Annotated in this window: 48 protein-coding genes, 1 rRNA gene and 1 riboswitch; of the genes, 39 read left to right on the top strand and 10 right to left on the bottom strand. The window is 45.9% G+C overall.

What is annotated here, in order from left to right:
* The first annotated feature begins 159 nt into the window (after nucleotides 1-159).
* Nucleotides 160-275 (top strand): 5S ribosomal RNA (gene rrf, locus M1K46_RS23755).
* Between the two features lie 319 nt (nucleotides 276-594).
* Nucleotides 595-918 carry a hypothetical protein gene (locus M1K46_RS23750; RefSeq protein WP_256227919.1) on the top strand — a complete coding sequence of 108 codons (324 nt, stop codon included), beginning with the start codon at nucleotides 595-597 and terminating at the stop codon, nucleotides 916-918.
* A gap of 45 nt (nucleotides 919-963) precedes the next feature.
* Here M1K46_RS23750 and M1K46_RS23745 read toward each other — a convergent pair whose 3' ends face one another.
* Complete coding sequence (locus M1K46_RS23745) at nucleotides 964-1,398, bottom strand: Hsp20/alpha crystallin family protein (RefSeq protein ID WP_053356016.1); 435 nt, start codon at nucleotides 1,396-1,398, stop codon at nucleotides 964-966.
* An 84-nt stretch (nucleotides 1,399-1,482) separates the two neighbouring features.
* Here M1K46_RS23745 and gerPC point away from each other — a divergent pair, with 84 nt between their 5' ends.
* Nucleotides 1,483-1,761: a spore germination protein GerPC gene (gerPC, locus tag M1K46_RS23740; RefSeq protein ID WP_091008074.1), complete on the top strand. Its 279-nt coding sequence runs from the start codon at nucleotides 1,483-1,485 to the stop codon at nucleotides 1,759-1,761.
* A gap of 139 nt (nucleotides 1,762-1,900) precedes the next feature.
* Here the strand turns inward: gerPC and M1K46_RS23735 are convergent, their stop codons facing one another.
* On the bottom strand, nucleotides 1,901-2,419 hold the full coding sequence (locus tag M1K46_RS23735; RefSeq protein ID WP_091008076.1) for a ferritin family protein: 519 nt from the start codon (nucleotides 2,417-2,419) through the stop codon (nucleotides 1,901-1,903).
* Between the two features lie 178 nt (nucleotides 2,420-2,597).
* On the opposite strand from M1K46_RS23735, the gene M1K46_RS23730 reads away from it, so the two are divergent.
* From M1K46_RS23730 to purD, 14 genes are all read left to right on the top strand, one after another.
* Nucleotides 2,598-3,125 carry a DUF2179 domain-containing protein gene (locus tag M1K46_RS23730; protein ID WP_062239233.1) on the top strand — a complete coding sequence of 176 codons (528 nt, stop codon included), beginning with the start codon at nucleotides 2,598-2,600 and terminating at the stop codon, nucleotides 3,123-3,125.
* 2 nt (nucleotides 3,126-3,127) lie between these two features.
* Nucleotides 3,128-3,328, top strand: a complete 201-nt coding sequence (locus tag M1K46_RS23725) for an NETI motif-containing protein (RefSeq protein ID WP_256227918.1) — start codon at nucleotides 3,128-3,130, stop codon at nucleotides 3,326-3,328.
* Nucleotides 3,329-3,407: 79 nt separating this feature from the next.
* Nucleotides 3,408-3,509, top strand: a riboswitch (purine riboswitch).
* A 138-nt stretch (nucleotides 3,510-3,647) separates the two neighbouring features.
* Complete coding sequence (gene purE / locus M1K46_RS23720; protein WP_256227917.1) at nucleotides 3,648-4,136, top strand: 5-(carboxyamino)imidazole ribonucleotide mutase; 489 nt, start codon at nucleotides 3,648-3,650, stop codon at nucleotides 4,134-4,136.
* The gene (gene purK, locus M1K46_RS23715) at nucleotides 4,129-5,283 is read left to right on the top strand and encodes a 5-(carboxyamino)imidazole ribonucleotide synthase (RefSeq protein WP_256227916.1); all 1,155 of its coding nucleotides are present in this window, start codon (nucleotides 4,129-4,131) and stop codon (nucleotides 5,281-5,283) included. The genes purE and purK overlap by 8 nt, the downstream gene beginning before the upstream one ends.
* A complete protein-coding gene (gene purB / locus M1K46_RS23710; RefSeq protein ID WP_256227914.1) occupies nucleotides 5,280-6,572 on the top strand; it encodes an adenylosuccinate lyase in 1,293 nt (430 codons plus the stop codon). The genes purK and purB overlap by 4 nt, the downstream gene beginning before the upstream one ends.
* 256 nt (nucleotides 6,573-6,828) lie before the next feature.
* Complete coding sequence (gene purC / locus M1K46_RS23705) at nucleotides 6,829-7,548, top strand: phosphoribosylaminoimidazolesuccinocarboxamide synthase (RefSeq protein WP_256227912.1); 720 nt, start codon at nucleotides 6,829-6,831, stop codon at nucleotides 7,546-7,548.
* Nucleotides 7,541-7,795: a phosphoribosylformylglycinamidine synthase subunit PurS gene (gene purS, locus M1K46_RS23700; RefSeq protein ID WP_256227910.1), complete on the top strand. Its 255-nt coding sequence runs from the start codon at nucleotides 7,541-7,543 to the stop codon at nucleotides 7,793-7,795. Before purC ends, purS begins: the two co-directional genes overlap by 8 nt.
* Nucleotides 7,792-8,475 carry a phosphoribosylformylglycinamidine synthase subunit PurQ gene (gene purQ, locus M1K46_RS23695; RefSeq protein ID WP_256227909.1) on the top strand — a complete coding sequence of 228 codons (684 nt, stop codon included), beginning with the start codon at nucleotides 7,792-7,794 and terminating at the stop codon, nucleotides 8,473-8,475. The genes purS and purQ overlap by 4 nt, the downstream gene beginning before the upstream one ends.
* Nucleotides 8,459-10,690 carry a phosphoribosylformylglycinamidine synthase subunit PurL gene (gene purL / locus M1K46_RS23690; protein WP_256227908.1) on the top strand — a complete coding sequence of 744 codons (2,232 nt, stop codon included), beginning with the start codon at nucleotides 8,459-8,461 and terminating at the stop codon, nucleotides 10,688-10,690. The genes purQ and purL overlap by 17 nt, the downstream gene beginning before the upstream one ends.
* A complete protein-coding gene (gene purF, locus M1K46_RS23685; RefSeq protein ID WP_256227907.1) occupies nucleotides 10,666-12,084 on the top strand; it encodes an amidophosphoribosyltransferase in 1,419 nt (472 codons plus the stop codon). The genes purL and purF overlap by 25 nt, the downstream gene beginning before the upstream one ends.
* Nucleotides 12,085-12,109: 25 nt before the next feature.
* A complete protein-coding gene (gene purM / locus M1K46_RS23680; protein WP_256227906.1) occupies nucleotides 12,110-13,150 on the top strand; it encodes a phosphoribosylformylglycinamidine cyclo-ligase in 1,041 nt (346 codons plus the stop codon).
* On the top strand, nucleotides 13,147-13,737 hold the full coding sequence (gene purN / locus M1K46_RS23675) for a phosphoribosylglycinamide formyltransferase (RefSeq protein WP_256227904.1): 591 nt from the start codon (nucleotides 13,147-13,149) through the stop codon (nucleotides 13,735-13,737). Before purM ends, purN begins: the two co-directional genes overlap by 4 nt.
* Nucleotides 13,734-15,272, top strand: coding sequence for a bifunctional phosphoribosylaminoimidazolecarboxamide formyltransferase/IMP cyclohydrolase (gene purH / locus M1K46_RS23670; protein ID WP_256227903.1), 1,539 nt, complete (start codon nucleotides 13,734-13,736; stop codon nucleotides 15,270-15,272). Before purN ends, purH begins: the two co-directional genes overlap by 4 nt.
* Nucleotides 15,273-15,296: 24 nt before the next feature.
* The gene (purD, locus tag M1K46_RS23665) at nucleotides 15,297-16,565 is read left to right on the top strand and encodes a phosphoribosylamine--glycine ligase (protein ID WP_256227902.1); all 1,269 of its coding nucleotides are present in this window, start codon (nucleotides 15,297-15,299) and stop codon (nucleotides 16,563-16,565) included.
* Here the strand turns inward: purD and M1K46_RS25935 are convergent.
* Nucleotides 16,543-16,644, bottom strand: coding sequence for an EYxxD motif small membrane protein (locus tag M1K46_RS25935; protein ID WP_328090834.1), 102 nt, complete (start codon nucleotides 16,642-16,644; stop codon nucleotides 16,543-16,545). The genes purD and M1K46_RS25935 overlap by 23 nt on opposite strands.
* A gap of 466 nt (nucleotides 16,645-17,110) precedes the next feature.
* Nucleotides 17,111-17,371, bottom strand: a complete 261-nt coding sequence (locus tag M1K46_RS23660; RefSeq protein WP_091008113.1) for a YgaP family membrane protein — start codon at nucleotides 17,369-17,371, stop codon at nucleotides 17,111-17,113.
* A 115-nt stretch (nucleotides 17,372-17,486) separates the two neighbouring features.
* Here M1K46_RS23660 and M1K46_RS23655 point away from each other — a divergent pair, with 115 nt between their 5' ends.
* From M1K46_RS23655 to M1K46_RS23645, 3 genes are read left to right on the top strand one after another with little or no spacing between them, the layout of a single operon-like run.
* Nucleotides 17,487-19,229, top strand: coding sequence for an adenine deaminase C-terminal domain-containing protein (locus tag M1K46_RS23655; protein WP_053355998.1), 1,743 nt, complete (start codon nucleotides 17,487-17,489; stop codon nucleotides 19,227-19,229).
* A gap of 58 nt (nucleotides 19,230-19,287) precedes the next feature.
* Entirely contained in the window at nucleotides 19,288-20,322 is a 1,035-nt protein-coding gene (locus M1K46_RS23650) for a DUF3048 domain-containing protein (protein ID WP_375162240.1), read from the top strand.
* A gap of 21 nt (nucleotides 20,323-20,343) precedes the next feature.
* Nucleotides 20,344-20,652 carry a YerC/YecD family TrpR-related protein gene (locus M1K46_RS23645; protein WP_256227900.1) on the top strand — a complete coding sequence of 103 codons (309 nt, stop codon included), beginning with the start codon at nucleotides 20,344-20,346 and terminating at the stop codon, nucleotides 20,650-20,652.
* Nucleotides 20,653-20,919: 267 nt separating this feature from the next.
* Here the strand turns inward: M1K46_RS23645 and M1K46_RS23640 are convergent, their stop codons facing one another.
* Nucleotides 20,920-21,339: a GNAT family N-acetyltransferase gene (locus tag M1K46_RS23640; protein ID WP_256227899.1), complete on the bottom strand. Its 420-nt coding sequence runs from the start codon at nucleotides 21,337-21,339 to the stop codon at nucleotides 20,920-20,922.
* Nucleotides 21,340-21,460: 121 nt separating this feature from the next.
* Between M1K46_RS23640 and M1K46_RS23635 the strand changes: the two genes are divergently transcribed.
* Nucleotides 21,461-22,135 (top strand): VC0807 family protein, encoded by a 675-nt coding sequence (locus M1K46_RS23635; RefSeq protein WP_082316060.1) that lies wholly within the window; start codon nucleotides 21,461-21,463, stop codon nucleotides 22,133-22,135.
* A gap of 1 nt (nucleotide 22,136) precedes the next feature.
* Here the strand turns inward: M1K46_RS23635 and M1K46_RS23630 are convergent, their stop codons facing one another.
* Entirely contained in the window at nucleotides 22,137-22,682 is a 546-nt protein-coding gene (locus M1K46_RS23630) for a GNAT family N-acetyltransferase (RefSeq protein ID WP_091008122.1), read from the bottom strand.
* Between the two features lie 271 nt (nucleotides 22,683-22,953).
* Here M1K46_RS23630 and M1K46_RS23625 point away from each other — a divergent pair, with 271 nt between their 5' ends.
* From M1K46_RS23625 to pruA, 5 genes are all read left to right on the top strand, one after another.
* On the top strand, nucleotides 22,954-23,643 hold the full coding sequence (locus M1K46_RS23625; protein WP_256227898.1) for a heptaprenylglyceryl phosphate synthase: 690 nt from the start codon (nucleotides 22,954-22,956) through the stop codon (nucleotides 23,641-23,643).
* 72 nt (nucleotides 23,644-23,715) lie between these two features.
* The gene (pcrA, locus tag M1K46_RS23620) at nucleotides 23,716-25,953 is read left to right on the top strand and encodes a DNA helicase PcrA (protein WP_256227920.1); all 2,238 of its coding nucleotides are present in this window, start codon (nucleotides 23,716-23,718) and stop codon (nucleotides 25,951-25,953) included.
* Between the two features lie 95 nt (nucleotides 25,954-26,048).
* The gene (gene ligA, locus M1K46_RS23615) at nucleotides 26,049-28,058 is read left to right on the top strand and encodes an NAD-dependent DNA ligase LigA (protein WP_256227897.1); all 2,010 of its coding nucleotides are present in this window, start codon (nucleotides 26,049-26,051) and stop codon (nucleotides 28,056-28,058) included.
* Nucleotides 28,059-28,100: 42 nt separating this feature from the next.
* Nucleotides 28,101-29,300, top strand: a complete 1,200-nt coding sequence (locus M1K46_RS23610; protein ID WP_091008131.1) for a CamS family sex pheromone protein — start codon at nucleotides 28,101-28,103, stop codon at nucleotides 29,298-29,300.
* A gap of 199 nt (nucleotides 29,301-29,499) precedes the next feature.
* A complete protein-coding gene (pruA, locus tag M1K46_RS23605; protein WP_053355989.1) occupies nucleotides 29,500-31,047 on the top strand; it encodes an L-glutamate gamma-semialdehyde dehydrogenase in 1,548 nt (515 codons plus the stop codon).
* 43 nt (nucleotides 31,048-31,090) lie between these two features.
* On the opposite strand, the gene M1K46_RS23600 is transcribed toward pruA, so the two are convergent.
* Nucleotides 31,091-31,777 (bottom strand): FHA domain-containing protein, encoded by a 687-nt coding sequence (locus M1K46_RS23600; RefSeq protein WP_256227895.1) that lies wholly within the window; start codon nucleotides 31,775-31,777, stop codon nucleotides 31,091-31,093.
* Nucleotides 31,778-31,914: 137 nt separating this feature from the next.
* On the opposite strand from M1K46_RS23600, the gene bla reads away from it, so the two are divergent.
* Complete coding sequence (gene bla / locus M1K46_RS23595) at nucleotides 31,915-32,715, top strand: subclass B1 metallo-beta-lactamase (RefSeq protein WP_256227894.1); 801 nt, start codon at nucleotides 31,915-31,917, stop codon at nucleotides 32,713-32,715.
* A gap of 55 nt (nucleotides 32,716-32,770) precedes the next feature.
* Here bla and M1K46_RS23590 read toward each other — a convergent pair whose 3' ends face one another.
* Entirely contained in the window at nucleotides 32,771-33,169 is a 399-nt protein-coding gene (locus M1K46_RS23590; protein ID WP_062239161.1) for a DoxX family protein, read from the bottom strand.
* 183 nt (nucleotides 33,170-33,352) lie between these two features.
* On the opposite strand from M1K46_RS23590, the gene M1K46_RS23585 reads away from it, so the two are divergent.
* The 9 genes from M1K46_RS23585 to M1K46_RS23545 all read left to right on the top strand — a co-directional run bounded on the left by M1K46_RS23585 (nucleotide 33,353) and on the right by M1K46_RS23545 (nucleotide 40,974).
* Nucleotides 33,353-33,715: a DUF3905 domain-containing protein gene (locus M1K46_RS23585; RefSeq protein WP_256227892.1), complete on the top strand. Its 363-nt coding sequence runs from the start codon at nucleotides 33,353-33,355 to the stop codon at nucleotides 33,713-33,715.
* A gap of 452 nt (nucleotides 33,716-34,167) precedes the next feature.
* The gene (gene gatC / locus M1K46_RS23580; RefSeq protein ID WP_062239158.1) at nucleotides 34,168-34,455 is read left to right on the top strand and encodes an Asp-tRNA(Asn)/Glu-tRNA(Gln) amidotransferase subunit GatC; all 288 of its coding nucleotides are present in this window, start codon (nucleotides 34,168-34,170) and stop codon (nucleotides 34,453-34,455) included.
* A gap of 15 nt (nucleotides 34,456-34,470) precedes the next feature.
* A complete protein-coding gene (gene gatA / locus M1K46_RS23575; RefSeq protein WP_256227891.1) occupies nucleotides 34,471-35,928 on the top strand; it encodes an Asp-tRNA(Asn)/Glu-tRNA(Gln) amidotransferase subunit GatA in 1,458 nt (485 codons plus the stop codon).
* An 11-nt stretch (nucleotides 35,929-35,939) separates the two neighbouring features.
* Complete coding sequence (gene gatB, locus M1K46_RS23570; protein ID WP_256227889.1) at nucleotides 35,940-37,373, top strand: Asp-tRNA(Asn)/Glu-tRNA(Gln) amidotransferase subunit GatB; 1,434 nt, start codon at nucleotides 35,940-35,942, stop codon at nucleotides 37,371-37,373.
* A 224-nt stretch (nucleotides 37,374-37,597) separates the two neighbouring features.
* A complete protein-coding gene (locus tag M1K46_RS23565) occupies nucleotides 37,598-37,819 on the top strand; it encodes a hypothetical protein (protein ID WP_256227888.1) in 222 nt (73 codons plus the stop codon).
* A gap of 134 nt (nucleotides 37,820-37,953) precedes the next feature.
* Nucleotides 37,954-38,502 (top strand): hypothetical protein, encoded by a 549-nt coding sequence (locus M1K46_RS23560; protein ID WP_256227887.1) that lies wholly within the window; start codon nucleotides 37,954-37,956, stop codon nucleotides 38,500-38,502.
* Between the two features lie 14 nt (nucleotides 38,503-38,516).
* Nucleotides 38,517-38,990, top strand: coding sequence for a hypothetical protein (locus M1K46_RS23555; protein ID WP_256227886.1), 474 nt, complete (start codon nucleotides 38,517-38,519; stop codon nucleotides 38,988-38,990).
* A 211-nt stretch (nucleotides 38,991-39,201) separates the two neighbouring features.
* Nucleotides 39,202-40,209: a DUF6454 family protein gene (locus tag M1K46_RS23550; RefSeq protein WP_256227885.1), complete on the top strand. Its 1,008-nt coding sequence runs from the start codon at nucleotides 39,202-39,204 to the stop codon at nucleotides 40,207-40,209.
* A gap of 135 nt (nucleotides 40,210-40,344) precedes the next feature.
* On the top strand, nucleotides 40,345-40,974 hold the full coding sequence (locus M1K46_RS23545) for an NUDIX hydrolase (RefSeq protein WP_256227884.1): 630 nt from the start codon (nucleotides 40,345-40,347) through the stop codon (nucleotides 40,972-40,974).
* 23 nt (nucleotides 40,975-40,997) lie between these two features.
* Here the strand turns inward: M1K46_RS23545 and M1K46_RS23540 are convergent, their stop codons facing one another.
* Nucleotides 40,998-41,390: a hypothetical protein gene (locus tag M1K46_RS23540; RefSeq protein ID WP_256227883.1), complete on the bottom strand. Its 393-nt coding sequence runs from the start codon at nucleotides 41,388-41,390 to the stop codon at nucleotides 40,998-41,000.
* A 118-nt stretch (nucleotides 41,391-41,508) separates the two neighbouring features.
* Between M1K46_RS23540 and M1K46_RS23535 the strand changes: the two genes are divergently transcribed.
* Nucleotides 41,509-41,739 carry a hypothetical protein gene (locus M1K46_RS23535; RefSeq protein WP_256227881.1) on the top strand — a complete coding sequence of 77 codons (231 nt, stop codon included), beginning with the start codon at nucleotides 41,509-41,511 and terminating at the stop codon, nucleotides 41,737-41,739.
* On the opposite strand, the gene M1K46_RS23530 is transcribed toward M1K46_RS23535, so the two are convergent.
* A complete protein-coding gene (locus M1K46_RS23530; protein ID WP_256227880.1) occupies nucleotides 41,736-42,233 on the bottom strand; it encodes an Hsp20/alpha crystallin family protein in 498 nt (165 codons plus the stop codon). The genes M1K46_RS23535 and M1K46_RS23530 overlap by 4 nt on opposite strands.
* Nucleotides 42,234-42,312: 79 nt before the next feature.
* On the opposite strand from M1K46_RS23530, the gene M1K46_RS23525 reads away from it, so the two are divergent.
* Together M1K46_RS23525 and M1K46_RS23520 are read left to right on the top strand one after the other, a co-directional pair.
* Nucleotides 42,313-42,576 (top strand): hypothetical protein, encoded by a 264-nt coding sequence (locus tag M1K46_RS23525; RefSeq protein ID WP_053355977.1) that lies wholly within the window; start codon nucleotides 42,313-42,315, stop codon nucleotides 42,574-42,576.
* A gap of 21 nt (nucleotides 42,577-42,597) precedes the next feature.
* A complete protein-coding gene (locus M1K46_RS23520) occupies nucleotides 42,598-42,831 on the top strand; it encodes a hypothetical protein (protein WP_248251231.1) in 234 nt (77 codons plus the stop codon).
* Nucleotides 42,832-43,078 lie beyond the last annotated feature (247 nt).

Raw genomic sequence — 43,078 nt, 5'->3', positions numbered from 1 at the left:
TTTTTGGTGTTCGTAGGAGGGATTGAAACGACCTCGAGGATATGGTTCATGGAGCTGGACGTTAGCATCAGTGAAAGTTTGGATGGAAAGTTATCTAGTTTTGAGGGAATATACCTCAAAATAGGTTTGTCAGCGACAAGTTGATCACAAACCGTATAGTCTGGTGGCGATAGCGAAGAGGTCACACCCGTTCCCATACCGAACACGGAAGTTAAGCTCTTCAGCGCCGATGGTAGTTGGGGGCTTCCCCCTGTAAGAGTAGGACGTTGCCAGGCAAAAAGGGTGGAACGAATGCAAATTCGTTCCATTCTTTTTTTATTTTTTAAAGAATAAGGGCCTGAAAACACATAATTGAGCCAAACTCAGAATAATTGAGCCAAACTGAACATTAATTGAGCCAAATTCACGATTAATTGAGTCCAACTCAAAATAATTGATTCTAACTAATAATTCAGACTTCTTCGCCGCTCTCCCAATAACCTCAAATCAATCCCAAAATCCCCTCAACAGAGATAAATACACTACCATCCTCATAATATGGTGTAATGGTGATATGTTTTTGAACCCGATCTGACCGACAAAGAGGGATATCTTATGAAAATATCGATAAAGAATGTCAATGTGGATTCCATCACGATGAAAGGTTCATTGAATATCGGAAAAACCCTAATCATCAAAAGGTATGCAAAAGAAAAATCAGCTCAAACAGGCGACAACAAAACGCCTGATGAACCAGCCAGCAATAACTCCACCACCGACACCAATAAAACCACCAAAGCCACCACACCATCTGGCATCCACATTATCGAAAATAACATCAAAAAGACTAAGGAAGAAAAGGCTGAGGAACAACTATTGGCTAACGCATCCTTACTTTATTTTATTTTGATCACCCTTTTGGCAAACCCGCAGTCCTAGGATTACAAAAAGTGACCCAGAGGGCGACATACCCAGCCTCTGGGTCTATTCGAAGTAATCATATATTTTTACTTTTTGCTGGTCTTTATCTTGCTTGAGGCGCTGGAGGCGGACATACAAAAGACCGCGGTAATAACCGGCATCCAGAGGTCTGTCTTCAACGGGATACGGAAGCGGGATCTCCCGTTCGATGGGCCCCGAGGCAATTTCTTCGGTCACGCAATTGAATTTTTTTATCGAAAAATCAATGGTGCCTGTCACCTTTAACGTGCGGTAATGTACATATAAATTGACGTCCTCGATATTTTTTACACCAGGGAGGTTAATTAAGCAGTAAATTTCCTCTGAATTCTCATATACATTAACTAGAGGCCCTTGGTTGGTTAAGCCAAACTCCTTAAAATCATCAAAAAAGTCTTTGCCGAGCACCTGATCGGCATATTTTTTCCATTCGTTGCCCTTGCCCCATGAAGGATTCATGTTCACTCACTCCCTTGCAGACCCAGTATATGCATCCACTGCCCAGCAGGTGAAACAGAGGACGGATGAAGGAGGTTCAATGAGATGGACCAAGACCTGTACCATATTTTACAGCAGCTTCAGCAGCAAATTATTGAACTGCAGCATGAAAATCAAACGCTGAGAGAGGCTTTGAACAATATAAAGCCGATCAATATAGAGAACATCAATTATAAGATCCAGGAGCTGCATGTTAAAGAGTTAAAAGGAACGTTGAATATCGGACTTACCGGGGAAGCCCATCTTGAGGATATGGAGACGATTATTGACGAGATTCAGCAGGAGGGCGCCCATCAGCAGCACCATCAGGATGACCAGGAATAAGTGTAAAAGCTTGGGGAGCCATACTGCCTTAAGCTTTTTTTGTTTTTCGGAATAAAAAGAGAGTGCTGATTATGGCTGTATCAACACTCCTTGAATCATTTCCATGAAATTCACCCCAGAACAGCACAGCTCTTTTATCTTATCTTGCGTTCAATAAGAAGCTAAAGCGTGTAGCATGTTTGATTTCATCGGTATAAGGACGGAAGAAGGTGTCCCGGATGGTCGTGTCCTGGGTCATAAGGTAAGCATTGCGGTATTTTTCATAATCGGACAGTTCGTCTTCATAGGCTTCAAACAGGCTCTGACGGAAGTTCGTAATCTTTACAGGACGAATTTTATAGTTAGGCTGTTTGCCTGTTAAAGAAGTATAAAGTCGGGTAAACAACTGTAGATGCGTCTTTTCATCCTTGGCAGCATTAAGTAGTACATTTTTGCTGTACTCGTTCGGCGCTTCATTCGCAAGCCGGGTGTAGAAGTCGACAGCGGTCGCTTCGCCAATAATGCTCGACATAAGTGTATTTATCAGCTGCTGATACGTTTCGTGCTGTTGCTGCTGCTGGCTCTGGGCCTGCTGCTGTCTCTCAACAGATGGATCGTAGGGATTATAGGGATCATAATAATAATGGGTTTCTTCGAATGGTGCCTGATATGGATACATGACATCAATTCCTTTCCCGAATGCTTTTATAGCGTATGAGGATTCATGAAAAATGTGCCTATCCAAAAGAGCAGTATTCCATAGAAATAACTGGATAAATCTTCATTTTCAATCCAGTCAAAAAAGTGATATCTTACCTTTATAGCATCATTTTGGACAGCCAGAAGGAGTGTAGACGATGTTGGAAAACGGTTTGGCGATGATTGGAACCATTCTTCTTATCAACGTGGTGTATGTTTCGTTTTTTACGATAAGAATGATATTAACGTTAAAAAATCAGCGGTATCTCGCAGCATTAATCAGCGTGTTTGAGGTTATAATTTATGTCATTGGCCTTGGGCTTGTATTGGACAACCTGGATAAAATTCAGAACCTGATCGCATATGCGCTAGGGTATGGTCTCGGAGTCCTGGTTGGTATGAAGATTGAAGAAAAGCTCGCACTTGGGTATATTACAGTTAATGTGATTACGACTGAAACGGAAGCCGGACTGCCGAATGCGATTCGCTCGAAAGGGTTTGGCGTCACGGATTGGATGGCTTCCGGCCGGGAAGGGCAGCGGCTGATGATGGAGATCCTGACATCGCGCAAATCAGAATCCAACTTATATGAAGCGGTCCATTCACTTGATCCGAAGGCGTTCATCATCTCTCATGAACCGAAAGCCTTCCATGGCGGATTTTGGGTGAAAAGCATACGGAGGTAGCAATGGATAAAAAGCCAAACAAGAAAAAATTTGAGGTTCAGCCCGGTGAGACGATCTCTGATTGTTTAGACCGAATGGCGGAAGAAGGGTATTCCCCTGTACGCCGCATGGAGGAGCCGGTTTTTAAAGAAGTTAAGAAAAATGGGAAAATCGAGCAGGAGTATCACGAACAACGCATTGTTTTTGAAGGAAAAATACAGTAAAAACCGAACATTAAATTGTCAGAATATATTATTGTTCGATTTTTGGTTGACACAACTAAATGCCCTTCGTTACAATAAGGGTGACAAAAGCATAGTACCTCATATAATCACGGGATTATGGCCCGTAAGTCTCTACCTGATGACCGTTATTCATCGGACTATGAGGGGAAGCACCACTGCTGTTTTCGGCATATCCGCAGGTGAAGTATGTCCAGCGTAGTAGCTTTCTCTCATACAACAGAGAAAGTGAGTACACTGGACTTTTTTATTGCAGAAAAATCATTCACATAGCGTTTAGTTACGATGCGGGGAGGAAACGATGCAAAAACAAGTTGGCGTTATTATGGGAAGTACTTCTGACTGGGATACGATGAAGCATGCTTGCGAGGTGCTGGATGAACTTGACGTGCTTTACGAAAAGCGGGTAGTTTCCGCACACAGAACACCGGATCTGATGTTTCAATATGCAGAAGAAGCGCGCACCAGGGGAATGGGCGTAATCATTGCCGGTGCCGGCGGCGCAGCACACCTGCCAGGTATGGTGGCTGCGAAAACTGTACTTCCCGTCATTGGTGTGCCGGTTCAATCCAAAGCATTGAACGGCCTTGATTCACTCCTTTCCATCGTTCAGATGCCAGGGGGAGTACCTGTAGCAACAGTCGCCATCGGCAAAGCAGGCGCCACCAACGCAGGGCTCTTGGCTGCTCAAATTTTAGCGGTAACGGACGAAGGTTTAAACGCTCGTTTAACAGCGCGCCGCAAGAAGATTCAGGAAACCGTAATAGAAAGCAGTGATTCCCTTGACTAAAATCATTTTGCCAGGACAGACGATTGGTATTTTAGGCGGAGGACAGCTTGGACGGATGATGGCGATCAGTGCCCGTGAGATGGGCTATGGGATCGTTGTACTGGATCCCGGTGAAAAGTCGCCGTGCGGACAAATTAGCGATGAACAAATCGTTTCGTCTTATGATGATGCAGCAGGCATCGAAGAACTGGCTCAAAAGAGTGACGTCATTACGTATGAGTTCGAAAACGTAGACAGCGAAAAAGCTCAGTGGCTCGAAAAGAATGCCTGCATGCCTCAAGGAAGCCGGCTTCTCTATCTTACGCAGCACAGGATCAGGGAAAAGAAAGCCATTGAACAAGCGGGCGTAAAGGTCGCACCGTACCTTCCTGTGCAAGATAAAGAAGAATTGCGTAAAGCCGCAGGCCAGCTCGGACTTCCAGCCGTTTTGAAAACGTGCCGCGGAGGCTATGATGGGAAGGGGCAGGCAGTGATCCGAAGTGAAGCTGATCTTGCCAAAGCGGAAGAACTGATTGCCGGAAACAGAGAGTGTGTGCTGGAAAGCTGGGTTTCCTTTAAGAAAGAACTCTCAGTCATTGTAACCAGAGGAACGAATGGCGAGATGACGACGTTCCCGGCTGCAGAAAACATTCACCTGGAAAACATTCTTCACCAGTCTATCGTGCCGGCGAGGATCTCTGAGGAGACGGCAGCAAAAGCTTATGAGATGGCAAAACAGATTGCACTTGAGCTGGACTTGTACGGAACGCTCGCAGTAGAGATGTTTTTGGGAACTGACGGTGAGATCTACGTGAACGAACTGGCGCCAAGGCCTCATAATTCCGGACACTATACGATTGAAGCCTGTGAAACGTCTCAGTTTCAGCAGCATGTACGAGCCGTTTGCGGATTGCCGCTTGGCAAAACCGCACTGGTCAGCCCGGCAGTGATGATTAACGTGCTTGGTGAACATATGAAGCCATTGCTGGCCAATCTGGAATTACTGAAAGACGCCAAGCTCCACCTGTATGGAAAAGATGAAGCGAAATTGAAACGAAAAATGGGCCACATTACTGTGCTCGGAAACACGGTAAGCGAAGCCCTCGACAAAGCAGAATTCATTAAAGCTGCTGTACTTAAGATCGAAAAGCTGGAGGTAACGACATGATTGAACGTTATACGCGCCCCGAAATGGGAGCCATTTGGACAGATGAAAACCGATTTAAAGCATGGCTTGAAGTAGAAATATTAGCTTGTGAAGCATGGGCAGAACTTGGTGAGATTCCGAAAGAGGACGTGAAGAAGCTTCGCGAAAATGCTTCTTTTGACATCAACCGCATCTTAGAGATCGAGCAGGAGACACGCCATGATGTTGTAGCCTTTACCCGCGCGGTTTCTGAAACGCTTGGAGATGAGCGCAAGTGGGTGCATTATGGACTAACTTCAACAGACGTCGTTGATACTGCGTTATCTTATCTGCTTTTACAGGCGAATGAGATTTTGATCAAGGACATCGAAAGGTTCATCGAAATCATCGGAAACAAAGCGAAAGAACACAAATACACCGTTATGATGGGCCGTACTCACGGTGTGCACGCTGAACCTACAACGTTTGGCCTCAAACTTGCACTTTGGTATGAAGAAATGAAGCGCAACCTGGAGCGATTCAAGCAAGCAGCTGATTCTGTCCGCGTCGGAAAGATCAGCGGAGCTGTCGGCACTTATGCCAACATCGATCCGTTCGTTGAAAAGTTTGTCTGTGAAAACCTGGGGCTTGAAGCATCGCCGATCTCAACGCAAACCCTGCAGCGTGACCGCCATGCTCATTACTTGTCTGCGTTGGCACTTGTGGCTACAAGCATTGAAAAGTTCGCGGTTGAAATTCGCGGACTTCAAAAAAGTGAAACACGTGAAGTGGAAGAATTCTTTGCGAAGGGGCAAAAAGGGTCGTCAGCAATGCCTCACAAACGCAATCCAATCGGCTCTGAGAACATGACAGGATTAGCTCGTGTGGTTCGAGGGTACATGATGACTGCGTATGAAAACGTTCCGCTATGGCATGAACGCGACATCTCTCACTCATCGGCAGAACGCATTATTCTGCCGGATGCAACGATCGCATTGAACTACATGCTTAACCGTTTTGGCAATATCGTGAAGAACTTGACGGTATTCCCTGAAAACATGAAACGCAACATGACGAGAACGTACGGATTGATCTACTCTCAGCGTGTTCTTCTCAAATTGATTGATAAAGGCATGAGCCGTGAAGCTGCGTACGATATCGTCCAGCCAAAAGCGATGCAGGCGTGGGAAGAAGGCGTTCAATTCAAACAGCTTGTACAAGGAGAACCGCGCATTACTGAAAAACTAACACCTGAAGACATCGAGGATTGTTTCGACTACTCTTACCATCTTCAGCATGTGGATACCATCTTTGAACGATTAGGGCTGTAATATACAGTCTTGGGGTGAAAGGAACGAGAAGGGAAACCTTTTCGTTCCGGAGCGCCTCAGCACTACTAATAGGATCCAGCTTCGGTGTCCAGGCCCTCGAGGTCGTTTCACTTTTGATCAGAAAACAAAAAGCGTTTTATGCTCAAAAGTTCCAACGCTTGTCGGGTCTGAACGTACACCTCAGCACTTCTATAAAATTGCCAATATTCTTGATTTTTGCAGTATAATTCGGAAGCTTATGACAGGGGGACTTTGTATGGAAAAGCAAACCTTGCTTTATGAAGGAAAGGCGAAGAAGATTTACAGCACAGAAGATCAACAAACCGTTTGGGTGGAGTACAAGGATTCAGCTACGGCATTTAATGGTCAGAAGAAAGCGAACATCGATGGAAAAGGCCGTTTGAATAACGAAATTACGAGTTTGATGTTTTCAATGCTACAGCAAAACAATATTCCAACCCACTTTATCTCCAAGCAATCTCCAACAGAACAGATTGTCCAGCACGTAACGATCATTCCTTTGGAAGTGGTGGTCCGCAACGTGGTGGCTGGTACACTGGCTAAACGCACAGGGCTGCCGGAGGGACATGTTCTTCATAAGCCGATCGTCGAATTCTATTTCAAAAATGACGACCTTGGCGATCCTCTTTTTAATCATGATCATATCGAGGCTCTTGAACTGGCAGCTCCTAAGCAGCTGGAAGACATGAGAGAGCTTGCGCTTCAGGTCAATACGATACTCACTGCATTTTTTACAGAGAAAAAGGTTAGATTAATCGACTTTAAGCTGGAATTCGGGAACAACGCCAAGGGAGAATTGCTTGTGGCGGATGAGATCTCACCGGACACTTGCCGTTTGTGGGACAGCGAAACGAACGAAAAGCTTGATAAAGATGTCTTTCGCCGTGATCTTGGCAGTTTAACAGAAGCCTATGAAAAAATTTTAGAGCGCTTAGGGGGAAATTTGCATGTATAAAGTAAAAGTATTCGTCACGTTGAAGGAAAGCGTATTGGATCCTCAAGGAACAGCTGTAAAAGGCTCGCTTCACCGCATGGAGTACAACGAAGTTCAAGATGTGCGCATCGGCAAGTACCTGGAGCTTACGATTGATGAAAACGTTGGAAACCTGGACAAGCGCGTTGCGGAAATGTGTGAAAAATTGCTCTCCAACCCGGTCATTGAAGATTATCGCTATGAGGTGGAGGAGGTCGTCGCACAGTGAGATTTGCGGTTATCGTTTTTCCAGGATCCAACTGTGACATTGACATGTTTCACGCAGTAAAAGACGAGCTTGGTGCTGAAGCAGAGTATGTCTGGCACGATGAAAGCAATCTCGATCGCTTTGACGGAATCCTGCTTCCAGGCGGATTCTCATACGGAGACTACTTGCGCACAGGTGCCATCGCCCAGTTTTCAAACGTGATGGATGAAGTGAAGAAAGCCGCTCAAGCCGGCAAGCCCGTTCTTGGCGTATGCAACGGGTTTCAGATTCTCCTTGAAACAGGCCTTCTGCCTGGAGCAATGCGACGCAACGAATCATTGAAATTCATCTGCAAGCCGGAAACGCTTCAAGTTGTGAACGCGGAAACGATGTTCAGCTCATCCTATGAGCAAGGGGAAGAAATTACGATTCCGATCGCACATGGCGAAGGAAACTACTATTGTGACGAAGAGACGCTAAAGCAGCTGGAAGAAGAGAACCGAATCGTCTTCCGCTATAAAAATAACCCGAACGGATCGATTTCTGATATTGCAGGGATCATGAATGAAAGAGGAAATGTATTGGGAATGATGCCTCATCCGGAGCGTGCTGTCAGCAGTCTATTGGGCAGTGCCGACGGTCTGGAATTGTTTCAATCAATCGTAAAAAGCTGGAGGGAAAACCATGTCTTATCTTCATGAACCTACTGCAGAACAAATTCAGGAGCAAAAATTATACCGTGATATGGGCTTGAACGATGATGAGTTTTCACTCGTACAATCCATCATCGGCCGTCTTCCGAACTGGACGGAAACCGGATTGTTCTCGGTCATGTGGAGTGAGCATTGTTCGTATAAAAATTCCAAGCCTGTACTCCGCAAGTTCCCGGTAGAAGGAGAACGCGTTCTTCAAGGACCAGGAGAAGGAGCCGGGGTTGTAGACATTGGTGACGGCCAGGCGGTTGTTTTTAAAATCGAAAGCCACAACCATCCTTCTGCCATTGAACCGTACCAAGGCGCTGCAACCGGGGTTGGCGGCATCATTCGCGACATCTTTTCCATGGGTGCGCGTCCTGTCGCACTATTAAACTCACTTCGTTTCGGGGAGTTAACCTCTTCCCGTGTAAAATATTTATTTGAAGAAGTTGTAGCGGGTATCGCAGGCTATGGCAACTGTATTGGTATCCCAACAGTTGGGGGAGAAGTACAGTTCGACGCTTCTTATGACGGCAATCCGCTCGTGAATGCGATGTGTGTCGGCTTGATCGATCACAAAGACATCCAAAAGGGACTGGCAAAAGGCGCCGGCAACTCTGTGATGTATGTTGGAGCAAGAACCGGACGCGACGGCATTCACGGTGCAACCTTTGCATCAGAAGAACTGACCGAAGCATCTGAAGAGAAGCGCCCGGCGGTCCAGGTCGGTGATCCGTTTATGGAAAAACTTTTGCTTGAAGCGTGTTTGGAGCTCATCCAGAACTGTGATGCATTAGTCGGCATCCAGGATATGGGAGCAGCAGGACTAACGAGCTCATCTGCTGAAATGGCGAGCAAAGCGGGTATGGGTATAGAGATGAACCTGGATCTTGTACCGCAGCGCGAGCTCCACATGAGTGCATACGAAATGATGCTTTCTGAATCTCAGGAACGCATGCTGATCGTTATGGAAAAAGGCAGAGAGCAAGAGGCCGTTGAGATTTTTGAAAAATGGGGCCTAGAGGCAGTTGTTGTAGGAAAAGTAATTGAAGAAAAGCAGCTTCGCCTTGTTCATCACGGAGAAGTGGTTGCAGATGTTCCGGTTGATGCGCTTGCAGAAGAAGCGCCGGTCTATAATAAGCCATCCAAAGAACCTGCGTATTTTTCACAGTTCCAGAATGAAGAGGTTTTCGTTCCAAACGTAGAAAACAAGAAAGACACGTTGCTGCAGCTTTTATCCCAGCCAACGATCGCGAGCAAGTCATGGGTATTTGACCAGTATGATTACATGGTTCGCACGAACACGGTCGTGCCTCCGGGATCAGATGCAGCGGTCATCCGTATCCGTGAAACGGATAAAGCACTCGCGATGACAACAGACTGCAACTCGCGCTACATCTATCTTGATCCGGAAACAGGCGGAAAGATCGCAGTAGCAGAAGCAGCAAGAAACCTTGTATGTTCAGGAGCAGAGCCGCTTGCCATCACAGACTGCCTGAACTACGGAAATCCTGAAAAGCCTGAGATCTTCTGGCAGCTTGAAAAGTCTGTTGACGGAATGAGTGAGGCGTGCCGAACGCTGAGCACACCAGTCATCGGCGGCAACGTTTCATTATACAACGAAACAAAGGGTGTGGCGGTATATCCGACGCCGGTCATCGGTATGGTCGGACTAATTTCTCACCTTGACCATATTACGACGCAATATTTTAAAACACCTGGAGATCTAGTCTATGTGATCGGTGAGACACAGCAGGAATTTGGCGGAAGTGAGCTGCAAAAAATGCAGCTTGGCAAGATCTCCGGAAAAGCACCTGAGCTTCATCTTGAAACAGAAGCTAAACGCCAAAAACAATTGCTCGAAGCGATTCAGAACGGGTTGGTTGAATCCGCACATGATGTGGCAGAAGGCGGGTTGTCGGTAGCACTAGCCGAGAGCATGATGAACGGCGGCATCGGTGCTTCTGTTGAAGTAAATGGCGATATCGTTTCTGCGCTATACAGTGAAACACAGTCACGTTTCCTCGTTTCAGTCAAACCGGAAAACGCAAAGGCGTTTGAAGCCATGGTTCAAGACGCGAAACAAATCGGTTTTGTGACCGACACAGCTGTTCTTCGTATCGACCATGAAACAGGCGAAGAAGTGCTGGCAGCGACTCATGAAGAACTTCATTCCGCCTGGAAAGGAGCAATACCATGCTTGCTGACATCAAAGGCTTAAACGAAGAATGCGGGGTATTTGGGATCTGGGGCCACCAGGATGCGGCCCAGTTAACATATTATGGCCTTCACAGTCTTCAGCACAGAGGACAGGAAGGTGCAGGCATTGTGGTTACAGACGGTGCCAAGCTGAAGATGCACAAAGGACACGGTCTTGTGAACGAGGTATTCAGCCGCGGAGAATTGGAAGGATTAACAGGACATGCGGCCATTGGCCATGTCCGTTACTCCACAGCAGGCGGGAACGAATATGCAAATGTTCAGCCCCTGCTTTTCCGTTCACAGACGTCCAGTCTTGCCCTTGCCCATAACGGAAATCTCGTAAATGCCAACGCATTGAAGCATCAGCTTGAAGCGCAGGGAAGTATTTTTCAAACGACTTCTGACACGGAAGTACTCGCTCATTTAATTAAACGAAGCGGCTATATCGGATTAAAAGATCAAGTGAAAAATGCGCTGACCATGCTCAAGGGAGCGTACGCTTTTGTCATCATGACCGAGGACAAACTGATGGTGGCGCTTGACCCGCACGGCCTTCGTCCACTATCCATCGGAATGCTTGGAGATGCTTATGTCGTCGCTTCTGAAACGTGTGCATTTGACGTGGTTGGAGCCGAGTATTTGCGTGATGTGAAACCTGGTGAACTATTAATTATTGATAATGACGGCATGACAGCGGACACGTTCTCTTCACCGATGAACCGCTCCATCTGTTCTATGGAATATATTTATTTTTCAAGACCGGACAGCAACATCGATCAGATTAACATCCACAGCGCACGAAAAAACCTTGGTAAAGAGCTTTATAAGGAGTTTCCGGTAGAGGCTGATGTCGTAACAGGGGTTCCTGATTCCAGTATTTCAGCAGCAATCGGATATGCGGAAGAGTCTGGCATACCGTATGAGATCGGTTTGATCAAAAATCGTTATGTCGGCCGTACGTTCATCCAGCCTTCTCAGGAATTGCGTGAACTAGGGGTGAAAATGAAGCTTTCTCCGGTTCGCGGGATTGTAGAAGGCAAACGTGTTGTCATGGTGGATGACTCGATTGTTCGCGGAACAACAAGCCGGCGTATCGTTAAAATGCTGCGCGCGGCAGGAGCGACTGAAGTGCATGTACGGATTACCGCACCGCCGATCGCCCACCCGTGTTATTACGGAATTGATACCTCTGAGCGTGCAGAACTGATTGCATCGAATCATTCTGTAGAAGAAATCAGGGACATTATCGGTGCGGATTCACTGGCGTTCCTATCTCCGCAAGGATTGTTAAGAGGAATCGGACGCCCGGACAGCGATCCGAACAACGGACAGTGCCTCGCTTGCTTTACTGGAAAGTATCCGACGGAAATCTACCCGGATACGGTGCTGCCTTACGAAAAAGAAATGGTGTAATGGTTTAAAAAAGGGAGGAAATACAATGGCAGAGGCATACAAACAGGCCGGAGTAGATATTGAAGCGGGCTATGAAGCGGTAGACAGAATTAAGAAACACGCATTGCGTACACGCCGTCCGGAAGTCATGGCAGGCCTTGGCGGATTCGGGGCAATGTTCGATCTGTCCAATCTGTCTTATAAAGAGCCTGTTCTTATTTCAGGAACAGATGGAGTGGGAACGAAGCTTATGGTGGCGATCATGATGGACAAGCATGATACCATTGGAGTTGACGCTGTCGCGATGTGTGTGAACGATATCGTGGCTCAAGGAGCCGAGCCGCTGTACTTCCTGGATTACATTGCATGCGGCAGGCTGGAGCCTGCTAAAGTCGAAGACATCGTAAAAGGGATCGCTGACGGCTGCGAACAAGCCGGCTGTGCCCTTATCGGGGGAGAAACAGCAGAAATGCCAGGCATGTACAGCAACGGAGACTATGACCTCGCCGGTTTTTCAGTCGGCGGTGCTGAAAAGTCCAAGCTGATCCATCCCGATCTTGTAAAAGAAGGCGATGTACTAATCGGACTTTCTTCCAACGGCATTCACAGCAATGGCTATTCTTTGGTCCGCAAAGTGCTGCTTGAAACAGGCCAGCTTGATCTGAATGGAGAGTTTGGAAGTGAAGGCCGGACTCTTGGCGAAGAGCTGCTCGTGCCGACCCGAATCTATGTGAAACCACTGCTTAACGTTTATAAAAACTATCATGTTCATGGAGCGGCGCATATTACCGGCGGAGGTTTCAATGAAAACATTCCCCGTATGCTGCCTGAAGGACTTGCGGCAGAAGTTGATTATGGTTCATGGCCGATTCCAGAGATTTTTGATGTCATAGAAGAGACCGGAAATATCGGCAGAAAAGAGATGTTCACGACGTTCAACATGGGAATCGGAATGGTTCTTGCTGTGGATTATGACGAAGCGTTCGATATTATCCAATCCCTTGAACAGGATGGAGAGAAAGCATTTGTGATCGGCCGTGTGAAAAAAGGCGAGGGCGTTGTGTTCGGCGGCGGTGAACTGAAATGAAAAAGATCGCAGTATTTGCATCAGGGAGCGGCTCAAACTTTCAAGCGATTAACGATGCAATAAACGAAAAGAGCCTCGACGCCGAAATTTCACTGCTTGTCTGTGACAAGCCAGGGGCTTATGTCATCGAGCGGGCAGAAGAAGCGGGAGTGGAGTACTTTACGTTTTTTCCGAAGCAGTACGAAACAAAAGTGGAATTTGAAACGGAGATTTTAAAGCAGCTGAAGGCGAGAGACATTGAGTTCATCGTCCTGGCTGGATACATGCGGCTGATCGGCTGCACGCTGCTGGCGGAGTATGAAGGCCGGATCGTTAATATCCACCCGTCCCTGCTTCCGGCTTTTCCCGGCAAGGATGCGATCGGCCAAGCGTTAGAAGCACAAGCGGGAGTATCAGGAGTTACTGTACATTACGTGGACAGCGGGATGGATACAGGGCCGATTATCGCCCAAAAAGCAGTAATGATCAAAAAAGAAGATACGAGAGAAACCTTGCAGCAGCGGATTCAGAAGGTTGAGCATGAGTTGTTTCCTCGTGTTTTACAGGATCTATTCAATCAAGAAAAAGTGGGAGGAGTTCAATCTTGACCATTAAACGAGCATTAGTATCAGTATCGAATAAAGCAGGACTTGTTCCTTTTGTAAAAGCGCTGGCCGATAAAGGCGTGGAAATCATCTCAACCGGCGGAACGAGCAAAGCATTGCAGGAAGCCGGAGTGAACGTGACCGGCATTTCAGAAGTGACCGGTTTTCCTGAAATCATGGACGGACGCGTTAAAACCTTGCACCCGATGATTCACGGAGGCCTTCTGGCAGTAAGGGAGAACGAAAGCCATGTTCGCCAGATGGAGGAAAATGGCATTTCTCCTATCGATCTTGTTGTCGTTAACCTTTATCCGTTCAAAGAAACCATCTCAAAAGAGGATGTGGCTTTTGCAGATGCAATCGAAAACATCGATATCGGCGGGCCGAGCATGCTACGTTCCGCAGCGAAAAACCATGCGTATGTCACGGTTGTCGTCGACCCATCCGATTACAGCAAGGTGCTTGAAGAAGTAGAGAAAAACAATGAAGTCTCTGTAGAAACCCGCCGTAAGCTGGCGGCGAAAACATTCCGCCATACAGCGGCATATGATGCGCTGATCGCTGAATACTTAACAAACATGGTAGAAGAAGAAAACCCTGAATCTTATACAGTTACGTATGAAAAGAAACAGGATCTTCGCTATGGGGAAAATCCCCACCAAAAAGCGGCTTTCTATAAAGCACCGCTAGGAACAAAAACATCTATCGCTCAAGCTGAACAGCTTCACGGCAAAGAGCTTTCTTACAATAACATTAACGATGCGGATGCGGGTCTTCAGATCGTCCGCGAGTTCCAAGATCCGGCTGTTGTTGCGGTCAAGCACATGAATCCATGCGGTGTTGGAACAGGAAATAGTGTGGAAGATGCTTTCGCGAAAGCATTCGCAGCAGATCCGATCTCCATTTTCGGAGGCATTATCGCATCTAATGTGGAGATTAGCGAAGCGGCTGCACAAAAGATGAGCGAGATCTTCCTGGAGATCATTATTGCACCATCATTTAGTCCGGAAGCGAAAGAGATTTTAACGAAAAAGAAAAATATCCGATTGCTTACACTTGAGCTCGGTGAAGATAAAAAGCAAGAGAAAAGATCAACAACCGTTCGCGGCGGTCTTCTTATTCAAGACGAAGATGCGTACGGTTTGGAGCAAGCCAATATCTCGATCCCGACCAAACGTGAACCCAACGAAAAAGAGTGGGAGGATTTGAAGCTCGCGTGGAAAGTCGTCAAGCATGTGAAATCCAATGCGATCGTTTTAGCGAAAGATCAGATGACGATCGGGGTAGGAGCAGGGCAGATGAACCGTGTTGGTGCTGCTAAAATTGCGATCGAGCAAGCAGGAGAAAAAGCGGAAGGAAGCGCCCTTGGTTCTGATGCGTTTTTCCCGATGGACGATACCGTAGAAGCGGCAGCGAAAGCCGGTGTTACGGCGATCATCCAGCCAGGCGGATCGGTAAAAGACGAAGATTCCATCAAGAAAGCGGACGAATACGGCATCGCGATGGTCTTTACCGGCGTGCGCCATTTTAAACATTAAACCTGTGAATAAGGAGGATTCAGCATGAATGTTCTGGTGATAGGAAAAGGCGGCCGCGAGCATGCCATCGTGTGGCGGTTTGCGAACAGTCCGAGTGTAACGAAAGTGTTTGCCGCGCCTGGTAATCCTGGCATGGCTGAAATGGCAGAGTGTGTCAACATCGAGGAAACCGACCACGAGGGGCTAATCGCGTTCGCAAAAGAAAATCAAATCGCTCTTACCTTTGTCGGAGCTGAAGTCCCCTTGTTAAACGGGATTGTGAATGATTTTAAAAATGAAGGCCTCACCATATTCGGGCCGTCTAAGGAAGCAGCATTGATTGAGGGCAGCAAATCGTTTGCGAAAGACCTGATGGACAAGCATGGCATACCGACAGCAGCGTCTAAAACCTTTACTTCTTTCCGTGAAGCAAAGGACTATCTTCATGAGCAGGGAGCTCCGATCGTTTTGAAGGCAGATGGACTGGCAGCAGGAAAAGGTGTCATCGTCGCCATGACGCTTGAAGAAGCGGAACAGGGCCTTGATGACATGCTGAACAACGCGCGGTTTGGAGAAGCAAGTGCTTCGGTTGTGATGGAAGAGTACCTGGAAGGCGAAGAGTTTTCATTCATGGCTTTTGTTAATGAAGAAAAGGTCTACCCGATGGTCATCGCACAGGATCATAAACGTGCCTACACCGGGGATAAAGGGCCGAATACAGGAGGAATGGGTGCATACTCACCGGTTCCGCAGATTCCGCAGCCTGTCGTGGATGAGGCACTGGAAACAGTCCTGAAACCAGCTGCACAGTCGATGATGAAGGAAGGCAGACCGTTTACGGGAATTCTGTATGCCGGTCTCATGCTGACCGCTCAAGGCCCAAAGGTTATCGAGTTCAATGCACGTTTCGGTGACCCGGAAACACAGGTTGTCCTGCCAAGGCTTCAAGGTGATTTTGCGGAAATCCTGCTGGCTATTTTAGATAAGAAAGATATTGAACTGTCTTGGTCAAACGAGGCTGTACTTGGTGTGGTTCTTGCTTCCGGCGGTTATCCAGAAGCATATAAAAAGGGAATCAAGATCACAGGACTGAACAAGCTGAATGAAGATACACTGCTTTTCCACGCTGGAACAAAGCAAGCAGAAGAGGAGCTTGTTACGGACGGCGGGCGAATTCTTCTGGCTGCGGTTAAAGGGGCAGACCTCTCCAAAGCGCAGGAAGCGGTGTATGAGGAGATGGCAAAGATACAGTGTGACGCGTCATTTTACCGTACGGACATTGGTTCAAAGGCTATTTCACGCGCCGCTTTTTAACGAAAGCGAACAAAATCGCAATAATGCCGCCGATGAGCGTCGCATAGATAAAAATGGTATCCATTAAATATTCTTTCATTGCTATAAGCCTCCTTATAGAAAACTCCCCGTTGCAGGGGAGTTTTTTTCTTCTTGGCTGTTTTCGTAACCTTTGTTGCTCTTGAGAGTGGCTGATTTCCGTTCCAGGATGCTCGCTTTCCGCGGGGCGTGCGGTGAGCCCCACGGCGCAAGCACCTTTGGGTCTCACCTGTCCCGCTGCTCCCGCAGGAGTCTCGCACCTTGCACTCCAATCAACTGATCAATGAAGGTTTTTCACAAAAATATTCCCAAAGCAACAATCTTTTAGAAAGGCTGTTTCGTAAACTTTGTTGCTCCTTGGGAGTGGCTGATTTCCGTTCCAGGTTGCTCGCTTTCCGTGTGTCTCACCCGTCCCGTTAATCCTAGCCTCAGTCTCGCACCTTGCACTCCAATCAACTTAGCAATGAAGGTTCTTTACAAAAATGTTCCCAAAGCAACAATTTTTTAGAAAAGAGCCTTCTTCTTAATCAGCTCGGATTAATCGCTGAGCCTTCTTTGGAGATATCGTCTAAATCCATGTCTTTCAGTTCAGATCCTTGTTTTATCATATCCGTAACAGGGCAGTATCGCAGGATGCCTTCTGCCACTTTCATGGAGGCGAGGATCATCATGAAGACGTAAGATCCGCGGTACGGCCTGCGTGTGTACTTGGCGGTCAGCATCGCCAGCATGGTCAATCCGCACACGATCCGAATCATGGAGTTTAAGATGCCAATGTTCTGTTTCATAACGGGAATGCTCCTTTTTGTGATGATTTTTTGTGTTTTGCGTAAAGACACCCACGGACCAAGATTGTATGGTATCCTTGAGAAAATGTAATTTACAGAGAAAAAGGTGAAACCTATGTCTAACCAGTTCTTGTTTTGGTCGAAGGCGGACCTTCGCCGCCATCAAGCAGTGATCCTGGGCGAATTAGCGCCGTCGATCGTACTACAGAATGCAACCTACTTAAATGCTGCCCGGCACTGCTGGACAAAAGCTAACATATGGATTTACGATAACCGCATCGTTTATGTTGGGGATAAAATGCCCAGCCATACGAACGGGACAGAGATTTTGGATATTGACGGTAAATATGTCGTCCCTGGTTACATTGAGCCGCATGCCCATCCATTTCAACTATATAATCCCCAGACTCTGGGCCATTATGCATCGGCAAGGGGCACAACGACATTTATGTGCGATAATCTTATGCTTTTTTTATCATTGCCAGTTACGAAAGCGCTTACTATTATGGAAGACCTGAACCGGCTGCCTTTTACGTACTATTGGTGGTGCCGTTATGATTCCCAGTCAGAGCTCTTGAATGAAGACTCTTTGTTCTCATTGAGCAACATTAAAAAAATGCTAGCATCTCCTTATGTCATACAGGGCGGAGAGCTGACAAGCTGGCCGAAAGTCCTTCAGGGAGATGATCATATTCTTCATCTCATGCGGGAAACACGCAAGGCCGGAAAGCGGATCGAAGGGCATCTGCCTGGTGCCTCTGAAAAAACCTTGACGCAGATGGCGCTGCTCGGTGTGGATTGCGATCATGAGGCGATGACCGGAGAGGAAGCGATGATGAGGCTGAACCTCGGACTTACCACCTCTCTCCGCTATTCATCCATTCGTCCCGATCTTTCACAGATTTTAAAAGAGATGAAAGAGATTGGAGCGGCTCATTTTGACCGTGTCATCTTTACAACGGACGGATCAACACCGGCATTTTATGAAGAAGGCGTCACGGATAAAATGATTTCTATCGCGCTTGAAGAAGGAATTGATCCGATCGATGCTTATAAAATGGCTTCTTATAACATAGCAAGATATTACGGCAAAGAGCATATACTCGGAATGGTCGCACCAGGAAGAGTAGCACATCTCAATATCCTGGATAGTGTGCAGCACCCGAATCCGGAGTCTGTGCTCGCCAAAGGGCAATGGATCAAGCGTGACGGTGAGGTTATGGAAGCTGGTGCACCGTTTCCTTGGAGCGATTATGGAATGGGGCCGCTCGAATTGAACTGGGATCTGTCGCGGAAAGACTTTCAGTTCAGTTCACTGGCAGGCATTGAGATGGTGAACTCTGTCATTACGAAGCCGTATCAGATTCAGCTCAATCCTACTGAGGAAAAATTGAATATGGAACACGATGAATGCTTCTTCATGCTCGTCGACAAAAAAGGCAAGTGGCGGGTAAACACCCTGGTCAAAGGCTTTGCCAAAGGAGTTTCCGGGTTTGCGAGCTCCTATTCGAGCACGGGCGATCTGCTTTTAATCGGAAAAAGCAAGCGGGATATGCTCGCGGCGTTTAACCGTGTAAAAGAGATGAAAGGCGGCATCGTGCTGGTAGAGGACGGAGAAATCATCAGCGAGGTCAAGCTGCCGCTTGGAGGAGGAATGTCTTCTTCATCAGTCGAAGAACTCATACAGGAAGAAAAGGCATTAACGTCAGAACTGCGAAAAAGAGGATATCACTTCGAAGATCCGATCTACAGTCTGCTTTTCTTTTCTTCAACTCATTTGCCATATATCCGCATTACACAGCTAGGAATCTACGATGTGAAGAAGAAAGTCATACTCTTTCCTTCGATTATGCGTTAAACTAAAGAAGTAAAGCGTCTGGAAAGAATTCGGCCGGGGGCCAGGGGGGCAGGGGTGGCTGATGAAAAAATGGCTGCTTAGCTTTTGTGCGGCTCTATTGATCCTAGGCGGTGCAGGCTGCCAGAAGGAAGAAACGGCAAGTAACAAAAAGCCTGCGGAACATACGAAAGCTCCTGAAAAGAAAGAAAAGAAGACAGAGCTGAAAAACACGTATCCGCTGACAGGAATCAAAACGAACAAGGACACCGATGCAAGGGTGTTTGCCGTAATGATCAACAATCACTGGAAGGCTCGTCCGCAGTCCGGGCTTCATAAGGCGGATCTCGTTTACGAAGTTTTGGCGGAAGGGGATATTACACGCTTTCTTGCCGTATTTCAGAGCGAGAAGCCAGAGGTGGTCGGGCCTGTCCGCAGCGCACGCGATTACTTTATCGAGCTGAGCCAGGGTTTTCATGCTTTTTACGTTCATCATGGCTGGAGTCCGGAAGCGAAGAAAATCCTTTCCGGCAGAAACAGCAAGGTGGATTCTCTGAACGGCCTGTATTATGACGGAACGCTTTTTCACCGGGCATCGTTCCGGCAGGCGCCTCATAACTCGTATATTAAGTACAAAGACATCATGAAAGGTTTAAAGAAGAAAGGCTATGACAATAAAGATAAAATAAAGCCTCTTCCTTTCTTAAAACCATCGGAGGTCAAAGCGCTTACTGGTGACAAAGCTGATAAAGTTCTGATAACATACAATCACGGTGAGACTGTCGGCTATACGTACGTCTCGTCAACGAAACGGTATGCCCGCTTCAGCAACGAGAAGCCGACCACTGACCGCGAAACCAAAACACCGATCGAACTCGATAACGTGCTGATTGTGGAAGCGAGCCATAAAATCATTGATAGTTACGGACGAAGAGAAATTGACCTTACATCCGGAGGCAAAGCCATTTTGCTTCAGCGCGGAAAAGCCAGGGAAGTTAGCTGGGAAAACAAAGACGGCAGAATCATCCCGTCTGGCACAGGTTTCGTTCCGGGAAAAACCTGGATCAACATCATCCCGGCGCAGCCAGGAATCAGTAAGAGCGTTTCTATTGAATAGAGCAGAAGGAGTGCAAAGTACATGCAAATTGATAAATTAAGAGGGAGGGCGCTTGATCAGCTGTTTGAAGCCGTCCTTTCACTAAAAGATCTGGAAGAATGCTATATGTTCTTCGATGATCTGTGCACGATGAACGAGATCCAGTCACTGGCACAGCGCCTTGAAGTAGCCCGCATGCTTCGTGAAGGAAAGACCTATCATAAAATTGAATCAGAAACCGGTGCCAGCACAGCAACGATCTCCCGTGTGAAGCGATGCCTGAACTTCGGAAACGATGCCTATCAAATGGCACTCGATCGAGTACACGGAAATAAAGAAGAAACGAAGTAAAACCTGTAACGCCTTTGGGCGGTGCAGGTTTTTTGTTTTGTGGAGTTATATGGCGTTACGATTTTATGAAAATGATGTGTTTTGCAAGTAAGTGGTCCATTATAGCAAGTAAAGTCCGCATTTTCGCAAATAAATGGTGTCGAACCGCAAGTAAACTCACCATTTCCGCAAGTAAAACATGTCGAACCGCAAGTAACGACCCCAGACAATCCATTTGCGGCCGACAAAAAGGCCACCTGGAATCAGATCACTTGGCGGCCTCCACATTTAAAGCTTACGAGTAAACACTTCTTGCTTTTTCACACGTTCGTAGCCGATGTTTTCGTAAAATCGGTGCGCTTCTTTTCGTTCAGCGCCCGAACGGAGCCGGATTTGATCATAGCCGTTTTCCAGCGCCCACGTTTCACATCTTTTCATTAATTCTTTTCCCATACCTAACCGGCGTTGTGACTCATCGACTACCAAACCGCCGATCTCGCAATATTCCATTTGCAGCAATGTTTTTCCATAGACATGAACCCAGCCGGCGATCGTACCGTTCACTTCTTGTACAAAAAGAGCAGCATTTTTCTGGATGATAATTTTTTCCAACCGTGTTATGATTTCAGTAGTATCACCTGTGTAACCGGGCTGTAACGACAGGGAAGCCAAGGCGGATATGTCCTCTAAGGTGGCTTGCCTAATCATAAAATCACCTCTTCAATAAGGAGTAAGGTCAAAAGAATCAGAGTCGGCCGAACACTATGGACAAGAGTATCGAGCATTTTGCACAATCCAGCAAGAGTAACGAAACATTCCAAAACGGGAAGTGAAGAACTTGAAGAAAAGCATCGTAGTTTTTGATTTGCTGTTTTATTTAATACTGCCATATCTGATCTGGAACCAGGGAAGAGACATTTTGGGCGATTATTACGCCATCCTGCTGTCTTCCGCTCCAGGTTTCATCTATACCATATACCGGTTTGTGAAAGAAAAGCAATTCAATGTTACAGGGATGTTTATTCTGTTCTCCCTGTTTGCCGGAACAACGATCGACCTCCTGTCAGGGGGGGCCGGCCGAATGCTTTGGAACCAGGTGTTCTTCGGTATTTTTATGGCGCTGCTGATATTCACGACCATTCTGATCAAACAGCCGCTTGGCATGCACTTTGCGGTGGATATTGCTTATCTCCAGGGTGAACCGAGGGACAAGACGCAGTCTCTGTACCGTCAGCCTGAATTTTATAAGTATTTTGTTTGGCTTACCGGACTGTTTGCATTCCGCAGTTTGTTCCAGGCCGGATTGAAATCGTATCTCCTGATGGAATACGGCGCGAAGAAGTATGATTTTATTTTATTCTCAATGAAGATTTCAGGCTGGATTTTTGGAGGCCTGATCACAGCAGGCTTTGTATTTATATCTTTAAAAATCTATAACTATCATGAGAAGAACAAAGGGCCTGAGGGTTCGGACAGCCCGATTCAAACGGAACCAAAAATCTGAGTTATTTTTGAGACCGATCCCTCGCCAGCATGCCATAGACCGCAACATCTACAAAGTGGTCGTACAGCCATTCCGCCTGGCGGAGTTCTCCTTCTTGATGAAATCCAAGCCGTTCTGCAACAGAGCGGCTTCTTTTATTGTCCAGTGCGGCCTTCAGTTCCAGCCGGTTCAGGCCGAGCGTTCCAAACGCATAGTCCACCATCGCTTCGCACGACCGGGTCATGATGCCCTGGCCTTCAAAGTCCTTGCCCAGCCAATATCCAATGTTCGCCGAAAAGTTATTCCACTTGATGTCATACAGTGCCAGAGAGCCGGCCGGAATGCCCCGGTACCAGATGAGGGTGACGAGGTCCGTATAGTCGGCATACTTCTGCTGCGCCAGTTTAATGAATGTTTTTGTATCTTTTAAGGTACGAGAATAATCGACCCAGCCAAGCCAATTCCTCAGGTGGTCTCTTGAATAATCGGTCAGCTGGAAGAGGAGCTGGGCATCTCTTTTTTCGAGCATCTTCAAGGAAATTTCCTCATCAACTTGTAAAAAAAACATACACATTCTCCTGTTCATCGCTTTTTGTAAGGTTACCAAAAATTAATCGTAATGTAAGCGTTGTTTCACAGTGTCAAAGATGAGTAGCCCTATAATTTTTGATATAATGGCAAAAGGTATAAAGAGAATAACCGGCCGGGATGATCCCGGTTTAGAAAGTATAGATTGAATTATCCAGCTTCAACGCCCAAAGAGGATGAAAAAAGTTACAATTTTCATCCCAGCTCGGCCGTTTTTAAACAGGCGTTTCAGCATTTACTGGGAGGATCTTATGAATTTTGATTATCGGGTTTGGAAGCATATTTTTAAGCTGGATCCCAATAAGGAAATATCGGATGCCGATTTGGAGGCTGTCTGCGAGTCAGGCACGGATGCGGTCATCGTTGGCGGGAGTGACGGAGTAACACTTGATAATACTCTTGATTTGATGTCGCGGATCCGCAAGTTTGCGGTTCCCTGTGTCCTGGAGGTTTCCAACATTGAATCATTGACTCCCGGCTTTGATTTTTACTATATTCCGATCGTTCTTAACAGCAGGGATGCCAGCTTTATTGTCGGCTTGCAGCATGAGGCGGTGAAGGAATACGGCGATCTCATGAACTGGGAGGAGATTGTGACGGAAGGCTATTGCATCGTGAATCCGGATTGCAAAGCCGCAGAATACTCCAGCGCGAATGCCAGTCTTTCATTAGAAGATGTTGTAGCATATGCGCGCATGGCGGAAAAAATGTTCAGGCTTCCCGTGTTTTATCTTGAATACAGCGGAACGTATGGCGACATTGAGGTTGTGAAGGAAGTTAGGAAAGTGCTGGACCGTACGAAGTTTTATTATGGCGGCGGTATTTCAAATGCAGAACAGGCGAGAGAGATGGCAGTCTTCGCTGACACGGTCATTATCGGCAACATTATTTACGAAGATTTGAAGAGTGCACTTGAGACAGTAAAAGCTGTAAAAGGATAATTGAAGTAAGACAGCAAATCATTTACAATAAAAATAAGAACAAACGTTTGGGCAGGTGACGGATAAATGAGTATGCACCAATTGATTGAAAAGCTGCTGACAGGACTCAATCCTGAACAGAGAGCAGCCGTTAAACATACACAGGGACCGCTTTTAATTATGGCGGGAGCGGGAAGCGGTAAGACGAGGGTGCTGACCCACCGCATCGCTTATTTATTGATGGAGAAAGAAGTCGCGCCATGGAACATCCTCGCGATCACGTTTACGAACAAAGCAGCACGCGAGATGAAGGAAAGGGTAGCCAGCATTACTGGACCTGTAGCGGAAGACATCTGGATTTCCACATTCCACTCCATGTGCGTAAGAATTTTGCGACGTGATATCGACCGGATCGGCATCAGCCGAAACTTCTCGATCCTCGATTCTACGGATCAGCTCTCGGTAATCAAAAATATCTTAAAAGACAAGAACATGGATTCGAAAAAATTTGAGCCGCGGAGCATCTTGGGCTCTATTTCGTCATTGAAAAATGAACTGAAAACGAGTGCTGATTTTGCGAAAACGATGAACGGGCCGTATGACAGTGTCGTCCATGAGGTATACCAAGAATATGAAAAACGTTTGAAAAAGAACTCTGCGCTCGATTTTGATGATTTAATTATGACAACCATCCATCTCTTCAAGCGTGTGCCGGAAGTGCTGGAATTCTATCAGCGCAAGTTCCAATACATTCACGTGGATGAGTATCAGGATACAAACCGTGCGCAGTATATGCTCGTACAAATGCTTGCTGACCGTTTCCGCAACCTTTGTGTTGTCGGTGATTCGGATCAGTCGATCTACGGCTGGCGCGGAGCGGACATCGCAAACATCCTTTCTTTTGAAAAAGATTACAATGACGCAAAGGTGATTTTGCTTGAGCAAAACTACCGTTCTACGAAAACCATCCTGGACGCAGCCAACAAGGTGATCGAGAACAACTTCAACCGCAAGGCGAAAAACCTGTGGACAGACAAAAACGAAGGACAGAATATTATTTATTTCCAAGGCGACAGTGAGCACGATGAGGGCCATTATGTAGCAGGAAAGATCCGTGAGATGACCACCGGCGGAAGCCGCAAATGCTCAGAGATCGCCATCCTGTATCGTACGAATGCCCAGTCCCGTGTGATCGAGGAAGTTTTGATGAAGTCGAACATCCCGTATAACATCGTCGGCGGCACCAAGTTCTACGACCGCAAAGAGATCAAGGACATTCTTGCCTATCTTCGCCTCATTGCGAACCCGGATGATGACATCAGCATGATGCGGATTATTAATGTACCGAAGCGCGGAATCGGTGCTTCGACTGTCGATAAGATTCTCCAATATGGAGCGGATAATGATCTTTCCATGTACCAAGCGCTTCAGGAAGTGGAGCAGATCGGATTAACATCCCGGATTACAGGCGTATTGCGCGATTTTTCCGAGCTGATCACGAACTGGACCAGAATGCAGGAGTTCCTTTCCGTGACCGAGCTTGTGGAAGAAGTGATTGATAAGACGGGTTACCGCGACATGCTGAAGGCAGATAAGTCGCTTGAATCGGAAAGCCGTCTGGAGAACATTGACGAGTTCCTTTCTGTAACGCAAGACTTTGAAAAACAGCAGGAAGATAAGAGCCTTGTGGCATTCTTGACCGACTTGGCCCTTGTAGCAGACATTGACCGCCTGGATGAGGATGAAGGCGATAAGCCGAAAGAATCGGTTGTTCTGATGACCTTGCACTCCGCTAAAGGCCTGGAGTTCCCGGTTGTCTTCCTAATTGGTTTGGAGGAGGGTGTATTCCCGCACAGCCGTGCTCTCTTTGAAGAAAGCGAAATGGAAGAAGAACGACGACTGGCTTACGTTGGAATTACCCGTGCCGAACAGGAGCTTTATTTAACGAACGCTCGGATGAGAACATTGTTCGGACGTACGAACATGAACCCGGTATCCCGGTTTATCGGCGAGATTCCAGAGGAGTTGCTTGAATCCGTTCAAAAGGAAAAAGAAACTCCGAGCTGGGGAAGATCTTCACGTTCCAATGCTGCTCCTTCCTTCATGAAGCAGCCGGCTGCTGCTAAGAAAACATCTCCTGTTTATACGACTAATGGAGGCGAAAAGCCGGATTGGAAAGTCGGGGACAAAGTAAAACACCGCAAATGGGAGACAGGCGTGGTCGTCAGCATGAAGGGTGAAGGCGACTCACTGGAATTGGACATTGCGTTCCCGCAGCCTGTAGGACTGAAACGGCTGCTTGCGAAGTTTGCTCCGATTGAAAAAATGTAGTATTTAAACGTGCGTTTAAAGTGTTTAAACAATAGTTTAAACAATTATTCCATTAAAAAGCTGTACAGTTAAGATCGATAAAGGAGTTGGAAAGTTTGAACGAAGAGCATGCGAGTAAAAGGGTACATGAATTGCGTGAACTCCTTGAAAAATACAGCTATGAATATTACGTTCTCGATAAGCCTACAGTTCCCGATTCAGAGTATGACAAACTGCTCCAGGAGCTGATCGAGCTTGAAAACAACCATCCGGAGCTGCGGGATGAGCATTCCCCGACAGTGAGGGTGGGAGGACAAGTCCTCGACTATTTCAGAAAAGTGCAGCACAAGGTTCCAATGCTCAGCCTTGGCAATGCGTTTAACGAGGAAGATCTGCGTGATTTTGACCGCCGGGTACGAAACGGAGTCGGTGACAATGTTTCGTACGTGGCAGAATTAAAAATTGATGGTCTTGCTGTGTCATTAACTTATGAAGAAGGCCGCTTTGTTCTTGGGGCTACCCGCGGTGACGGAACGACCGGTGAAGACATCACGAACAATTTAAAGACGATTCGTGCGATTCCCCTTCGTATCAAGGATAAGGACGTTTCTCTTGAAGTGCGCGGTGAGGCATACATGCCGAAGCGTTCATTTCAAAAGCTGAATGAAGCTCGCCAGGAAGAAGGCCAGGAGCTTTTTGCGAATCCGCGGAACGCGGCGGCCGGTTCCCTGCGCCAGCTCGATCCGAACATCGCCGGCAAGCGAAACCTTTCCATATTCGTGTATGGAATTGGACAGCTTTCCGGGCATTCAGTCGATTCGCACAGCGAAAGCCTGAACTTCCTGAAGGACCTCGGTTTTAAAACGAACCCGGAATGGAAGCATTGCAAAAATATCGATGAAGTCGTGGATTTTGTCAGAGGCTGGGGGGAACGCCGACCGGATCTAGACTACGAGATTGACGGCATCGTCATAAAAGTTGATTCCCTTTATCAGCAGGAAGAGCTTGGTTTTACAGCGAAGAGCCCGCGGTGGGCCATCGCGTATAAGTTCCCGGCAGAAGAGGTCGTAACACGCCTTGAAGGAATTGAACTCAATGTGGGAAGAACGGGTGTTGTAACGCCTACTGCCCTCTTGTCTCCGGTAGTGGTTGCCGGAACGACGGTTAAACGTGCTTCATTACATAATGAAGACTTGATCCGGGAAAAGGACATTAAGATCGGCGATTACGTGATCGTGAAAAAAGCGGGAGACATCATCCCCGAAGTGGTGAACGTGATCGTTGACCGGCGAACTGGCGAGGAAGAAGACTTCCATATGCCGACACACTGCCCGGAATGCGAAAGTGAGCTGGACCGGCTGGATGGAGAAGTAGCTTTGCGCTGTCTGAATCCGCAATGCCCTGCCCAGATCCGTGAAGGGCTCATCCACTTTGTTTCCAGAAATGCCATGAACATTGACGGCCTGGGAGAGAAAGTCATCGCTCAGCTATTCCGGGAAAACCTCATACAGGATGTGGCAGACCTTTATAAACTAAAGAAGGAAGAGCTGCTGAAACTGGAGAGAATGGGTGAAAAGTCGGTTGACAACCTGCTGGACGCTATAGAAAAATCGAAAGAGAATTCTCTGGAACGTCTATTGTTCGGCCTTGGGATCAGGCATGTCGGTGCGAAGGCTGCAAAAACGATCGCCCAGGTATTTGAAACAATGGACCGGCTAAGTTCTGCTGCCAAAGAAGAACTGATCGCCATCGATGAAGTCGGTGAGAAAATGGCCGATTCGGTTGAGCTGTATTTCGATAAGCCGGAAGTGGCAGAGCTCATCACTGACCTGAAAGAATCCGGTGTGAACATGGAATACAAAGGGCCGCGTGTCGTCCGGGCAGAAGATGTGGATTCCTATTTTGCAGGAAAAACCATTGTGCTGACGGGTAAACTCTCGGTGCTGAACAGGAACGAAGCGAAAGAAAAACTGGAAACGCTTGGCGGTAAAGTGACCGGAAGCGTGAGCAAGAATACCGACCTGCTGATCGCAGGGGAGGATGCGGGATCCAAACTGGACAAAGCACAGTCCCTCGGAGTGGAAGTATGGTCTGAACAGCGATTTATCGAGGAGCTTGAAAAATAAAGAATAGCTCTGTTCCATCAAGTTTTATGGAGGAGTGTTACCATGATAAAGCGGATCAGCCTGATCCTGTTAAGCTCCCTTTTGATCCTGAGCGGCTGTATGAACAGAGACAAGCTGCAGAAGGAAGAGGAAGTTGTAAAGAAACAAGGGAAAACCGAAGAAAAAGCCATCATTACCGGGGAGATCAAAACCGGGGAAAAATATTACCGAAGCATTGTACCGTTTGAGCCAGGCGGTGCCCGCGGCTTAATCAAGTACGGTGTAGATAACCGCTTGGATATCAACGAGTTTGAACTCGGCCTCATGCGGATTGCTCAGGATAATTTCAGCACGGACAAGTATTACTACCAGGAGGGCCAATACCTGTCTTCCACGACCGTCAATAACTGGCTGAAGCGTGCGGACGAGAAGACTGAGAAGGATAATAAAACAGACATGGCCCAAAAAGGTCTTAACCCTGCTTTGGGGGTTAAGAAGGATGCTCCTTACAAGCAAGTAATGGCAGCAGAAGATAAACATCCGAAATACTTATCTTATGTACTGGAGCAGAATTACCTTGTACAGAGCGGAAATGATAAAGTTAAACTCGGCGGTGTCGTTGTCGGTTTATCGTTTAACTCTACGTACTATTACAAGGCGACAGACAAGGCTGGCTTGATTTATAACGGCTCAAAGAAGCTGGACTCAGGTGATGTTTCCCGTGAAGCAAGAAAAATGGGGCAGCAGGTCATCCAGCGTATTCGCCAAAACCATGCACTGAAAAATGTTCCGATCACCATCGCTCTCTATCAGGAAGCGGAAAAAGAATCGGTCACACCAGGGCACTTTTTTGCATCGGCATCAGCCGGAGCGGGGAGTTCGCAGCTCGGAAGCTGGGATAAAATTGACGACCGTTACTATTTATTCCCTTCAAAAGATGCGACCGCAGCAAAAAGGGATGATGCTGAGAAATTTAATAACTTCAAGACCAAAATTCAGGACTACTTCCCTAACTATGTAGGAGTAATCGGAAAAGCTCAATACCGGGACGGCAACCTGAACCGTCTGGACATCGATATCCCGATGCAGTTCCAAGGCAAAGCTGAAGTCATCTCGTTCACACAGTATGTTACCTCGTCGGTGATGAAGGAGCTTCCAAGCGTGCCGGTTACAATCAACATCCAATCTGCCGTCAATAAACCGGAAGCGCTCATCGTCCGGGATGACGGAAGCAGCGAACCGTTCGTGCATATTTATAGATAGTGCCAAAGACAGACCCATGAACATACAAGGGTCTGTCTTGTTTTATGTGCATAGTTATGAAATCCCTTGAAATAAAAGGGTTTATTGTTTATTTCTTATTATTCTGACTATTTGTCATTGTTTGAACTGTGGCACGAGTTTAGGGTAGAATAGACATGTTGAACAAATGAAAACGCTTAAGGGCATAGGAGGGGACAAAATGATTCGAGAGTATAAACACGAACCATTTACGGATTTTTCAGTTAAAGAAAACAAGAAAGCTTTTGAGGAAGCTTTAGACCTTGTTAATTCACAGCTAGGCAAAGAGTATCCTCTGGTCATTGGCGGAGAACGCATCACCACTGATGAAAAAATCGTTTCTATTAATCCGGCCAATAAAGAAGAAGTTATTGGAACGGTTTCTAAAGCAAATAAAGATCTAGCAGAAAAAGCAATGCAAGTTGCGGTTTCTACGTTCGAAACTTGGAAAAAATGGGCGCCTGAAGCTCGTGCAAATATCCTTTACAGAGCTTCTGCTATTCTACGCCGCCGCAAGCATGAATTCTCTGCTTACCTCGTAAAAGAAGGCGGTAAACCATGGAAAGAAGCAGATGCTGATACAGCTGAAGCAATCGATTTCCTAGAGTTCTATGCTCGTCAAATGGAACTTATGAAAAACGGAGTACCGGTAAAAAGCCGTGAAGGTGAAATCAACCAATTTAACTATATCCCTCTGGGAGTAGGTATTGTGATTTCTCCATTTAACTTCCCGCTTGCGATCATGGCAGGAACAACTGTAGCTGCAATCGTTTCCGGTAACACAGTTCTTCTTAAACCAGCAAACAACACACCGGTAGTTGCGGCTAAGTTTGCTGAAGTGATGGAACAAGCTGGTCTTCCAGCAGGCGTATTGAACTTCATCCCAGGAAGCGGAGCAGAAGTGGGCGACTACCTGGTAGACCACCCGAAAACACGTTTTGTATCCTTCACTGGTTCCCGTGAAGTCGGCTGCCGTATCTACGAACGCGCAGCAAAAGTGCACCCTGGCCAAATCTGGCTTAAGCGTGTTATCGCTGAAATGGGCGGAAAAGACACAATGGTTATCGACAACAACGTAGATACAGATATGGCTGCTTCTGCGATTGTTTACTCTGCATTCGGTTTCTCTGGACAAAAATGTTCTGCAGGATCCCGTGCGGTCATTCACCAGGATGTGTATGATGAAGTTCTTGAAAAAGCAGTGGAGTTAACAAAGTCTCTTCGTGTAGGAAATCCTGAAGATCTAGGAAACTACATGGGTCCTGTTATCGACCAAGCGGCTTACAACAAGATCATGAGCTACATCGAAATTGGAAGAACGGAAGGGAAAATCGCAGCTGGAGGAGAAGGCGACGACTCTAAAGGTTACTTCATCCAACCGACAATCGTAGCAGACGTGGAAGAAAAAGCACGTCTTATGCAAGAAGAAATCTTTGGACCGGTTGTAGCGTTCTGTAAAGCTCGCGACTTCGATCACATGATGGAAATTGCAAACAACACAGATTACGGTTTGACTGGAGCTCTAGTTTCCAATAACCGTGAGCACATCGAGCGCGCGAAAGAAGAATTCCACGTGGGTAACCTTTACTTCAACCGCGGATGTACAGGCGCGATCGTTGGATACCAGCCGTTTGGCGGATTCAACATGTCTGGTACGGACTCCAAAGCTGGTGGCCCAGACTACCTTCTTCTTCACATGCAAGCGAAAACAACTTCAGAGTTGCTTTAATATACAAAAAACCCCTTTCGGCTTTGGCTTGAAGGGGTTTTTACTATATTTCTTTAGTCACTGCCATTACGAATCCTTTGCGTAAAACAGATTCAATGTGCATATAAGGAGTGAGTTTTTTACGAACACGGTAGATCAGGGAGTTTAACTCATCAGAGCCAACATCGGGTACCCTGCCGTTCAGAAGATCTCTTTCACTCCAGGCATGCCGCTTAATTTCTTCTTTCGAAACAAACTGTCCGAGGGAAGAATACAGCAGTTTAAAACACTGAAACTCCTTATGCGAAAAGTGAATATCTTTTTGATTCACCCGTACTTTTTGCAAAAGCTCATGAATTTCAATGAAATCTTCAGTTGGTATACGAATTGGTTTTACGGGATCCCAGTCCATGGTCTCCTGATCGTTTACGGTTATGTATTTCATGGAGATCATGCCATTGACGAGGGTGATCTGGTCACCGTTGCTCAAACCATATTCCTTTTGTGGAAGAAGGCGCATGCCATTTAGCCAGGTGCCATGTTTGCTGCCAAGATCAATCAGCATGGGTGAAGGTTTTTCACAATCGATCACACAATGCTGCCTGGATACGAGCGGGATATGAAATGCGATGCCGGGGGCAGGTTCGGAGCCGAATCTTCCGATGGAAATCTTTCTTTTTAACGGCACAAATTCATTTTCATAAGGCTGTCCACGCTCAATCAATAAGTGGAATTTCTCCAAAACGTCCATAGGTTCACCTTCAAATTATTCGAATATTCTTGCTTTTGTTAGGGATTTGTCATTCCTGCTCCATTGAATGGAGGAAAGATAAGGAATACCATCAATAACATAGCAGGAAAATTAAAATTTAGGAAGGTAGGATGGTCATGAAAAAAAGAATCGTATTAAATGCTGCTCTCACCGGAATTATTGGATTAGGTGTAATCACTGCACCATTAATCGTGAACGCTCAAGCTCAGAAGCCATATACCCAAGCTGCTCATGTTCTAAAAACATATTCAAACGAATCAGGAACAGTCACTCTTACCGAAATCCAGCCGCACGTTTGGGTACATACGACGATCGGCGAATTTAACGGTGTGCCGGTTCCTTCGAATGGACTGTTGATGGAAACTTCCAAAGGCCTTCTGCTTGTTGATTCTTCTTGGGACGATTCCCTTACCGGAGAACTGATGGATATGATTTCTCAGCATTTTAAAAAACCAGTGAAAAACGCGATCATCACTCATTCCCATCAAGACCGCATAGGAGGCATTAAAACGCTGAGGGAGCGGGGGGTTCATGTGTATACGACTCCTCAAACAGCAAAGCTTGGTGTTGAAAATGGCTATGAAGCTCCAGATCGTTTGCTGAATCCGGTGCTGACTCATTTGAGGTTTGGGAACGTGAAGGTGGAAGCCTACTATCCAGGGAAGGGACATACCGAAGACAACATTACGGTTTATTTTCCGCAGTACAAGCTCCTGGTAGGTGGCTGCCTGATCAAGTCGCAGGAAGCAAAAGATCTTGGGAATGTAGAGGATGCGGATGTTCAAGCGTGGCCAGTGTCCGTGCAAAACGTGATTGACCGATATCCTAAGGCGAGGACTGTTGTTCCAGGCCATGGAAACATAGGTGGAACCGGGCTTCTGTTTCACACGATTGAGCTCCTGGAAAACAACAAGTAACTTTAAACCACAAAAAAACTGGCGGAAGCAGTTTCCGCCAGTTTTTCTTCATAAATTAGAACCAAAGTGCGTCTAAAGAGTAAGCGCCTGCTCCAGTAAGAGCTACACCTAATGCTACTGCGATGAGGATCAAATTGTACTCATAGCCGCCTGATGTTGCCCAAAAGCCGTTTGGTCCGTGCACTTTTACGATTGCCATGAGCATGGTCACGATAATTGCTGCTGCACCGAGCCAAGTGACCAATCCTGCTGCGAACAATAGACCGCCGCCAAACTCAGCGAGCCCTGCAAACAGTGCCATCGTGTAGCCTGGCTTAATACCAATGGATTCAAGCCAGCCGCCTGTTCCTTTCAGACCGTGGCCTCCGAACCAGCCAAACAATTTTTGTGTACCATGGGCCGCGAACGATAACCCGATCACGAGACGAATGATTAATAATCCTAAACTTAACATATAAGAACAACTCCTTGTTGAGATTTAATAACTTACTTTATGTAAGTATAATATAATATATGCTTACTTTTGTAAAGTATTTATCGAAAAAATTTTTCTGCACCCGATTTTGGTGCCTTACTACATAGAATAGCGGCTTAAGGAAAAATTATGACTATATCTTAAGTTGAAGGAGAAAATAACGTGGCTGATCATAAAAACAATAAAGAAGAAAACAACCTGGAAAAGCCTTATATTGAAGAAACAATGCCTCATCAAGCGAGTTCGCCGTCATTCAAAGGAACAGGAATGAAAATGCAGCCTCCCTTTGTGAATGATTACGGTGTAGTCATAGGTGACAGCAAATACAATTCCGAAAACTCACCGCTCAATAACTGGAGCGAAGATACGGATCCAGAAATCATGGCAGGTGATCAGTGGGTTCATCCGACAAACGATATCGGCTGGAACACGGCAGAAAACCGTGATCTCATCGAGAAGAATGTTAAACCCAAAGGAGCCCCATTTACCCATCCCACAAAAGATACGAGCTTCAGGAAGGATTAAAATGGTGCCAGGCACCCCAATTACACAAGTGTGTAATCGCGGTGCCTGGCACTATATAAAAAAAGGCCTCTTTATAGAAATTACTTCAGCATTTTGAAACCATAAGAATAAATAGATTTTCTTTTACCTTTTCCTACTCTTTAAATTTTATGTCTCAATGGAGTATTGATTTGAAGTTTTCTCATTAAATCTTACTGTGTATAAATAATTATTTCTAAAGAACGTTTCCTCATTGTGTCGAACCCCATCTTTCAATATCCTGTGTTAACAGCAGCACTCCGTCCTGACCCGCTCCAGACGCTAGTATGTAATAATGCTTATGTTGGGAAGAAGGTGCCAGGCACCCCTCTTACATATATGTCAAAACGTGGTGCCTGGCACCGGTTGCTTAGTAACTGCGATTTTTGTTATCATCTATATATTGTGAACGTACTGTTTTGGAGGTGGCAAGCTTGTCTCGAATTTCAAAAGACCAGGTAAAACACGTTGCCCATCTGGCCCGTCTTTCTGTCAGCGAAGAAGAAGTGGACATGTTTACGGAGCAGCTGGATGCAATTATCGGTTTTGCCGAAGAACTGAATGAACTGGATACAGAAAACATTGAACCAACAACCCACGTGCTTGAGCTGAAAAACGTGCTGCGCGAAGATACTGTGAAAGAATCGGTAACGCGAGAAGAAGCGTTGAAGAACGCCCCTGATCAAAGGGATGGACAGTTTAAAGTACCGAAGACGTTTTAGAGTAGGAGGCAGCACATGTCATTATTAGAGAAGAAAGTCTCAGAACTGCACAACCTGTTACATAAAAGAGAAGTAAGCGTGACGGATCTTGTTGATGCTTCATATGCCCGAATCGGCCAAGTGGAGGACAAGGTAAAAGCGTTCCTTACGCTGAATGAAGAACGCGCCCGCATACAGGCGAAGGAGCTGGATGAAGTTCTAGCTGGTTCTCCAGGAGAACGAATCCTTGCAGGCCTTCCGATTGCCTTGAAAGACAATATCTCTACAAAAGGACTCCGCACTACAAGCGGAAGCAAAATCCTTTCCAACTTTGATCCAATCTATGATGCAACAGTGGCCAGCAGGCTTTATGAGGCAGGCGCTATCACGATTGGCAAGCTGAACATGGATGAGTTTGCGATGGGATCTTCCAACGAAAACTCCGGCTACCATGTGACGAAGAACCCATGGAACACAGACTACGTGCCAGGCGGTTCCAGCGGAGGATCAGCAGCAACTGTTGCAGCGAGCGAAGTATTATTTTCACTCGGTTCCGATACCGGCGGATCGATCCGCCAGCCAGCAGCATATTGCGGCGTTGTAGGATTGAAGCCGACATACGGACTTGTTTCCCGCTTCGGCCTAATTGCGTTTGCATCTTCCCTTGACCAGATCGGACCGATCACGCGTACGGTGGAAGATAACGCGTATCTTTTACAGGCGATTGCCGGACATGATCACATGGACTCCACGTCAGCAAACGTTGATGTACCGGACTACCTGTCAGCCATTACTGGAGACGTTAAAGGCATTCGTATTGCCGTTCCAAAAGAATACCTGGCAGAAGGCGTTAATCCAGCAGTAAAAGAAAAAGTGCTTGAAGCGCTAAAAGTATTAGAAGGACAAGGTGCAGTGTGGGAGGAAGTATCGCTTCCGCATTCCAAATACGCGCTTGCGACCTACTATCTTCTGTCTTCATCAGAAGCATCGGCCAACTTGTCCCGTTTTGACGGCGTACGATACGGTGTGCGTTCGGATAACACTGAGAACCTCTTGGAGCTTTATAAAAACTCCAGAAGCGAAGGCTTTGGGGACGAAGTGAAGCGCCGAATCATGCTCGGAACGTTCGCCCTCAGCTCCGGATACTATGATGCTTACTATAAAAAAGCGCAAAAAGTCCGTACACTGATCAAAAATGATTTTGAACAAGTGTTTAATAACTTTGATGTCATCATCGGGCCAACGACTCCGACGACTGCGTTTAAAATCGGAGAGAAAACGAACGATCCGTTGACGATGTATGCCAACGATATTTTAACCATTCCTGTAAACCTTGCGGGTGTGCCAGCCATTTCTGTGCCGTGCGGATTCTCAAACGGACTGCCGGTCGGATTGCAGATCATCGGAAAACACTTTGACGAAAGCACGATTTACCGCGTAGCTTCAGTCTTTGAACAGGCGACGGAAAACCATAAAGCGAAACCGCAATTGTAGGAGGTGCAGGGATGAGCAAATTTGAAACAGTCATTGGATTAGAAGTCCACGTTGAACTTAAAACCAACTCTAAAATATTCTGCGGCTGCTCCACCGATTTCGGAGCGCCGTCCAACAGCCATACATGCCCGATCTGCCTTGGACATCCAGGCGTTCTGCCGGTCCTGAATAAACAGGCGGTCGATTTTTCAATGCGTGCGGCGATGGCATTGAACTGCCAAATTAACCGGGAGCAGCATTTTGACCGAAAAAACTATTTTTATCCTGACAATCCGAAAGCATATCAGATTTCCCAGCTTGATAAGCCGATCGGCGAGCACGGCTGGATTGAGATCGAAGTGAACGGCGAAAAGAAAAAAATTGGTATCACACGTCTTCACTTGGAAGAGGATGCAGGGAAACTAACGCATGCTGCTGACGGATCGTCTCTTGTGGACTTGAACCGCCAGGGCACGCCGCTGATGGAAATCGTGTCCGAGCCGGATATCCGTACGCCGGAAGAAGCATATGCGTATTTGGAAAAGCTGAAAGCGATCATCCAATACACGGGCGTTTCCGACTGTAAGATGGAAGAGGGATCATTGCGCTGTGACGCCAACATTTCGATCCGTCCTGTCGGGCAAGAGGAATTCGGTACGAAAACCGAGCTTAAGAACCTGAACTCCTTCGCCTTCGTGCAAAAAGGGCTCGAGTATGAAGAGAAGCGCCAGGAGGAAGAGATTCTGGGTGGCGGCGAAATCCTTCAGGAGACCCGCCGTTTCGATGAAAAATCAAATAAAACAATCCTCATGCGTGTAAAGGAAGGATCGGATGACTATCGTTACTTCCCAGATCCGGATCTTGTGAGTCTGAGTGTTTCTGAAGAATGGATCGAGCGTGTCCGCGCTGAGATTCCTGAGCTTCCGGATGCTCGTAAAAAGCGCTATGTATCAGAGTTCGGTCTTCCTGCTTATGACGCTGGCGTTCTGACAGCATCGATCAAAATGGCTGATTTCTTTGAAGAAGGAATGAGGGAGAAAGCGGATCCGAAATTGCTTTCCAACTGGCTCATGGGCGAAGTGAGTGCCTTCTTGAACACAGAGTCCAAAGAAATCGGCGAAACACCATTAACACCGGGCAACCTCGCTAAAATGATCAAGCTCATTGAAGACGGCACGATCTCATCTAAGATCGCGAAGAAAGTCTTTAAAGAGATGATCGAGAACGGCGGCGATCCCCAAACGATTGTTAAGGAAAAAGGCCTCGTGCAGATTTCCGATGAAGGCGCCATCCGTGAGTTTGTTGTGGCTGTCCTTGACCGCAATCCGCAGTCCATCGAGGACTTTAAGAACGGAAAAGACAAGGCCATCGGCTTCTTAGTCGGCCAGGTCATGAAAGAGACCAAAGGAAAAGCAAATCCGCCATTGGTTAACAAATTGATCGCAGAAGAATTGAAGAATCGTTAATTGAAAGGCTGCCGGACGTTGTGTCCGGCAGTTTTTTTGTGTACTGTGTAGTGGAATTGAGCGTAAATGAAGATAATTGAGCCAAACTCAAACTAATTGAGCCAAACTCTTGATTAATTGATCCTTACTCATTATTCAGACTTTTTGCCCACAAACTAACTTCCTGTTTTTGGTAAAATGTATTATACTTAAATAAATCTGAAGTTACCAAAAAGAGGGATGGTATGAATAAGCAATTAGGGTATTTCATCTATTTTTCGATATTATCTATATTATTGTTTTGGGTGGTATATTCAATTTTAGGTACAAACGAACCTGGAATTTGCTTTATATTATGTGTGCTGACTGTACATTTTGTGGGTGAAAAGCCCATGAAAAGACTATTGGAAAAGGAAGCTTTATTCTTGGAGAAAAGTGAAGAAGAAACTAGGAAGAAAATCAGGTAAGATAGGGATGGTAAAAAGGAGCAGACAGCTGCTCCTTTTTGTATACAAAAAACGTCGAAACTTGCGTCCGAAGCTTGTCCGGCTGACTGTGAAATAATGGTATGATTTGAGTAACAGAATCGGGGGTGGAGTTCATGAGAAGAGCCGGTGTTCTTGCTGCTGGATTGCTTTTGACTGTTTTGACGTCTTGCCGGGGGTCCATGCTGGTTGATGGTGAGCTGAAGCTGGACATGCATTCGAAAGGGCATTACCCACGGTCGTACAAGCCGGTTTCTATTGAAAAAACGGAAGATGTTATTCCTTTTAAAGCACATCTGCCAGAGTTCATTCCGTATAAGTACGAGAAACCGAAAATCGTCATTACGGATTGGGGAAAGAAAAAGAAGCTGCAGCTTGAAACGGAGTACGCAAGAAAAGATCAGAAAACCGAGAAGGGATTCATCGCCCTTAAAATTTTTAACCATAAAAATCTGGTGAGTGAACTCATTAAAAATAAAAAATACGAAGATACCCTCGAGCTTGAAGACGGGACAGAAGCCTATTTCGCTTACTTTGGAAATTACGCCGAACTATTTTGGCTGGCAGATGAGGAAGAATACGATCTCCGGCACATGTTTGCCAATGAATACAGTGAAAAACATGTCAAAAAAGAGCTGTTGAGAATCGCAAATTCGATGAATTAAAAGGAGTACAGCCTATGAAGGTGTTTAAAAGCGTTCCATTATTCATCGCCTGTCTGATGTCTTTCCAATTTATTTTGGCAAGTCCTGCTTCTGCCAGCTGGGCAAACTCTTTCGTCGTCTGGGATCATTATTCTTATGTCATCAGTGACGAATACGTGGATCAGGTGGACAAAGAGATCGGACAGGTAACAAAGTACTCAGATCAGGAAGGAACCTATTCCGGCAACTTTTCCAATGAGTATAAAAAGGGTACAAAATATTTCGCCATCCACGGCATCAGCACCGATAAGGCGATAGCCGTTCAAGAACCGGATGGAAAATACAGAAAAGCTGTTAGAGACCATAAGTACAATACAGACAAAGCAGCAAATGTTATGGAACAAATAGCAGCAAATCAGTGGATCAATTTTGTGGTACTAGCGGCTGGGGCAGCTGTCGTCCTCTATTCTTTCAAATCATTAAAAGGTAAATTTAATCGAGAAGAGTGAAATCACAATTATAATGAGACTGACTCAAATTGAGTCAGTCTTATGTTTTTATTAGGGTATTTTTAACTATGTAAATCCTCTATGAAGTTTAGGTAAAACTTAAAGGAAACACCTATAATTCCTTTTTTATTTACGTTATTGTTGGTCAAGAAAGCTAGTTACATTAATTTTTTTAATCAATGGCATCATCAAGCTTAATAGGAGGCTTATTATGAACAAAAAAATAATTACGGCTGCATCCGTATTGCTTATTTCGTCAGGTTTAATGGCTTTTCATCCTTCCAATTCTAAAGATACTGAGGCTTTTGCGGTCTCTAGCAGTGCCAAAGCAGCCACCACTTCTTCTGCAAATGATAATGGAAAGCAAAATATATCTGACCAGTTTGAGAAAATCAGCAGAGACACAAAATGGCAACAAAAAGAAAAGATTGATCTGCAATTTAATAACTATCATTCACAAGGTATGGTTAAGGTTGGGGACCTTTTTTATATGTCTGCCGTTCAGATTATCGAAAAGCCTGTTAAATATGGCAAGATCGTGGACGGTTATGACCGTTCTCCAGGTAAAGGGATAGGCCACCTTTTTGTGTTTACGAAAGAAGGAAAGCTTGTAAAAGACATCAAACTGGGTGAAGGGAACATGTATCATCCTGGCGGTATCGATTTTGATGGGAAAAATATCTGGGTATCTGTTGCTGAATACCGCCCCAACAGCCATTCCATCGTCTACAAAGTGGATCCTAAAACAAAGGATGCCAAAGAAGCCTTCCGTGTTCAGGATCATATCGGAGGAATGGTACGAGACGGTCAAAGTGGAAAAATTATAGGAAATAGCTGGGGTTCCCGCAAGTTCTATGAGTGGAATGAACAAGGAAAGCAGCTGGCTAAGAAGGAAAATACCAGTCATTTTATTGATTACCAGGACGGTCATTATGCAGGAAACGGAAAAATGATCTTAAGCGGAATAGCTGAGCTGCCTGATCCAGCAAATAGTAATTCCAAGCCTTATGAATTAGGCGGAGTCGCTTTGGTGGACATGAAAACTCTAGATACCATCCACGAAGCACCAATCACTGAATTTTCTCCACAAGGACATGTGATTACTCGGAATCCTGTATTCATGGAAAATGCCGGTCAAGAGCTTCGCCTATATGCTGTTCCTGATGATGACAACGGCTCCTTGCTGGTTTATGAAACAAACAATCTTAATGAGAACTAAATTTTTTGTTAAAAAAAAGAGAGACACTATCCTTTCTGAGTGATGGTGACTCTCTTTTTTTCTCCTTATTTGCAGGAAAACCATCTTGAAACATTGAAAGATGGAACGACTAACATTTTTGAAGGAGTAATAAAAATGGACAGTGAAATAGTAAGGATATTTGATCAGAATATGAAATGTATCGGAAAGAAAACAAGAGGAGAAGTACATATTTCTGGAGATTGGCATGAAACCTTTCATTGCTGGTTTACGATAGTAGAAAAGAATGAGTGTTATGTACTCTTCCAAAAAAGAGCTGAAGTAAAGAAAGATTACCCTGGCCTTCTGGATATCACTTCGGCTGGACATTTATTGGCAGAAGAGGATGTAAGGGAAGGAACAAGGGAAGTAGAGGAAGAATTAGGGGTATCTATTGAATTTGAGGACCTGATTTCGCTTGGAATCATCAAAGGTGAGATAAAACTAGATCAAATATGGGATCGGGAAATATGTCATGTGTTTTTGTATGAATGCAGGCTATTACCTGAGTTTAAACTTCAAGAAGATGAAGTAGATAGCCTTTATAAAATTAGATTAGATGATGTAATGAATCTGTTTGAAGGCACAGTAACTGAAATAACTGCAACGGAAATAAGCAAACAAAATAGCAAAATAGTAAATAAAGCAAGCTTTGTTGGATTGGATTCATATTATGTAAACGTTTTTGACCGGATAAAAAAAAGATTAAATAAAGCAAAAGGCAGCGTACAGCAGGTAAAGGACTGAATAGATCATCTATCCAGTCCTTTTTACGGCTTTCTGCCCTTTATGGAATAGCTCGGACTGTCCTGTTTCTTTTGGTGGACCTTTCCTTTTTTCTGCCCCATCTTCATCATGGCGTTCTCCGTCATTTTGGCCTGGTCGGCTTCCTCCTGCAAGGTCATGCCGCGGCCATAGTTGGCGCCGATGTTCAGCTTGCCTTTGAGATCCTTGATGCCCAGGTTGGCGAAGTTGTTGCTCAGTTCGTATTTATCAATTTTTAGCGTTTCGATGTTGATATGTTCAATGACAACAGGGGGTCCGTTGTTGTCTTTTTTCATTTCGGCGAGCTCATTCTGCAGCTGTTTTAAATGCAGGTGGATTTCTTCCATATTCTTATCATGATTTGTAAGGGCGTTGAGTATGGTTTTAAAAAAAGGCATAAGCTACCCCACGCTTCCATTCAGCATTAATCGTACCGGCTTGTACTTTATTTTATGAATAAAAAAGGAGAACATGTCTGTTTTCTCCCACTCCATGCACTGAAAGGAATGAACCTTGATGAATTTTTCATCATCTGAACTGAATCTTGGATTTCTTGACGTTAACAAGATGGGCAACCAATGCAAGCTTTCGTTCGGCCAGACGGTGCGAAGCAGGGTGTACAATACGACGAAAAAAACGCAGTCCTTTGGCGAAAGCAACGGTGATTTTGGCCAGCATAACTGCGAAAGATGCAGGGTGAATGACAATGATTTCGTGGATGGACCAACGGAAAACAAGAGGTGCTAATCGATCCGGATGTTTCGTTCAGGTGTGAGATTTCGCATGATCCGAACCTCCAGCACACCGTTAAAAAAACGGGCGGCAGTGCGAGTTTCATTAATTAGTTCAGGAAGCTGGATGGTCCGCTCAAAATGGCCGTTTGCCCGTTCTGCCCGAATGACGGTGGCATCCTTATACGGAGAGTGAAGCACACCCTTGATCGTCAGTTTATTGGCTGCCATCGAAAGGCTGACATCTTCTTTACGGATACCTGGAAGATCAATGACCACTATCCATTCCCGGTTGTTTGTGTAGATATCAACCTTGGGGAAATCCTCTTGAGGGGATGGTGCGTTCTGGTTAGGCTGAAAATGATTGTAACGCGTACGTGATTCTGGCTGTCCATTCACCTGGCCTGCCATCTGCTGTCCCGGTGAACCATCGAAAATACTGTTCCAAAAATCATTTCCCTGTACCTTTTGCGCAAGCTCCAGCCACTGTTTCAATTTATCGACGTCCATGCATTGCCACCTCCGGGATTCAAGCAAACATAATTACAGGGAACAAACATATATTTAGGGGAAAAGGAGGGAGAAATTAGTGGGTTCACCTTCTATAGTTATAAATATTTTTCTTTTTAAAATTAATTCCTTTGAAAATGCGTCGGCGGTGAATATCGGGGAGAATTACTTGTCTGACTGGCATAACTCCGACAAAAAAAATCAGGGATTCGGCCAAAGTTTTGGGGATGATGCGCGGTTTTTTGGAAATGAAAATTCGGTTGATGACAGAGATGCGGTCGATTCGCCGGTCACACAGTCTTCCTATGGCCGGGAAATTCCTTCGCTAATTGAGAAGATATAAAACGGCAGCAGGAGGTTCACCATGCTCTTTTCACCTATGGTCGTCAACATGCTTGGATTTAAAGTCAACACGATGGACCGGTCAGCTACGCTGGGCTTTGGGCCGATCCAGCAGCTCGACCTGTTCAGCTCCAATAAAATCAACCAGGGATTCGGGGAGGACAACGGTGATTTTACCGTTGTCAACCTGCCAATCATCTGGGTAGCTGATCAGGATGTCATCGATGCACCATCCGTTAAGAACAGTGTGCTTTGATTATTGAGGGCGTGCGGGCCTGGAGAGCTTGCATGCTTTTTTTATTTGGTTATTTGGTGCCAGGCACCAGCATTACACAGATGTCAAAAGTCGGTGCCAGGCACCAAAAAAGAACATCAATTCCCCTCATCGCTTAGCATAATTTGTCTTTTTCTGCCTGAAGTTAAAGGAATCTCCATAGAAGAGGAGAATGTAAGAAGGGGGAATAACGTGGTGTCAGGCACCGCAATAACGACGGTGCCTGACA

It is taken from the genome of Fictibacillus sp. WQ 8-8, assembly GCF_024494405.1.
GTDB classification, from domain to species: domain Bacteria; phylum Bacillota; class Bacilli; order Bacillales; family Fictibacillaceae; genus Fictibacillus_C; species Fictibacillus_C marinisediminis.
This window is presented reverse-complemented; position numbering and strand designations above follow the sequence as displayed.

Coding starts and splice junctions, on each gene's coding strand:
- M1K46_RS23750 (WP_256227919.1), top strand. CDS start 595: ATGAAAATATCGATAAAGAATGTCAATGTGGATTCCATCACGATGAAA.
- M1K46_RS23745 (WP_053356016.1), bottom strand. CDS start 1,398: ATGAATCCTTCATGGGGCAAGGGCAACGAATGGAAAAAATATGCCGAT.
- gerPC (WP_091008074.1), top strand. CDS start 1,483: ATGGACCAAGACCTGTACCATATTTTACAGCAGCTTCAGCAGCAAATT.
- M1K46_RS23735 (WP_091008076.1), bottom strand. CDS start 2,419: ATGTATCCATATCAGGCACCATTCGAAGAAACCCATTATTATTATGAT.
- M1K46_RS23730 (WP_062239233.1), top strand. CDS start 2,598: ATGTTGGAAAACGGTTTGGCGATGATTGGAACCATTCTTCTTATCAAC.
- M1K46_RS23725 (WP_256227918.1), top strand. CDS start 3,128: ATGGATAAAAAGCCAAACAAGAAAAAATTTGAGGTTCAGCCCGGTGAG.
- purE (WP_256227917.1), top strand. CDS start 3,648: ATGCAAAAACAAGTTGGCGTTATTATGGGAAGTACTTCTGACTGGGAT.
- purB (WP_256227914.1), top strand. CDS start 5,280: ATGATTGAACGTTATACGCGCCCCGAAATGGGAGCCATTTGGACAGAT.
- purC (WP_256227912.1), top strand. CDS start 6,829: ATGGAAAAGCAAACCTTGCTTTATGAAGGAAAGGCGAAGAAGATTTAC.
- purS (WP_256227910.1), top strand. CDS start 7,541: ATGTATAAAGTAAAAGTATTCGTCACGTTGAAGGAAAGCGTATTGGAT.
- purL (WP_256227908.1), top strand. CDS start 8,459: ATGTCTTATCTTCATGAACCTACTGCAGAACAAATTCAGGAGCAAAAA.
- purF (WP_256227907.1), top strand. CDS start 10,666: ATGCTTGCTGACATCAAAGGCTTAAACGAAGAATGCGGGGTATTTGGG.
- purM (WP_256227906.1), top strand. CDS start 12,110: ATGGCAGAGGCATACAAACAGGCCGGAGTAGATATTGAAGCGGGCTAT.
- purN (WP_256227904.1), top strand. CDS start 13,147: ATGAAAAAGATCGCAGTATTTGCATCAGGGAGCGGCTCAAACTTTCAA.
- purD (WP_256227902.1), top strand. CDS start 15,297: ATGAATGTTCTGGTGATAGGAAAAGGCGGCCGCGAGCATGCCATCGTG.
- M1K46_RS25935 (WP_328090834.1), bottom strand. CDS start 16,644: ATGAAAGAATATTTAATGGATACCATTTTTATCTATGCGACGCTCATC.
- M1K46_RS23660 (WP_091008113.1), bottom strand. CDS start 17,371: ATGAAACAGAACATTGGCATCTTAAACTCCATGATTCGGATCGTGTGC.
- M1K46_RS23655 (WP_053355998.1), top strand. CDS start 17,487: ATGTCTAACCAGTTCTTGTTTTGGTCGAAGGCGGACCTTCGCCGCCAT.
- M1K46_RS23645 (WP_256227900.1), top strand. CDS start 20,344: ATGCAAATTGATAAATTAAGAGGGAGGGCGCTTGATCAGCTGTTTGAA.
- M1K46_RS23640 (WP_256227899.1), bottom strand. CDS start 21,339: ATGATTAGGCAAGCCACCTTAGAGGACATATCCGCCTTGGCTTCCCTG.
- M1K46_RS23630 (WP_091008122.1), bottom strand. CDS start 22,682: ATGTTTTTTTTACAAGTTGATGAGGAAATTTCCTTGAAGATGCTCGAA.
- M1K46_RS23625 (WP_256227898.1), top strand. CDS start 22,954: ATGAATTTTGATTATCGGGTTTGGAAGCATATTTTTAAGCTGGATCCC.
- pcrA (WP_256227920.1), top strand. CDS start 23,716: ATGCACCAATTGATTGAAAAGCTGCTGACAGGACTCAATCCTGAACAG.
- M1K46_RS23610 (WP_091008131.1), top strand. CDS start 28,101: ATGATAAAGCGGATCAGCCTGATCCTGTTAAGCTCCCTTTTGATCCTG.
- pruA (WP_053355989.1), top strand. CDS start 29,500: ATGATTCGAGAGTATAAACACGAACCATTTACGGATTTTTCAGTTAAA.
- M1K46_RS23600 (WP_256227895.1), bottom strand. CDS start 31,777: ATGGACGTTTTGGAGAAATTCCACTTATTGATTGAGCGTGGACAGCCT.
- bla (WP_256227894.1), top strand. CDS start 31,915: ATGAAAAAAAGAATCGTATTAAATGCTGCTCTCACCGGAATTATTGGA.
- M1K46_RS23590 (WP_062239161.1), bottom strand. CDS start 33,169: ATGTTAAGTTTAGGATTATTAATCATTCGTCTCGTGATCGGGTTATCG.
- gatA (WP_256227891.1), top strand. CDS start 34,471: ATGTCATTATTAGAGAAGAAAGTCTCAGAACTGCACAACCTGTTACAT.
- gatB (WP_256227889.1), top strand. CDS start 35,940: ATGAGCAAATTTGAAACAGTCATTGGATTAGAAGTCCACGTTGAACTT.
- M1K46_RS23565 (WP_256227888.1), top strand. CDS start 37,598: ATGAATAAGCAATTAGGGTATTTCATCTATTTTTCGATATTATCTATA.
- M1K46_RS23560 (WP_256227887.1), top strand. CDS start 37,954: ATGAGAAGAGCCGGTGTTCTTGCTGCTGGATTGCTTTTGACTGTTTTG.
- M1K46_RS23555 (WP_256227886.1), top strand. CDS start 38,517: ATGAAGGTGTTTAAAAGCGTTCCATTATTCATCGCCTGTCTGATGTCT.
- M1K46_RS23550 (WP_256227885.1), top strand. CDS start 39,202: ATGAACAAAAAAATAATTACGGCTGCATCCGTATTGCTTATTTCGTCA.
- M1K46_RS23545 (WP_256227884.1), top strand. CDS start 40,345: ATGGACAGTGAAATAGTAAGGATATTTGATCAGAATATGAAATGTATC.
- M1K46_RS23540 (WP_256227883.1), bottom strand. CDS start 41,390: ATGCCTTTTTTTAAAACCATACTCAACGCCCTTACAAATCATGATAAG.
- M1K46_RS23535 (WP_256227881.1), top strand. CDS start 41,509: ATGAATTTTTCATCATCTGAACTGAATCTTGGATTTCTTGACGTTAAC.
- M1K46_RS23530 (WP_256227880.1), bottom strand. CDS start 42,233: ATGGACGTCGATAAATTGAAACAGTGGCTGGAGCTTGCGCAAAAGGTA.
- M1K46_RS23520 (WP_248251231.1), top strand. CDS start 42,598: ATGCTCTTTTCACCTATGGTCGTCAACATGCTTGGATTTAAAGTCAAC.